Raw genomic sequence first — 55254 nt, 5'->3', positions numbered from 1 at the left:
AGCAGCTGCGTGACGCCGGCGGCCGGCTCGGGGACGCGCCGCTGGTCGGCGACGAGCTCGCGGTGCCCTTCGACAGGGCCGCCGACGCCTCGGACGGCCTGGCCGCGGCAGGTCGCGACACCGTCGAGGCCGTCGAGCGGCTGGCTCTGCTGCTCGGGCTGTCGGTGGCGCTGATCCCGATCCTCGTCGTCGCGGCCCTCCACCTGCCGCGCCGGTGGCGCTTCGTCCGGGAGGCGACCGCGGGCGCGAGGTTCGTCGACTCTCAGCAGGACCTCGACCTGTTCGCGCTGCGGGCGCTCGCCCACCAGCCGATGCGGGTGCTGGCCGCGGTCAGCGACGACCCCGCCGGCGCGTGGCGCGCCCGGGACCCCGACGTCGTACGACGCCTCGCCGCGCTGGAGCTCGCCGACCTGGGGCTGCGTCCCGCGAAGCGGACGGGGAAGCGGCCGGGCAGCGCCACGTAGACTGCGGCCAGTGCAGTTCCTCCACTCCCTGTCCGGTGAGGCCCCGGCCCACGACCTGACCTACGACGACGTCTTCATGGTCCCGCGCCACTCCTCGGTCGCCAGCCGCTACGACGTCGACCTCACCACCTCCGACGGCACCGGCGCGACGCTGCCGCTGGTCGTCGCCAACATGACGGCGATCGCCGGCAAGCGGATGGCCGAGACCGTCGCCCGCCGCGGCGGCCTCACCGTGATCCCGCAGGACATCCCGATCCCCGTCGTCGCCGACGTCGTGGCGTGGGTCAAGCAGCGGCACAGCGTGTTCGACACCCCGATCGAGCTGCGCCCCGACCAGACGGTCGCCGAGGCGCTGTCGCTGATCCCCAAGCGCGCCCACCGCGCCGCCGTCGTCGTCGAGCACGGCCGCCCGGTCGGAGTCGTGTCCGAGGCCGACTGCGCCGAGGTGGACCGCTTCGCGCAGGTGTCGGCGGTGATGAGCCGCGACGTGGTGACGGTCTCGGAGAAGACCGATCCGCGCGAGGTCTACGACGCGATCGAGCGCGCGAAGGCACCACTGGCCGTCGCCGTCACGGACGACGGCGAACTCGTGGGGGTGCTGACCCGGCTGGGGGCGCTGCGCGCGACCCTCTACACCCCCGCGCTCGACGCCCGTGGCGGGCTCCGCATCGCTGCCGCGGTGGGCGTCAACGGCGACGTCGCAGACCGAGCGGCGCAGCTGCTCGCGGCCGGGGTCGACTGCCTCGTGGTCGACACCGCGCACGGCCACCAGGACCGGATGCTGCAGGCGCTGCAGGCCGTGCGGGCGCTCTCGCCGACGGTCCCGGTCGCAGCAGGCAACGTCGTGTCCGCCGAGGGCACCCGCGCGCTGATCGAGGCCGGCGCCGACATCGTCAAGGTGGGCGTGGGACCGGGCGCCATGTGCACGACGCGCATGATGACCGGCGTCGGCAGGCCCCAGTTCTCCGCCGTGCTCGAGTGCGCGAGCGCCGCCCGCGAGCTCGGCAAGCACGTGTGGGCCGACGGGGGAGTGCGCCACCCGCGCGACGTCGCCCTCGCGCTCGCCGCCGGCGCCTCCGCGGTGATGATCGGGTCGTGGTTCGCGGGCACCCACGAGTCCCCCGGCGACCTCATGCACGACGCCGACGGCCGGCCCTTCAAGGTGTCCTTCGGCATGGCCTCGGCCCGCGCGGTGGCCAACCGCACCGCCGCCGAGTCGTCGTACGACCGGGCCCGCAAGAGCCTCTACGAGGAGGGCATCTCCTCCTCGCGGATGTACCTCGACCCGGAGCGTCCCGGGGTCGAGGACCTCATCGACCAGATCTGCTCCGGCGTGCGCTCCTCGTGCACCTACGCGGGCGCGAGCAACCTCGTCGAGCTCCACGAGCGCGCCCTGGTCGGGGTGCAGTCCGCCGCGGGCTTCCACGAGGGCCGGCCGCTGGAGAAGTCCTGGTGACATGAGGGACCTCCAGCACGTCTTCGTGATGACCTACGGCAGGTCGGGCTCCACCCTGCTGATGGGCATCCTCAACTCGATCCCGGGCTGGCTGCTGCGGGGAGAGAACCGCCACGCGATGCGCCACCTCTACGAGTTCCACCGCAGCGGGCTGGTGGAGAAGGCGCGCGTCGACGCCCGCCGCGCGAGCCAGCCCACGCACCCGTGGTTCGGCATCGAGGGCTTCCCCGAGGTCGCGTCGCTGCAGCACATCCGGGCGCTGGCCGAGGCGACGCTGCTGCGCCCCGAGCACGACACGCGCGTCACGGGCTATAAGGAGATCCGCTGGTACGACGACGACCTCCCGGACTACCTCGACTTCCTGCGCCAGGTGTTCCCCGGCGCGCGCTTCGTGCTCAACACGCGCAACCTCGAGGACGTCGCGGCGAGCAACTTCTGGACCCACAAGGACGACCCGCTGGGGCGCGTGCAGCGCATCGAGGAGCGGATGCTGAGCGCGGCCGAGGGACTGGGCGACGCCGTCCACCGGGTGCACTACGACGACTACGTCGCCCGGCCGGAGGTGCTGCGGAGGCTGTTCGAGTGGCTCGGGGAGGACTACGACGCCGACCGCGTCCGCCAGGTGATGGCCACCCCGCACTCGCGCCGGGGCCGGCACCGCTCCGAGGCGAGCGCGGAGTGACGAGCGGCCTGCTCGTCGTCTCGGCGACCGTCGCCGAGGCGGCGCACGTGCCGGCGCACCTACCGCTGGTGATCACCGGTCTGGGCAAGACCGCCGCCGCCGCAGCGACCGCCCGCGCGCTGGCGGCGTACGACGACGCGGCCGGGCTGACGGTCGTCAACATCGGGACGGCCGGCGCCCTTCGTCCGGGCCTGACCGGCCTGTTCGAGCCGGGCGTGGTGCTCAACCACGACCTCAGCGCCGACGTGATCCGGTCCCTGGGCTATGACCCGCAGGAGCGGCTGGTCGTGGGCGAGTCCGACGTGGTGCTCGCCACCGGCGACGTCTTCGTCAGCGACCCGGTCGTCCGCGACGCGCTGGCGGCGAGGGCGCACCTCGTCGACATGGAGGGGTACGCCGTCGCGTGGGCCGCCCGACAGGCCGGCGTCCCGGTGCGTCTCGTCAAGCACGTCTCGGACGCGGCAGACGAGTCGGCGCTGGAGTGGCCGGCGCTGGTGGCCCGGTCGGCCTCGGTGCTGGGGGAGTGGCTGCGCGGGCACGCGTGAGCCAGTCTGTCCTGCTTGGGACGACGCCTCGGGCAACCGCGGCCGCAGACGCGCCGACGACCTGCAGCGTCGTGGTCGCGATGCTGTACGTCTCGCAGACCGGCCGTCATGGGCGCTACCCACTGGAGTCGTTCGGACAGTGGACGCGGGGCTGGTCGCAGTTTCGTCGCTGGTCACGCCCGTCGGAGTCGCTCACAGCCGCCTCGGCCGCGCGCTCTCATCGAGAGTGCTCATTGCGGCATAGCGGAAGCGTCGGGGGTCCGGCCCGACCGGCGTGTCCTTGACCGACCGCGGCGCCGAGGTCAGCGGGTTCGACCGCAGCGCCGCGATGATCGAGATCGCCCGGCGCCACCTTCGCGACGCGGACCTGCGCGTGCATGACCTGGCCGAGCCGCTCCCATGGAAGGACCAAACCTTCGACATCGTGGTGGCCTCACTCGTGCTGCACTACCTGCCGAACTGGTCCGACCCGTTGACCGAGTTCCACCGGGTGCTCGCGCCGAGGGGGCGCCTGCTGGTCTCGGTGAACCACCCGGGCGCATTCCCGATTGTCCATCCGGATCTGGCGTACTTCGGGGTCACTGAGTACACCGAGGACTACGAGTTCGATGGCAAGAGCGTCGACCTCACCTTCTTCCACCGGCCGCTGAGTGCCATGGCGAGATCATTCGCTGAGGCGGGCTTCGGGATCGTCGGAATCCACGAACCCCCCGCCGACCCTGACACCCCGGCCGAGGTGTTGCCTCCGGGCCTCAAGCCCGGAGGAGAGTTCATTGGTTTCCTCTTCTTCGATCTTCAGGCGCGCTGATCCACACGGCGCAACGGCCGTGCCACCGAGCCAAGGCGCGCGCCGCTCGCAAACCGGCAGGTCCGCTGACCGGCGTCCAATCGGGACACACCCAGTCAGGACCCCGGCCCGCCAGGTCCAGAGGGAATCTCCGACGTACGTGCGGCGTACAGCGGTCGCGGATGTCGGTGTGCTGCCGTAAAATCGAACACATGATCGAAGCGGTGCACGACGCGGGCAGTGCGGTCGTCGACGACCTCACCGCCTCCGCGCTGCTCGCTCTGGCCCGCGAGCGCAGAGCTGCCGAGAACCGGGCGGCGGCCGACCTGCTCGACGTGGCTGCTCGGTGGGCTGACCTGCATCCGCCGGAGTCGATCAACTCCGCCGCGTCGTTCACCGTGCCCGGCTGTGAGCACGAGGAGCCGATCGCCGGCGAGGGTGCGCCGCTGGTGGCGGAGTTCTGCGTCGGGGAGCTCGGCGCCGTGCTGGGCATCTCGACGACGGCGGCGAAGCGGCTGATCGGGCATGCGCTCGAGCTGCGGCACCGGCTGCCGCGGCTGTGGGCGCAGGTCCAAGCCGGTGCCGTGCCGGCGTGGCGCGCCCGGTCGGTCGCCGAGGCGACGATCCACGCCACACCTGCGCTGACCCGCGAGGCAGCGGGCTGGGTCGACTCCCAGGTCGCCGCGGTCGCCGGACGCATCGGTCCCGCGCAACTGGACCGGCTCGTCGTCGAGACCATCAAGCGGTACGACCTCGCAGCGCCCGATCCGGCCGCCGACCCGGAGGATGGCTGGCAGCACGTGGACCCGCGCCACGTCACGATCGACACGCAGGACGTGCACTACGCGGGCACCATGCGCCTCGAAGCTGAGATCGACCTCGCCGATGCCCTCGACCTCGACCGGGCACTGGCGCACGGCGCCGCGACCCTCGCCGCGCTCGGCTCGGCCGAGCCGTTGGACGCTCGCCGGGCCAAGGCGCTCGGTGACCTGGCCCGCACGCAGACCGCCCTCGACCTCCACGCCCAAGGCGCCACGGACACGCGGGCACAGGACGGGCTCCCGGTCGCGCGGGAGGTCGTGCTGCACGCCCACTTCGACGCCACCCCTCGCGGCGACGCCGACGGCACCATCCACGCCGCGTTCGGGCCCAGCGGCCGGCTCGAGGAAGGCCAGCGGCTCGTCCTGCTGGACCAGGTCAAGGCGTGGTGCGCCGACAGCCGGACGAAGGTCACCGTCAGGCCGGTCATCGACCTCGCCGCCGACCTCGCCTCACCCGGCTACGACATCCCCGACCGGATCCGCGAACAGGTCATCGTGCGCGACGGCACCTGCGTCTTCCCGTGGTGCAGCAGACCCGCCCGTGGCTGCGACATCGACCACGTCATCCCCTACGACCCCGACGCCGCCGCGGAGGGTCGGCCACAACCCGGACCGACCACCACGTCGAACCTCGCCGCGCTCTGCCGCCGGCATCACCGGCTGAAGACCCACTCCGCCTGGCGCTACACCGTCACCGGACCCGGCGAGTACGAGTGGACCAGCCCTCATGGCCACCGGTTCAGACGAGATGCGTCCGGCACCATCGCGTTCGATCCGCACGGGCCGCGTGGGCCGTCTTTCGTCCCTGCTCCGCGTCGGGCAAGCACGAGCCGGGCTCGACCACCCGATACCGGAGCGCCGTAGCGCCCAGCCGCCTGCCGACACAGAGGGCAGGCGGCCACTCGGACGTGCGACGACTCAGCGACCGCGTGAGAGGGTTCGCGGGTGTCGAACCCACGAGACGTTCTGGCAGCCTGCTGGGGGCTCGAGTCCGCATCGGTGACACCACTGGGCGGTGGGATGAACTCCGAGACGTGGCTGGTCGAGCACCGGGGGCTGACCTACGTCGCGAAGTCGGTGGCGAGCGACGGCGTCGCTGACCTGATCGCCGGCGCCGAGGCGGCGACCGCCCTCGCCGCGGCCGGCTTCGTCACCGGCCGCCCGGTCCCGACCCGCGACGGCAGCCTCGTGGAGCCCACGACGAACCTGGCGCTGCTCGAGCACGTGCCAGGACGGGAGCTGGACGGCGACTCGGAGGACGAGCAGCGGTGGATCGCGGAGATCCTGGCGGGAGTTCACGCCGCCGGTGCCCCGGTCGTCGGTCCGAGCGCGCGGACGTTCGGAGTCGACTGGCTGTCCCTCGCGGCCCCGGGTGTGTCCGACCACTCCTGGCTCGTCTCGGCGATCGAGGCGGTTCGCAGCGAGACCGACGAGCTCGCGGCCACGTGGTCGCTGCTGCACACCGACCCGTGGCCCGGTGCGTTCATCCACGATGACCGGACCGGGACCACGGGCCTCATCGACTGGGCGGGCGCGAGACGCGGACCGGTCCTCTACGACGTCGCATCAGCGGTGATGTACCTCGGCGGCCGGCAGCACGCCCCGCACTTCCTGTCCACCTACGCGGCCGTTGGTCCACTGTCTGCCGACGAGCTTGACCACCTGGACGCGTTCAGCCGGTTCCGGGAGGCGGTGCAAGGCGCCTACTTCGCCCAGCGCCTGCCTGCCGACGACCGCACGGGCGGTGTCGACGCCGCTGAGAACGAGAAGGGGCTCGACGACGCGCGACGGCGCCTGCGCGCACTCGGGCCGGCCGCATAGCGGCGGCACGCGGCACGCCGGGGACAGCGCGGATGTCGGCCGCTCGAAACGGTGGTGCGTTCCACGACGCGGACGCGCCTACGTCGACGCGACGAACGTCATCAGCTGAGTAGTCGCCGCACCGACGCCTTCGACCTCGCCCGTCTCGCGAAACCCTGCCTTCCGCCAAGCCTGATGGCCCTGGTGTTGGTCACCGCAGGATCAACGGTCAGGGGCGTCCATCCCGCGGTGATCAGTTCGTAGGCCAGCGCGCGGGCCGCGCGCGAACCGATTCCCCGTCCCTGCGCATCGGCCGCGATGAACATGTCGATCCCGTAGCGCCCGGCACGGTGCCAGGCCTGTGTGTAACCGACCCGGCGTCCTTCCGCGAGGATCACATAGGAGACGACGTCCGGTGCGCGACGGCCGGTGTACTTCGCCAGCACCTCATCGAGCTCGACCGGGCGGCCGCCCCAGAACTCGAGGACCTCGGGGGCACGCGTCCACCCCGCGATCGCGTCCGCGTCACTGTCCCGTGCTAGCCGCAGCTCCACGCCCGCGCCCGCCTCCACATCTCTCGGCGGAGCGCGGTGTGTCATGGCGCGCACGCTACCGGGCCGGCCCCCTACGGTTGCGTCATGGAGTTCGTGACGGTCCCGAAGGCGAGACCGGGGGACAGGATCGCGGTCCTGTCACCGTCGTTCGCCGCGCCTGCGGTGGCGCCGGCGGTCCACGAGCAGGCGATGCGGCGGCTGGCGGCCACGACGGGGCTCGAGCCCGTGGAGTATCCGACGACGCGCAAGCTCGGGGCGTCCCCCTCGGAACGAGCGGCGGACGTGAACGCGGCGTTCGCCGACCCGACCGTGCGCGCTGTCATCGCAACCATCGGGGGAGCAGACCAGATCACCGTCGTGCCGCACCTGGACGCCGCATCCGTGCTGGCCGACCCCAAGCCGTTCCTGGGCTACAGCGACAACACCAACATCCTCAACTGGCTCTGGACCCTCGGTGTGCCGGGGTTCCACGGCGGCGCGACCCAGGTGCACCTGGGCCCGGGACCGGGACTCGACGCCGTGCACGAGCAGTCGCTGCGGGCCGCGTTGCTGACCGGGGAGCGGCTCGAGATCACCGAGCCCGGCGAGTCGGAGGACATCGGCCACGACTGGGACGACCCCCGTGCCCTCCAGGAGTACGGCCACCGCGAGCCGACCGAGCCGTGGACCTGGGCCGGTCCACAGCGCGAGGTGACAGGGCGCACCTGGGGCGGCTGCGTCGAGGTGCTGCAGTAGCTCCTGACGGCCGGGCGGTTCCCGGCGGACCCGGCGGTCGTCGACGGTGGCGTGCTGCTCCTCGAGACGTCCGAGGAGCTCATCCCGGCACGGGAGTTCGGGTGGATCCTGCGCTCGCTCGGAGAGCGCGGGCTGCTGGAGGCGGTGTCCGCCGTCGTGGTCGCGCGACCGCCGACGACGAGCTTCGACCACGCCCCGTCGGCCGCAGAGCGGACGGCGAGGCGGGCGGAGCAGCGGGACGCGGCCATCGCCGTCGTGGACCGCTACAACCCTCGTGCGGTCGTCGTGGTCGGTCCGCCGTTCGGCCACACGCGCCCGCAGTGGGTGCTGCCGTACGGCGGTCGGATGACGGTCGACGGCATCCACCGGACGCTCGTCGCCGACTACGGTTGATGATTCCCGGATCTGCCGCGCCTCACGGCTTGCGGCGGCTGCTCACCGGCCCTCGACGGAAGGCACGGGCGAGCGCGCCCGCGACCGAGCGAGGCCGGAGCACCGGCGAGCGCCCCGCTGCGGCGTCCTGCATGCCGGCCACGGTCTCGGCCAGCGTGGTGGTGGCGTCCTTGGCGGGGGTCCAGCCCAGCTCGGTCCGCGCCCTCGTCGTGTCCAGCAGGGGGAGCGCGTAGGCCATGTCGATCCAGCCGGGGTCGAGCGGCTGCAGACGGGCGTGCCAGCTCGTCGTGACCGCCGCACGTACGGCGGCGGACGGCACGTGCAGGAGCCGCGCGCCGAGGGTGGCCGCGATGTCGTCGGCGGTCACGGTCGGTGCGGCGGCGAGGTTGAACGCACCCGGGACCCGTGCGGTCAGGACGCGGTCGAAGGCGTCGGCCACGTCGTCGGCGTGCACCATCGGGATGGCCAGCCTCCGGTCGAGGGGCACCACCGGCACGTGCCTCAGCAGCCCCGACGGGACGAGGGCGGGCAGCCCGTAGCGGAGCAGCGCGCTGGCGGCGCGCCGCTGGCCCACGATGCCGGGGCGCATGCGGGAGACGACGACGGCGGGGTAGTCGCGCTCGAGCTCGTCGAGGAGACGCTCGGCCGCTGACTTGTGCCGGCTGTACATCGACGTCGGGACGCCGTCCGTCGGCCAGGTCTCGTCGACCGGGGTGTCGTCGCGCTTGGGGGAGTAGGCGCCCACCGAGGACATGTGCACCAGGTGCGGCACGCCCGCGGTGCGTACGGCCTCGATGACGCGTCGCGTTCCCCCGACGCCGAGCTCGCGCAGGTACTCCTCGCGGTGCGACGGCTGGAAGCCCCACGCCAGGTGCACGACGGCGTCGGCTCCTCGGAAGGCCGCCGCGAGCGCCGTCGGGTCGTCGCGTGACAGGTCCACCGTCGCCCAGGCCACGCCGGCGTACGGCCCGACCGGCTCGGGCGGGCGACGTACGACGCCCACGAGGTCGTGCTCGCCCCCGGCCACCAGGTGCTCGAGCAGGGCCGAGCCGACGTTGCCGGTCGCGCCGGTGATCACGATGCGCATGGTGCCTCCTCGTCCGCGGAACGACGGATGTCCCGCTGCGTGGCAGGTACCCACCACGCGCGGTCCCACGCCGTCGGCTGCGCCACGACGCCTACCGCGAGGTGTTGGCGGTACGTCCCTTGGTGACGCCCACGAACGCCTGCGTGACCTCATCGTCGCGCTCGACGGGCCAGACCAGCGCGATCGTCGTCGGCTCGAGGTCGGTGACCACGCGCGTCACGACGTCCTTGCGCTGGTGCAGTCGAGCGACCGACATCGCGACGATCACGATGCCGGTGCCGGCGGCGACCGTCTCGATGGCCTCCCGCTCGCTCATCGGCGGCCAGTCGAGCTGCTCGACCGCCGGCGTCCAGCCGCTGGGGTGGGGCCGGACGAGCTGCTCGTCGACGAGGTCGGCGGTGCTCACCTCGTCGTCGGCGGCCGCCAGCAGGTGGTCGCGCGAGGCGACCACGACCTGCAGCTCGTCGTAGAGCCGTACGCAGTGGAGGCCCCCGCGGTCGACCGGGAGCCGCACCAGCGCCATGTCGAGGCTGCCCTCGCGCACGCCATCGAGCTGCTCGGCCTCGGTGACCGGCACCAGCTCGAGGGGCTCACGACGCCGCTCGCGCCAGTGGCGGGCCCACTTGTCGGGGGTCGCCCCGGTGACGAAGCCGATGCGCAGCGGGTCGCTCATGGATCCGAGACTAGGGCGCTCAGCGCCGCTGGTCGTCGTCGGTCTGGGCGTCGCCCTCGGTCGACTCGACCTGCCCCCGCTCGACCGACAGCACGAAGTCGTCGCCGTGCTCGGTGACCCCGGTGATCACCGCGGCCTCGACGGCCTCGATGGCGTACCGGCGACGCACGACGAGCGGGTCCGCAGCCAGGTCCTTCACCAGCGCCGCGGCGAGCCCGATCATGATGAGCACGAAGGGCAACCCCGCGATCACCGTGATGGTCTGCAGGCCGCTGAGCGCGTCCTTGCCCCCGACGAGCAGCATCACCGAGGCGACGGCACCGGTGGCCACCCCCCAGAAGATCACGATGGGGCGGCTCGGGTTGATCGTTCCGCGCTCGGAGAGCGAGCCCATCACGATCGAGGCCGCGTCGGCGCCGGAGATGAAGAAGATCGCGACGAGGACCATCACCACCACGCTGGAGACCGTCGCCAGCGGGTATGCGGCGAGGGTGTCGAACAGCTGGGCCTCGAGCCCGCCGGCACCGGCGATGTCGGTGCCGGCCTTCTGCAGGTCGATCGCTGCTCCGCCGAACACGCAGAACCACACGACGCTGACCAGGCTCGGTACGAGCAGGACCCCGCTCACGAACTGCCGGATCGTGCGGCCGCGCGAGATGCGGGCGATGAACATGCCGACGAACGGCGCCCACGAGAGCCACCAGGCCCAGTAGAAGATGGTCCAGGTCGAGAGCCAGTCGCTCGTCTCGGCGCCCTCGGCGGCGGTCCGGGCGGCCATCATCGGCAGCTCCGCGACGTAGCTGCCGATCGAGGTGGGCACGAGGTTGAGGATGAACACCGTCGGGCCGACGACGAACACGAAGAGGGCCAGCGCGACGGCGAGGACCATGTTGACGTTGGAGAGCCACTGAATGCCACGGGCCACTCCCGAGACGGCGGACAGCACGAACGCGGCGGTGAGCACCGCGATGATGCCGACGAGCAGGCCGTTGCCCGTGCCGCCCAGTCCGGCGACGATCTCCAGCCCGGAGGCGATCTGCAGTGCGCCGAGACCGAGCGAGGTGGCGGAGCCGAAGAGCGTGGCGAAGATCGCGAACATGTCGATCGCCCGCCCGCCCAGGCCGCGGGCGTGGCGCCCGAGGAGGGGCTCGAACGCGGAGCTGATCAGCTGCAGGCGACCCTTGCGGTAGACGCCGTACGCCACCGCGAGGCCGACGACGGCGTAGATGGCCCACGGGTGCAGGGTCCAGTGGAACAGCGTCGTGGCCATGGCGTCCTGGGCGGCCTCGGGGTTGCCCGGCTCGCCGGTGCCCGGCGGAGGCGTGGCGAGGTGGGCGATCGGCTCGCTCACGCCGTAGAACATCAGGCCGATGCCCATCCCGGCGCTGAACATCATCGCCACCCACGAGATGGTCCGGAACTCCGGCTCCTCGTCGTCGCGACCCAGCGGGATGTTGCCGAACTTGCCGAGGGCGAGCCAGATGACGAACACGACGAACCCGCTCGAGGCGAGCACGAACAGCCAGCCGGCGCTGCTCATGGTCCACCCGAGGCCGTCGGCCGAGGCGTCCGCGAGACTCTCGGTGCTGACGAAGCCCCAGGCGAGGAACGCCAGGCTGATCAGGGCCGTGACACCGAAGACGATCCGGTCCAGACCCCTCTCCCGCTCCGCTGCGGGCCGTACGGCGGGGTCGAGCGCCGGGTGGGGGTCACCGCCCGGGTCTGGAGTGGGCAGGTCGCGGGGACGCTCGATACCGGAAGGCATCCGCCCACCACACCAGTCCCATCGCCGTGCTGGCAAACCGAGCGCACGCGCCGCCTCCGGGGACGTGAGATGACCCACTGGGGTGGGTGCTCTGCGGCAGTCCGCGTGGCACCGTGGGAGGCCTCAAGGAGGTACGTCGCATGCATCCGTCACAGACCTTTGACCCCACGCTGCACGATCCCGGCTCCGCCGCGGCGGAGGGGGGTTGCTCGCACCACGCGGACGCTCCCGCAGCCGAGTGCGCCGGGGAGGCGGTCGTCTCCTTCCAGGACGACGACGGCCGGTGGCAGTCCGGCTGTCGACTGGCGCTGGAGGAGCTCGTCGAGCGCGGCGACATCGAGCCGCTCGGACAGGGCGCCTGAGTCGTCAGGCCCCGTTGGACGCCTCGTGCCAGTCCCAGTGGGCCCGGGGGTAGTCACCCGACCCGGAGACGAGCGAGCCGCAGACCCGGCACACCAGCCCGGGACCGGCATCGGGGTCGAAGCTCTCCATCACGTCGGGTTCGGCGGCGTCGCGTCCGGGCTGGGTCATCTGCTCACGATAGGTCGGACCGGTCCGACGAGCCACCCGCACCGCGCGCCGCTCGGTCCGGCAACCGCTCGCAGGGTCAGCGCAAGGCGCCGACGAAGTCCTCGATTCCGGCCTCGGGACCGCTGCGGCCGCCTACGCTCGCCCCATGCCTCGCCATCTCGCCGCACTGGTCGTCGCCGTCGGGCTCGTCTCAGCCGGCTGTGCGTCCGCCGGGTCCGACGCCCCGGACAAGGAGCCGCGAATCCTGAAGGGGAGCGCGAAGGGCCAGACGGTCAAGGGGACCGGTTACGCGCTCAAGGCTCCTCGGGGGTGGGCGCCCAGGAGGATCCGGGTTCCAGGCTATGGACACGCCGACACGCACGTGTTCGACCTCGCGGACGACGACGGGTTCGCCGACAACTTCAGTGTCGTCCTCGCGGAGCCCGGTGCCTACGACGTCGACGAGATGGAGGCGGCGGCCCTCAACGAGATGGGCATCATCGGGGCCCGCAAGCGTCGGGTGCGCACCCCGGTGCTCGTCGCCGGAGAGCCCGCGACCCATGTGTCCGGGCGGATGACGAAGAACCGGGTCACCTACGCCGTGGAGCAGTACCACCCCGTCCAGGACGACCGGGTGTACGTCGTCACGTTCTCCTTCAGCCCGGGCCTGGGCCGCGCCGAGCGCGAGCGCACGGCCGAGCTCGTCCTCAACTCCTGGCGCTGGAGGGAGTGAGCCACCCGGCGTCGCCTTGGTCCACCCGGAGAATGGCCGGGTGCTGCACCGCCATCCGCTCCTGAGCCTGCTGACCCTGCTCTACCTCGGCTTCGTGGGGCTGGTGACGCTGACGCCCGGCTCGGACCAGCCCGACTACAGCAGCCTCGCCGGCCGCATCCTCGCGCGGCTCGAGCGCTATCCCGACCTCGACCCGGTGACGAGCCGGCTCAGCATCGAGCGGGTGGAGTTCCTCGCCAACATCGGGCTGTTCGTCCCGCTCGGGGTGTTCCTCCTGCTGCTCGTCGGGTCGCGGCTGTGGTGGATGGCGATGGCCGCGGGGATCGTGCTGACCTCCATGATCGAGAACGTCCAGCGCTCGATCCCGGGCCGGGTCTCCGACCCGCGCGACGTCGCGGCGAACTCGATCGGCATGTTCGTCGGCGTCGTGCTGGCGCTCGTGCTGACGCTGCCAGCCACCCTGCGGCGCCGGCGCGCACGCGGCTGAGGCCACCGCGGCTAGGTCACCGAACGATGGCCGTGCTCGCGCGCCGCAGCCACCAGGCCGGCCATCAGCCCGACCTCGACCCGGGTCTCCGGATGCCACTGGACCGCCAGGCAGTAGCGCTCACCGGGCGCCTCCATCGCCTCCAGCGTGCCGTCCGCGGCGTGCGCGACCGCCTCGAAGCCGGGGTGACTGGCCACCGACTGGTGGTGGTGGCAGCTGACCTCGAGCTCGGCCCCGACGAGACCGGCCAGCCTGGACCCGGGTGCGGTCGTCACGGCCACCGTCCCGTAGGCGTCGGCGCCAGGGGAGTGCTCCTCGTGCCCCACGAGGTCGGGGGTGTGCTGGTCGAGCGTCCCGCCTGCGTGCACCGCCATCAGCTGCATGCCGCGGCAGATCCCGAGCACGGGCAGCCCGATCTCCTCCGCCGCGTCGAGCAGCGCGAGCTCCCAGGCGTCGCGCTCGGGCTGCCAGCCCGCGGTGCGCGGGTGCGGCGCCGCGCCGTACCTCGCCGGGTCGACGTCGGCGCCGCCGCAGACGACGAGCGCGTCGAGGCGCGCGACGGCCCGCGCCGCAGCGGCGGGTCGCTGGACCGGTGGCAACAGGACGGGCACGCCGCCCGCCGCCTCCACCGCCAGCGCGTACTCGGTGGGCAGCAGGTCCGCCCGGGTGTGCCACACCCCCCAGGCCGCGTCCTGGCGGTACGTCGTCAGCCCGACGACGGGAGACTCCACCGGTGCCCGCTCAGACCGGTGTGACGTACGCGCCGGAGATGCCGCCGTCGACGAGGAAGGCGTTCGCGGTGATGAAGCTGGACTCGTCCGAGGCCAGGAAGAGCACGGCGTTCGCCATCTCCTCGGGCTCGCCGAACCGGCCCATCGGGATGTGGACCAGCCGGCGGGCCGCGCGCTCGGCGTCGCTCGCGAACAGCTCCGTCAGCAGCGGCGTGTTGACCGGGCCCGGGCAGAGCGCGTTGACGCGTACGCCCTCGCGCGCGAACTGCACGCCCAGCTCGCGCGACATCGACAGCACGCCGCCCTTGGAGGCCGAGTAGGAGATCTGCGAGGTGGCGGCGCCCATCACGGCCACGAAGGACGCGGTGTTGACGATCGAGCCGCGCTTCTGCTCGAGCATGTAGGGCAGGGCGGCCTTGCAGCAGAGGTAGACGCTGGTCAGGTTGACCTCCTGGACGCGACGCCAGGCCTCGAGGTCCGTGTCGAGGATCGAGTCGTCCTCCGGCGGCGAGATCCCCGCGTTGTTGAAGGCGATGTCCACCGAGCCGTAGGTGTCCTTGGCCGTGCGGAACAGCGCGTCCACCTGATCCTTGGACGTCACGTCGACGTGCACGTAGGTGACCACCTCCGGCCCACCCAGCTCGGCGGCGAGCGCCTCGCCGGCGGCGTCGTCGATGTCGCCGATCACGACGCGCGCGCCCTCCTCGACGAAGCGGCGTACCGTCGCCAGCCCGATGCCGCTGCAACCGCCGGTGACGACTGCCGTGCGGCCCTCGATGCGTCCTGCCATGTTCCGTGTGCCTTTCCAGTGGACGAGAGGTGCTCGTCAGTGGGCGATGAAGACGTTCTTCTCCTCGGTGAACGCATGCGGCGCGTCGGGACCGAGCTCGCGGCCCAGGCCCGACTGCTTGTAGCCGCCGAACGGCGTCCAGTAGCGCACCGAGGAGTGGCTGTTGACCGACAGGTTGCCGGCCTCCACGCCGCGGGCCACCCGCAGCGCGCGTCCGAGGTCGGCGGTGAAGACCGAGCCGGACAAGCCGTACTCCGTGTCGTTGGCCAGCGCGACCGCCTCGTCCTCGTCGTCGAAGGCCATCACCGCCACGACCGGGCCGAAGACCTCCTCGCGCCAGACCGGCTCGCCGGTGTCGCGGGACTCCACCACGGTCGGCGGCAGCCACCATCCCGGCCCGTCCGGTGCACTGCCGGTGAAGGCGATGCTCGCACCGTCGAGATAGGCCCGTACCGCATCGCGCTGCCGCTCGGAGACCAGCGGGCCCATCTCGCTCTGCTCGTCGGCCGGATCCAGCACCCGCAACGCGCGGACGGCGGTCTCCAGGCGCCCGACGAACTCGTCGTACGCCGAGCGCTCGACGAGGATCCGCGAGCGCGCGCAGCAGTCCTGGCCGGCGTTGTCGAACACCGCGTACGGCGCGCTCGCGGCGGCCGCCGCGATGTCGGCGTCGGCGAACACGATGTTGGCGCTCTTGCCGCCGAGCTCGAGCGTCACCCGCTTGACCTGGTCCGCGCACCCGGCCATAACCTGCTTGCCGACCGCGGTCGACCCGGTGAAGCAGACCTTGCGCACGAGCGGATGGGTCACGAAGCGCTGGCCCACCACCGAGCCCTGCCCCGGCACCACCGTGAGCACGCCTTCGGGCAGTCCCGCCTGGAGCGCGAGCTCCCCGATCCGGATGGCGGTCAGCGGGGTCAGCTCCGCGGGCTTGATCACGACGGTGTTGCCGGCGGCGAGCGCGGGAGCGAACCCCCACGCGGCGATCGGCATCGGGAAGTTCCAGGGCACGATGACGCCCACCACGCCGAGCGGCTCGTGGAACGTCACGTCGGTGCCGCCGGCCACGGGGATCTGGCGGCCGAAGAGCCGCTCGGGCGTCGCCGAGTAGTAGTTGAGGCAGTCGCGGACGTTGCCGGCCTCCCAGCGCGCGTTGCCGATGGTGTGACCGGCGTTGAGGACCTCCAGCTGCGCGAGCTCCTCAATGTGCTCGTCCACGACCGCCGCGAAGGCGCGCAGCAGCCGAGCCCGCTCGCCCGGGGCGACCGCACGCCAGGCACGGAACGCGTCGTGCGCGCGCTCGATGGCGGCATCGGCGTCCGCGAGCGACGCCGCGGCGGGGGAGGCGTCCAGCTCGGCGCCGGTGGCGGGGTTGATCAGCGTCGTCATGGTCCTACAGCCTCTCGAAGCCGCGGAAGAGCTCCCAGTCGGTGACGGCGGCGTTGTAGGCCGCCAGCTCAACGTCGGCCATGTTGGCGTAGTGGTCCACGACCTCGTCGCCCAGTGCCTCGCGGACGATGGCGGAGGCGTGGAAGCGGTCGCGCGCGGCCTGCATCGTCGCGGGGACGCGCGGCTTGTCGGAGGTGTAGGCGTTGCCGCTCAGCTCCGGCTCCAGCTCCAGCTCGGCGTCGATGCCGTGCAGGCCGCCGGCGATCATGGCCGCCAGGGCCAGGTAGGGGTTGGCGTCGGCCCCGGGGATCCGGTTCTCCATCCGTGCGCCGGCGCCGTGACCCACCAGGCGGACCGCGCACGTGCGGTTGTCGGACCCCCAGGCGATCGTCGTGGGAGCGAACGAGCCGTCGGCGAAGCGCTTGTAGGAGTTGATGTTGGGCGCGAAGAACAGCGTGAAGTCCGCCGCCGTGGCCAGCACGCCGGCGATGAAGCTGTCGTAGAGCGGCGTGCGCGCCCCGGACTCCTCGTCCCAGAAGACCAGCTCGCCGTCGGCGCCGCGCAACGAGAGATGGATGTGGCACGAGCTGCCCTCGCGCTGGTTGGGCTTGGCCATGAACGTGATGCTCTTGCCGTGCTGAGCGGCGATCTCCTTGGCCGCGTTCTTGTACACGGCGTGGTTGTCGGCCGTCGTGAGCGCGTCGGCGTACAGGAAGCCGATCTCGTGCTGCCCGAGGTTGCACTCGCCCTTGGCGCCCTCCACGTCGAGCCCCGCGGCGTACATGTGGTTGCGGATGTCGCGCAGCAGCGGCTCGACGCGCGTGGTGCCGAGGATGGAGTAGTCGATGTTGTACTGGTTGGCCGGCACGAGGTCGCGGTAGCCCTTGCGCCACGCCTCCTCGTAGGAGTCCTCGTAGACCACCAGCTCGAGCTCGGTGCCCGCCATGGCGACCAGACCCCGCTCGGCCAGCCGGTCGAGCTGCCGCTTGAGGATCGTCCGGGGGCTCGGGGCCACCGGGCGGTGATCGGCCCACTCGAGGTCGCACTGCACCATGGCCGTCGCCGGCAGCCAGGGCAGCAGCCGGATCGTCTGCTCGTCCAGCACGAACTCCATGTCCCCGTAGCCCTGTTCCCACGACGTCATCGCGTAGCCGGCCACGGTGTTCATGTCGACGTCGACGGCCAGCAGGTAGTCGCACCCCTCGGCGCCGCCGCCGACCACGTGGTCGACGAAGTAGCGTCCGTGCAGCCGCTTGCCCTGGAGCCTGCCCTGCATGTCGGTGAAGGCGAGGACGACGGTGTCGACCTCGCCGGCGTCGATGCGTTGCCGCAGCGCCTCCATGGTCAGGTGGCGGTCGTTGCGAGTGGTCACGAGTTCTCCTTGTGCCGGTCGGGGGCCGTGCCGGTCAGACGAGCAGGCCGCGCAGGAGCGCCGCGGTGTCGTCGCAGTGCTCCTCCATCACCGCGCGAGCGCGCTCGGGGCGCCCGGCGAGGATGGCGGTGCAGATGAGCCTGTGCTGGTGGTGCGAGTGGCCGATGTTCGTCTCCAGGGAGGGGATGGCGGCGAGCATCGAGTCCAGCGTCGACTGCACCGACGTGACCGCTTCCTGCAGCCGCGCCGAGCCGCTGAGCGAGGCGATCGTCAGGTGCAGCCGGGAGTCCGCCTGCCGGTGGGCCCGCTTGCCGGAGGCGCCGGGCACGGCGGCCTCGACCGCCGTGAGCCGCTCCCGGTCAGCGGCCGTCAGCTGGCGGCTGGCCGCCAGCTGCGCGGCGCCCGGCTCGACGACGCGGCGGAACTCCAACGCGTCGAGCCACTCCGACTTCGTCGCTGCCGAGACGCGGGACAGGCCGCCGCCCAGACTTCTGTGCAGACGGCCGCGGGCCGGGGCGGTCACCGTCGAGCCGCCACCGCGCCCGCGCCTGGTCTCGATCAGGCCGGCCTGGCGCAGGGCGGCGATCGCCTCGCGCAACGTCGCACGGCTCACCGCGAACCGCTCGGCCAGCTCGCGCTCGGGCGGCAGCACGCTGCCGACCGGGTAGACGCCGAGCCGGATCGCGGTCGCAAGCTGCTCCACGCACCCCTCGAACGCGTGGTGTCCACGGACCGGTCGGAGCACCGCAGCAGTGAGGTGCTCGTGCGGCTGCGCGGTCATGCGGGCCAGTCTGTGCAGGATCGTGCAAGACGTCAATGGTCAGAGTTCATACCAATTTTCGGCAGTTCTGGTCCCGACCCCTTTACGCCCGGTGCGGCCGGGTCTACGGTGCCGAGCACCCATCGAAACGCCGCGAGAGGTGTGCCCATGTCCGCTGCAGAGACCACCGGAGAGGGCGCCGCCGAGCGCCAGCTGACCGACGACGAGAAGCACCTCGCCAAGCTGGGCTACTCCCAGGAGCTGAGCCGCAGCTGGTCGAGCTTCTCGAACTTCGCCATCTCGTTCTCGATCATCTCGATCCTGGCCGGGTGCTTCACCACCTTCGGCCAGGCGTGGAACAACGGCGGGCCGATCGCCATCTCCTGGGGGTGGCCGATCATCTCGGCGTTCATCCTGGTCATCGGCTTCACCCTCAGCGAGCTCGTCTCGGCGTACCCCACCTCGGGCGGGATCTACTGGTGGGCGGCCAAGCTCGGCGGTCCGGCGGCCGGCTTCTTCTCGGGCTGGCTGAACCTCATCGGCCTGCTCGCGGTCACCGCCAGCGTGGCGTACGGCGCCGCCACCTTCCTCGACCTGACCATCAGCACGATCAGCACCGGCTGGGCCGACAGCTACTCGCTCACCCGGGTGTTCCTGCTCTTCGTGGCGATCCTGGTGCTCGCCTCGGTGCTCAACATCTTCAGCGGGCACCTGCTCGCGGTCATCAACAACATCTCCGTGTGGTGGCACGTCGCGGGCGCGGCGATCGTCATCGCCGTGCTCGTCATCGTGCCGCCGACCCACCAGAGCCTGGACTTCGTCTTCACCGAGCGGATCAACAACTCGGGCTTCAGCAGCGGGGCGTACTGGTTCCTCGTACTGCCGCTGGGCTTCCTGCTCACCCAGTACACGATCACCGGCTTCGACGCCTCGGCCCACCTCTCCGAGGAGACGCAGGGCGCCGCGGAGGGCGCGGCCAAGGGCATCTGGCGCTCGATCTTCTACTCCGCCATCGGCGGGTACGTGCTGCTGATGTCGTTCCTCTTCGCCGTCCAGGACCCGCAGGGGGTCAGCGAGGGGTTCGGGGCGGTCGACGTGATCTTCGGGCAGGCACTGCCCGACGGATGGCACTTCCTGGTGCTCCTGATCTCGACCGCCGGGCAGCTGTTCTGCGCGACCGCCTGCCTGACCAGCGCGTCGCGGATGACGTTCGCGTTCAGCCGCGACGGGGCGATCCCCGGCTCGCGCTGGCTGTCCAGGGTCAACCCGACGACCCGCATCCCCGCCAACGCGGTGATGTTCGTGTCCGTCATCGGCATCCTGATCACCCTGCCCGCGCTCAAGAGCATCGGCGGCGTGCCGGTGGCGTTCTACGCGGTCGTCTCGGTCGCGGTGATCGGGCTCTACCTGTCCTTCGTGATCCCGATCTTCCTGCGCTGGCGCATCGGCGACGCGTTCGAGGCGGGCAGCTGGAACAACGGCGCGAAGTACAAGTGGATGAACCTCGTCGCGGTGACGGAGATCCTCGTCATCTCGGTCTACTTCGTGCTGCCGTTCACCCCGGCCGGCGTGCCGTTCAGCGACGAGTTCGCGTGGAGCAGCGTCAACTACGCGCCGGTGCTGACCATCGGCACGCTGATCGTGCTGGCGATCTGGTGGAACGTCTCGGCCAAGCGCTGGTTCACCGGGCCGAAGAGCACCATCGACCACGACGTGGTGAACGCGTTCGACGACTGAGTGACGGTCCTCAGCGCTCCCAGACGAAGACCCGCTCGAGGCGGGTGGACGGCTGGTCCTGGACGAGGTTCAGTGCGGTCGAGGTGAACGCCAGCGTGCTGCCGTCGCCGTCGAGATACGGCATGGACGACACCGCGCCGGTGCTCGCCGGGTACTGGCCCCGACGGTTGCGCACGACCGCCTCCACGGTCCTGGTCGTCCGGTCCCAGACGTAGACCTGGTGCGCCCCGGAGGTCCCGGGCACCAGGTCGGTGGCGGAGCTGGAGAAGGCGACGTGGCGACCGTTGCCGCTGACCTGCGCCTGGCCGCCGCCCGCGGCGCTGGGCCCGCCGGACGCCGTACGGTCCACCAGCCGACTGGTCTGCTTGTCGGCGTCGTGCAAGTACACGTGCGCGACGCCTGCGGCGTCGAGGTCCGTGTAGGCCAGGTAGCGCCCGGTGTTGCTGAGCGACGGGTGACCGAAGGCCTGGGCGGCCGTGCGGGGGCCGGTAGCGGTGTCCACCACGGTCCGCGCCCCCGTTGCGGTGTCGAGGCGGACGAGCTCGTACGACGGCACGCCGCCCGCCGCCGATCCCTGGACGAAGGCGACGTAGCGACCGTCGGCGCTCAGCGACGGGATGGTGGCCTCGTCGGGTCGGTCCGACGGGGTTGCGACGAGGCCGTCGACGAGCGGGGTGGTGGTGCGCGCGGCGACGTCGTAGGAGAACATCCGGGCCAGCCACGTCGCCCCGTCGGAGCTGGTGGTCTGCGTGTAGACCACCTTCGACGCGTCGTCGCTGATCCCGACGGTGTACCAGTCGATGATCTGGGTGCCCGGGGTCGCGGTGCGCGCGATGATGCGGGACGTGCCGGTGCGTGTGTTGACCAGGCGGACGGCGGCCTGGTCGAAGGGGCCCTCCTTGCTCGCGAACACGACGTAGCGACCGTTCCCGCTGATCGCCGCGTTGCCGATGAGATAGCCGTCGGCGCCGTGGCTCAGGCGTGTGGTCACCCCCGTCGCGGTGTCCCGGAGGTAGACGTAGCGCCCGAGATCGCCCGGCTCGTTCGGCACGAGGAAGGGCTGGTGGGAGGCGAAGACGACGTAGCGGCCGTCGTCGCTGATGCCCCGGGCGAAGCTGCCGTTGGGACCGGACTCCGGCGACGCGACGCTCGCCAGGCTGAGGTGGTTGTCGACGGCCGCGACGGCGGCCTGGGACAACGAGACCGGGACGACGGAGGCGCAGAGCGCCAGGACGAGACGGGTACGTGGCATGGACGCAACGATGGGACGCGGGCGGACTGCGCGGGCGTCCGGCGACCGCCTTTACCTCACGTGAGGCACGAGGCGGCGCCTCGACGACCCACACCGGTGCTCGAGCTCGGGGGAGACCCCGTACGACAGGGAGTCACGAACGAAGAGGCCCCGGGTCGCCCCGAGGCCTCTTGCTGTGTGTCCGAGGGGGGACTTGAACCCCCACGCCCTAATACGGGCACTAGCACCTCAAGCTAGCGCGTCTGCCAATTCCGCCACCCGGACGAGTGCTGGAGAACAGTAGCAAAGCGCTCGGCCCGACATTGAATCGGGGAGGGTGCGCACTCGTGGGGCAGGATGGACGGCATGGAACACGCGCCGACCGACCCCGCGACGGACTCCAGTTACGACCCCGGCTACGACCCGGCGGCCGAGGTCGTCGAGCTGTGTCGCGAGCTGATCGCGATCGACACGTCCAACTACGGCACCGACGACGGACCGGGGGAGCGCAAGGCCGCCGAGTACGTCGCCACGCTGCTCGACGAGGTCGGGATCGAGGCGCAGGTCATCGAGGGCAGGCCCGGGCGGTCCAACGTGGTGGCGCGCTGGGGCGGCGGCGACGGCCGCGCCCCGCTGCTGCTGCACGGCCACCTCGACGTCGTCCCGGCCGAGGCGTCGGACTGGCAGGTCGACCCCTTCAGCGGCGAGGTCCGGGACGGGCACGTGTGGGGTCGCGGTGCGGTCGACATGAAGGACTTCGACGCGATGCTGCTGAGCGTCGTACGTGCTCGCGCGGGCGCCGGCGCGGCGCCCGAGCGCGAGGTGGTGCTCTGCTTCACCGCCGACGAGGAGGCGGGCGGCCATCACGGCGCCGGGATCCTCGTCGAGGACCACCCCGACCTGTTCGCCGACTGCTCCGAGGCGGTCGGGGAGGTGGGCGGCTTCTCGGCCACCGTGCGCGGGCGCCGGGTGTACCTCATCGAGGCCGCCGAGAAGGGCATGGCGTGGATGCGGCTGACGGCGCGCGGGCGGGCCGGGCACGGGTCGATGATCAACGACGACAACGCCGTGACGCGGCTGGCGGGAGCGGTCGCCCGCATCGGCGCACACCAGTGGCCGGTGCGGCTGACCCCGACCATGGAGGTCCTGCTCGCGACCATCGGCGACCTCGCCGGCACGGAGGCCACTCCCGACAACGCGGAGGCGCTCGTCGAGGAGTTCGGTGACGCGGCCCGCATGCTCGGAGCGGTCATCCGCAACACGGCCAACCCGACCATGCTGAAGGCCGGCTACAAGACCAACGTCATCCCCACCGACGCCCATGCCACGGTCGACGGTCGCTTCCTGCCGGGCTACGAGGACGAGTTCTTCGCCACCCTCCACGAGCTGGCCGGCGATGGCATCGAGTTCGACTTCGAGTCCAAGCAGGACCCGTGGGAGACGCCGTACGACGGCGACCTGGTCACCGCGATGACCCGCAGCCTGCTCGCCGAGGACCCGGACGCCCTCGTGGCGCCGTACCTGATGAGCGGCGGCACCGACGCCAAGCACTTCCGCCGGCTCGGCATGCGCTCCTACGGCTTCGCGCCGCTGCGGCTGCCCGCCGATCTCGACTTCACCGCGCTCTTCCACGGCGTCGACGAGAGGGTGCCGGTCGACGCGCTGGAGTTCGGCGCGCGCGTCTTCGACCGGTTCCTCGAGCACGCCTGATCCGCCCGGGCGCGACTGCTGCGGGGATCGCGCGCGCCAGGACCGGGTGGACGTTCCGGGGCCGCACCGGCGGGAATGCGCCGGGCTGTGGCACAGTTGCCACCGTTAGAGCTTGCGTGCTCTGGGGGCGGTGAAACTCCGCACCGGCGGTCACAGTCCGCGACCCGACCACCGCCAGTGGCCGGTTGACCAGGTGGAACTCCTGGACCGACGGTCAAAGTCCGGATGAGAAGTGCACGCTGACGGCTCACGCCCCGCCCGTAGACGGGCGGCGCGCACCGTCGCCCGCCCCCCGTGAGTCCGCACCACCGGACCGGAGGCGGAGATGACGAGGATGGAGGCGGAGCGCCGCGCCATGCAGCGCGCCCTCGAGCTCGCGGTGACCCCCGGCGTGCCGCTCGGACCCAACCCCCGTGTCGGCTGCGTGCTGCTGGCGCCCGACGGCGGCACGATCGCCGAAGGATTCCATCGCGGTGCCGGCACGCCGCACGCCGAGGTCGACGCCCTGGCCCGGGCCGGCGGGGCCGCCCGCGGAGCGACCGCCGTGGTCACGCTGGAGCCCTGCAACCACACCGGACGCACCGGCCCGTGCAGCGAGGCGCTCCTCGCCGCCGGCGTACGCCGCGTCGTGTTCGCGCAGTCCGACCCCAACCCGGTCGCTCGCGGCGGCGCCGACCGCCTGTCGGGGGCCGGCGTCGAGGTCGAGGGGGGCCTGCTGTCGGCCGAGGCACAGGCCGTCAACCGCGCCTGGACGTTCGCGGTCAGCCACGGTCGCCCGTTCGTCACCTGGAAGTTCGCCACCACGCTCGACGGTCGCAGCGCCGCCGTCGACGGCACCAGCCGCTGGGTGTCCAGCCGCGCGGCCCGGGTCGACACCCACCGTCTCCGCGCGCAGTGCGACACGATGCTCGTCGGCACCAACACCGTCGTGGTCGACGACCCGCGGCTCACCGTCCGCGACGAGCTGGACCGGCCGCTCCCGGTCCAGCCGCTGCGCGCCGTCATGGGACTGCGCGACCTGCCGGCGGACCGCCGGGTGCTGGACGCGCAGGCCGAGACCGTGCACCTGCGCACCCGTGACCCCGCGGCGGCACTGGCCCGCCTGCACGAGCGCGAGCGCCGCCACGTGTTCCTCGAGGGCGGACCGACTCTCGCCCGCGCGTTCCTGCAGGCCGGACTGGTGGACGAGGTCGTGGCCTACGTCGCTCCGATGCTGCTCGGCGCGGGCGCCAGCGCCGTCGCCGACCTGGGCATCGCCACGATCGCCGACGCCCTGCACCTGCGGGTCACCGACGTGCACGTGCTGCCCGGCCGCGACGGCGAGGACACCAACGTGCGCCTCACCATGACCCCCACCCGCATGACCCCCACCCACACCAACCCCACTCACCACGCCAGCAGGAGGACCTGATGTTCACCGGGATCGTCGAGGAGCTCGGCACCGTCGCCGAGGTCACGGACCAGGGTGACGCCGTCCGGCTCACCGTCGAGGCCGGCACGGTGCTCGAGGGCACCGGGCTGGGCGACTCGATCTCCGTCAACGGGTGCTGCCTCACCGTCGCCGAGCTCGGAGACGGGCGCTGGACCGCTGACGTGATGCAGGAGACGCTCGACAAGACCTCGCTCGCCGGCGTCCAGCCCGGCGACCGGGTCAACCTCGAGCGCGCGGTCACCGTCGACAAGCGGCTCGGCGGGCACATCGTGCAGGGCCACGTCGACGGCGTCGGCGAGGTGCTCACCCGCACGCCCAGCGAGCACTGGGACGTCGTGGAGATCTCGCTGCCCGAACACCTGTCCCGCTACCTCGTCGACAAGGGCTCGATCACCGTCGACGGCGTCAGCCTGACGGTCGTCGAGGCCCGCGAGTCCAGCTTCACCGTCAGCCTGATCCCCGAGACCCTGGCCCGGACCACCCTCGGCACCCGCCGCCCGGGTGACCTGGTCAACCTCGAGGCCGACGTTCTCGCCAAGCACGTCGAGAAGCTGCTCGGCGCCTACACACCCGGAGCCCGCTGATGTCCCTGCTCGAATGGCTGATCCACGGCACCATCCCCGTCCCCGGCGGCGAGCTGGGCGCCCGCGAGGTGATCGGCAACCTCTTCGGCCTCGCCAGCGCGATCCTCGGCATGAAGCGCTTCATGTGGGCCTGGCCGGTCGGCCTGGTCGGCAACGTGCTGCTCTTCACCGTCTTCGCGACCGGTGAGCTCTCCGGACAGATTGAGGACCCGCTCTGGGGACAGGCCGGGCGCCAGGTGTTCTTCGCGCTGGTGTCGGTCTACGGCTGGTGGCGCTGGTCGCAGGTCAGCAGCGCGGGAGGCGCCTCCGACGGGGGCGCCATCGCCCCCCGCTGGGCCACCAACGCCGAGCGGCTGCAGCTCCTCGTGCTGGGCGTCGTGGGCTACGCGACGGCGTACCTGCTGCTCACCCGCGTGCTGGGGTCGTGGGGACCGACCACCGAGGCGTGGATCCTCGCCGGCTCGATGCTCGCGACCTACGGCATGGCCCGCGGCTGGGTCGAGTTCTGGCTGGTGTGGATCCTGGTCGACGTCGTGGGCGTGACGACGCTCGTCCAGGCCGGCTTCTACCCGACGGCCGGGATGTACCTCTTCTACGCGGTGTTCGTGGTGGTCGGCTTCCTCGTGTGGCTGCGTGACGCCCGGACCGTCGTCGACACCTCCGCGGTGGACGAGGACGCGGTGATCCCGGCATGAGCGGCACCACGAGCGGCACCCCGGGCGGCGTCAGGCTGGACTCCGTCGAGCGGGCCGTGGCCGACATCGCCGCGGGCCGGGCCGTGGTCGTCGTCGACGACGAGGACCGCGAGAACGAGGGCGACATCATCTTCGCCGCCGCCAAGGCGACGCCGGAGCTGATGGCGTTCACCATCCGCCACTCCAGCGGCGTCATCTGCGTCCCGATGCCGGGGGACATGCTGGAGCGGCTGGAGATCCCGCTGATGACACCGCACAACAAGGACAAGCTGCGTACGGCGTACACGATCTCGGTGGACGCCCGCGACGGCGTCACCACCGGCATCAGCGCGGCCGACCGGGCCCGCACCGCGCGCGCCCTCGCGGACTCGGCGACCGAGCCGTGGGAGCTGACCCGGCCCGGCCACGTCTTCCCGCTGCGCTACCGCGAGGGCGGCGTGCTGGTACGCCGCGGGCACACCGAGGCGGCGGTCGACCTCGCCCGGCTCGCGGGGCTCACCCCGGCGGGCGTCCTGGTCGAGGTCGTCAACGACGACGGCACCATGAAGCGCGCCCCCGAGCTGCGCGACTTCGCGGACGAGCACGGGCTGGCGATGATCTCCATCGAGGACCTCGTGCGATACCGGCGGCGTCACGAGCGACACGTCGAGCGGGTCGCCGAGACCCGGCTGCCGACCCGGCACGGCGACTTCACCGCCTACGGCTACCGCATCACCATCGACGGCAGTGAGCACGTCGCCCTGGCCCACGGCGACATCTCGGGCGAGGAGCCCGTGCTCACCCGCGTCCACAGCGAGTGCCTGACCGGTGACGTCTTCGCCAGCCAGCGGTGCGACTGCGGTCCCCAGCTGGACGAGGCGCTGCGTGCGGTCGTGGCCGCCGGCAGGGGAGTGGTCATCTACCTGCGCGGCCACGAGGGTCGCGGCATCGGCCTCGTCGCCAAGCTGCAGGCCTACCAGCTGCAGGACGGGGGCCGCGACACCGTCGACGCCAACCTCGACCTCGGCCTGCCCGCGGACGCCCGCCACTACGGCACCGCCACCCAGGTGCTGCGCGACCTGGGGATCGACGCGGTCCGGCTGATGACCAACAACCCGGACAAGGTCGCCAGCCTGGAGGACTTCGGGATCACGGTGACCGAGCGGGTGCCCCTGACGCCGCACCCGACCGACCACAACCTCGGCTACCTGCAGACCAAGCGCGACCGGATGGGGCACGACCTGCCCGACCTGGTCGTCGAGCTCGCGACCGACCACCAGTCCGAGCACGAGACCCAGCACGAGACCCAGCACGAGGCCCAGCACGAGGCCCAGCACGAAGGAGAGCACGCATGAGCGGCGCCGGAGCACCCACGTCCCAGCCCTTCGACGCCGGCGACCTGCGGGTCGCCGTCGTGGCGGCGAGCTGGCACACCGAGGTCATGGACGGACTCGTCGGGGGCGCCCGCCGGGCCCTGGCGGCGTACGGCATCGCCGAGCCGGAGGTCCTGCGCGTGCCCGGCACCTTCGAGCTGCCGGTCGTGGCGGCCGCCCTGGCGCGGAGCGGGTACGACGCGGTGGTCGCTCTCGGCGTCGTGATCCGCGGCGGCACGCCGCACTTCGACTACGTCTGCTCGGCGGCGACCGACGGCCTCACCCAGGTGAGCGTCGAGCACGCGATGCCGGTGGGCTTCGGGGTGCTGACGTGCGACACCGAGGAGCAGGCGCTCGACCGTGCCGGCCTGCCCGGGTCGGCGGAGGACAAGGGCTGGGAGGCAACCGCCGCCGCGCTCGACACGGCCCGGGTCGTCCGCGCCGTGCTGCGGGTCGGCCGGTACTGACCACCGCCCCGGGGCGGAGTCACGACGTGCGGTCGCTCTTGTCCTGCAGTCGGTCGATGTGCTCGGACGCCTGGGCCTTGGTGAGGTCACCGGGCAGCTCCTCGCCGGCCTCGCGGGCGAGGGTGTCGAGGTAACTGCGCTGGGCGCCGGTCATCGGCTCGTCGCCGGTCACCCATTGCTCCGGGTCCTTGCGCGTCGTGTCGCCCTGGGTGCCGCCGAGCGTGCCGCCCAGGGTGTCGTTGGTCGGGTCGTCCGAATGCGTGTTCGAATCGCTCATGGCTCGACATTACCTCGCCGTGCCGACAGCGCAACCCCGCGTGCCGCGGTCCGCGCACGGGACCGGGGACCGGTGCGGGCGCCCCGCGCCGTAGGCTGGCACTCGTGAAGACGTTCGAGGACCTGTGGGCGGAGCTGTCCACCAAGGCCGCGGAGCGCCCCGAGGGGTCCGGCACCGTGCAGCAGCTCGACGCCGGCGTCCATGCCATCGGCAAGAAGCTGCTGGAGGAGGCCGCCGAGTCGTGGATGGCCGCCGAGCACGAGGGCAAGGAGGCGACGGCACTGGAGATCAGCCAGCTGCTCTACCACGCGCAGGTGCTGATGCTCGCCTCCGGCCTGACCCTCGACGACGTCTACGCCCACCTGTGACCCCCTCAGTGAGCCAGCCATGACCCTTCGCATCGCCGTCCCCAACAAGGGGTCGCTGTCCCAGGCCGCCACCGAGATCCTGCGCGAGTCCGGCTACCGCCAGCGCAGCGACACCAAGGAGCTGGCCCTCGTCGACGCCGAGAACGACGTCGAGTTCTTCTACCTGCGCCCGCGCGACATCGCGCTCTACGTCGGCGAGGGCACCCTCGACGTCGGCATCACCGGCCGGGACCTGCTGCTCGACTCCGGCGCCAAGGCCGACGAGGTGCTGAGCCTGGGGTTCGGCCGCTCGCGGTTCCACTTCGCCGGGCCGGCCGGGCGCTACTCCTCGCTGGAGGACCTGCGGGGGCTGCGCATCGCGACGTCGTACGTCGGCGTGGTCGAGGACTACCTGTTCCGACACGGCGTCGACGCCACCGTGACCCGACTCGACGGTGCCGTCGAGACGAGCATCCAGCTCGGGGTGGCAGACGTGATCGCCGACGTCGTGGAGACCGGCTCGACGCTGCGCGCGGCCGGCCTGGCGACCTTCGGGGAGGTCATCCTCGAGTCCGAGGCCGTGCTGATCGCCCGCGGCGGCGCGGTGCCCGAGGAGTTCGAGGTGTTCCGCCGCCGGCTCGAGGGCGTCCTGGTGGCACGCAGCTACGTGATGATGGACTACGACATCGAGGAGGCCCACCTCGACGAGGCGACGCGGCTGGCGCCGGGCCGCGAGGGGCCGACCATCTCGCCGCTGGGCAAGCCCGGCTGGGTGGCGGTACGCGTGATGGTCCCGCGGAGCGGCTCCCAGCGCCTGATGGACGAGCTGTGGTCCGTCGGCGCCCGCGCCATCCTCCTCACGGACATCCATGCCTGCCGGCTCTGAGCCCACCCCGGGCTCCGGCCTGCCGTCGCTGCCGCACACCTGGCGGCCGGTGGGCGTGCGGATCGCCGTGCTCGGAGTCGGGCTGATGCTCTTCGTGGTGTGCGCCGCGGCGTGGTTCGGCTTCGACGAGTCCGTCCGCGACCGGTTCAACCTGCTCCAGCGCCTCACGCTCCTCCTGCTGGGGGCCGGCTTCGTCGCGTGCGGCTGGGCGCTCGCCCGAGCCCGCGTGACCGCCGAGATGGAGGCGTTGGTCGTGGTCAACGGGTTCCGGACCCGGCACCTCGACTGGGAGCAGGTGCTGGCGGTCCACCTGCCGGAGGGCGCGCCGTGGGCGACGCTCGACCTCGCCGACGGCACGACCATCTCGGCCATGGCCTTCCAGGGCTCGGACGGCCGTCACGCCCGCGACGGCGTACGCCAGCTGCGCGCCCTCATCGACCGCGCCGGCTCCCCGGACTCCTAGCCGCGCTGCAGGGCGGAGATGCCCCACGACACCGACAGCTCGTCGCCCTCGGACCCCGCCGGGGCGAGGGTGACCACGTCGGTGCCGGAGTTGAAGGCGTCGGCCGGGGCGGTCATCGGCTCCACGGCCAGCGCCGGACGCGGGGGATCGACCGGCGGGGTGTAGAGCTGGAGCCAGCGGTGGGTCTCGTCGACCCAGAGCGCGACGCCGGCCCCGGCCACCGGGTCAACCAGGCTCACCGTGGCGCGCCCGTCCTCGTGCGCGAGGTCGCCGTAGCCGTCGTCGAGCACCATGTCGCCGATGCGCCGGGGCGAGGTGAAGTCGTGCGCGCCCGACACCGGCTCCGTGCCGGTCGGCAGCTGCCGGTCGTCGACGAGGACGCGGGTGTGCGCCGGGACCGTCAGCTCGAGGTCCTCGATCGCGTCACCGACGCACAGGTAGGGGTGGGCGCCACTGGCGTACGGCGCGGGCTCGGCCGAGAGGTTGGTGGCCGTCTGCGTCACCACGAGCCCGTCGGCGGAGAGGTCGTAGAGAACGTGCAGGTCGAGCGTCCACGGGTAGCCGGTCTGGGCCATCAGCCGGTAGACCAGCGAGACCGACGTGTCGGTGTGCTCCTCGAGGGTCCAGGCCGCCCAGCGCGCCAGGCCGTGCGAGGCGTTGCCGCGACCCGGGTCGGTCAGGCCGAGCTGGAGGTCGCGACCGCCGAAGGAGTAGCGGCCGTCGCGGATGCGGTTGGGCCACGGCATGAGCAGCTGGCCGCGACCGCCCCCGGACATCTCGGTCTCAGGGAAGCCGTGCACGAGGTCGCGCCCCCGGAACCGCAGGCTGCGCAGCGCGGCACCGCTCTCGGTGACGACAGCGGTGTAGCCAGCCGCTGCGATCTCGAACTGCTCACCGCTGGGAAACACCATGCCGGCCACCCTAGACATCCCCGGTCGGGCGTGGTGCGAGGGTCCTCAGTCGGTGCGGACCACCATGTCGGCGCGCTCGCGCGTCCCCGACCGGGCGAACAGCTCGTCCTCGTCGCGGCGCCACTGCTCCCACTCCGCACGCAGGTGCTCGCCGTCGCGGGCGATCCCACGCGCCAGCCGCAGGTCCGAGGCTGCCTCGACCCACACGAGCAGGCCGACCAGGTGGGCGATGCGCGGCGACCAGCAGCCGACGCCGTCGAGCACCAGGAGTCCGCCCGGCCGCACGCTGCGGGTCTCGGCCCAGCCATCGGCGTACCAGTCCCAGCGCCGCCACCGCCCGGCCCTCCCAGCGGCCAGGGGCGCCAGCAGCGCGGCGACGGTCGCCGCCAGCCCGGGCAGTCCACGCCACCCCTCCAGCAGCTCGTCGCAGTGCACCACCTGCGTTGCCGGTACGACCTCGGCGAGCGCTGCGGACAGCGTGGTCTTGCCGGAGCCGGCGGGCCCGTCCACGCAGACCAGGTGTCCGGGGCCGAGCGTCGGTGGTGCGGCCAGCACGCGATCGGCCACCTGCCGGGCGACCTCCGCGGGGTCAGAAGGCACGGTCGCAGCCGCGGTAGCTGGGCACCACCCCGGTCACCGACTCCCCGCGGACGAGGTGCACGTCGCGCACGTGCTCGAACAGCTCCCCGGACTTGGCGTGGCGGAACCAGACCAGGTCGCCGATGCCGAGGGAGGCGGCGGGGTGCCCGGTCAGCGGCGTCTGGACCTCGCCCGCGCCCTCCAGTCCGGTGAGCCGTAGTCCCGGTGGCGCCCAGGGCAGGGGGGACCGGTCCGCCCCGGTGGGGCCGCTCGCGACGAGCCCGCCGCCGTGGACGGTCGCGATGGCGGCCGTGGGCCTGCGGGTGACGCGGAGGCCGAAGAAGGCAGCGGGCCGCGGCTCGAAGCTGGCGTAGTGGTCGAAGACGCCCGGGACGAGCAGGCCCGATCCGGCGGCGATCTCGGTGACCGCGTCGTCGGCGGCCGTCGCCTCGACCGACCCGGACCCGCCGCCGTTCCAGAACTCCAGGTCGGCGACCTGCGCCAGGGCCGCGGCGATCTCGCGACGCCGCGCCGTCAGCTGCGCCATCGACGCCTGCTTGAGCCGACGTACCACCGCCGATCGGGCGCGCTGGCCGGGAACCCGGTCCTGGACACCGGCGACCTGCCCCTCGTAGGTCATCACGCCCACCAGGCGGAACCCCTCGCGCTCGACCACGCACCGCGCCATCGCGACCACGTCGGCGGTGTCGAACAGGGGCGAGCGCTTCGGCCCGACGTGCTGCGCACCGAGCCGCAGCCCGGCGTCCACGTCGAGCGCGACCCGGACCGGCACGGCGCGCGAGGAGCGGGTGGCGTCGATCGCGTCGAGGTGTGCCGGGTCGTCGACCATGAGGGTGATCGCGGCCGCCGCGGAGGGCGAGGCCGTGAGCCGGCGCAGGGCAGCAGCGTCGACGGACGGGTAGGCCACGACGATGTCGTCGCTCACGCCGGTCTCGTGGAGCCACAGCGCCTCGGCGACCGTGTACGCCAGCACGCCGGAGAACCCGGGGTGGGCGAGGGCGCGCTCGATGAGGGCCGGGACGCGCAGGGACTTCGACGCCACGCGGACCGGCTTGCCGCCGGCACGGCGCGCGAGGTCGTCGGCGTTGGCGTCGAAGGCGTCGAGGTCGACGACGGCGATCGGGGTGGCGGGAGGCTCCGGGAGCGAGGCGACAGCGGCGGCGAGCCGCGCCCACAGGCGGTTGCGGTCGATGAGACCGTCGCTCACTCGATGCCCCGCTTGCGCAGCAGCGCCTCGATGTCGCCGAGGTCGTCGTCGACCACGGGGGACCCGCCACTGCTGGCGGAGGACTGAGGCAGGGAGCGGTCCCGCGGGGCCGGCCGCGTGCCGGACTGCGCCCGGCCCAGCTGCCGGTCGCGCAGGATGCCGCTGACGACGAGCAGCAGGACTGCCAGCCCGGCCAGCGCGACCCCGGCCCAGGTGCGTACGTCGAAGACGAGCGAGGTCGCCCAGTCGGTCACCGAGCCGGCGATCTCCACCACGACCTCGAGCGTGCCCGTCAGCCACGCCGCCGCCGGCAGCAGGGTGAAGCCGAGCGCCCGCAAGCCGTTGGCGGCACCTCGCCGACGGAAGGCGATCCACGTCCAGATGGCTCCCGCCACGGTGAGAGCTGCGGTCAGTGCGGCCCAGGTAGTCCCTTCCACGGCCCCAGAGTCCCACAACGGTCCAGCGGTCGGGGACAATGGCGGCGTGCCGCACGACGACCCCCCGCCCGCGCCCGAGCCGCACTCCGGCACGCTCGAGCGCACGATCCCCGACCCCGGGTTCGCCGACGACACCGGCGCGGCCGACCCGGTCCTGCGACGGCTGCTCGACGGGCACCGGGCCGGCACGGTGTCGTCCGGCGACGTCCTCGCCGTCCTGCAGGATGCGCGGCTGCTGGTGCCGGTCGTCGCCGTGCTCGGTGATGTCGAGCACGACGAACGTGGTCTGGCGCACGACAAGTCCTCCGACATGGCGGCCGTGCTCGTCCGCGCCGCGGATGGCAGCACCGGCCTGTTGGCGTTCACCTCCACGGAGACGATGGCGCGCTGGGACCCCTCGGCCCGCCCGGTGCCGGTCACGGCTGCGACCGCTGCCACGGCGGCGATCCAGGACGGTGCCGAGGCGCTGCTGGTCGACCTCGCCGGCCCGGCGACGTACGTCGTCGACGGCGAGGACCTGGCCCGGCTGGGCGCGGGCTGGCGTCTGGTGGCGCTCGGTGACGCTCGCGGCGGCCACGGCTGGATTGGCCCCTCGACGGAATGATCGGCTAGTCTTCTGTGTTGACCGATCAGTGACGCCACCTGCACCACGGCGCCACCGATCCCGCCAAGCGGAGTCGAGCACCACCCGTCTCCCACCCGCACCGATCGCCCTGCACCACAGATCGTCGGGTCCCGGTCCTGTGCCGCAGCCGCCGACGTGACGGATGCGGACACCTCCAGTCTCCCCGCGAGGGGGGACGGGCGATGACTGGCTCCCGCTTGGCAGCAGCGGGAGCCATTGTGCATTTTCCGGCCCACACGGAATGCGGCACGGGTTCCCACCCACCCGAACCACTGGAGGACCCATCAGCACCGAGCTGCGCATCAACGAGCGGATCCGCGTACCCGAGGTCCGGCTCGTCGGACCCAACGGCGAGACCGTTGGCATCGTGCCGACCGACCAGGCACTCAAGCTGGCCCAGGAGGCCGACCTCGACCTCGTCGAGATCGCTCCGCAGGGACGCCCCCCGGTCTGCAAGCTCATGGACTACGGCAAGTTCAAGTACGAGAACGCCCAGAAGGCTCGTGAGGCGCGCCGCAACCAGACGAACGTGATCATCAAGGAGATGAAGCTTCGTCCCAAGATCGACTCGCACGACTACGAGACCAAGAAGGGTCACGTCGTGCGGTTCCTGGGGGCCGGCGACAAGGTCAAGATCACGATCATGTTCCGCGGTCGTGAGCAGCACCGCCCCGAGCTGGGCTTCCGCCTGCTCCAGAAGCTGGCCGAGGACGTCCAGGAGCTCGGCTTCGTCGAGTCCGCGCCGAAGCAGGACGGCCGCAACATGACGATGGTCATCGGCCCGCACAAGAAGAAGGCCGACGCCAAGATCGACGCCGAGGCCGCTCGCGCCACCAAGGCGCAGGCGCGTGCCGAGCAGAAGGCCGAGGAGGACGCCGAGCGCGAAGCAGCCCACGCTGCCGGGCCGGTCGCACAGAAGAAGGAGCGTCGCCGCTCCGAGAACCTCGACGCCGACATCGACGTCTGAGCCGCGGCGCACGCCGTCCGACGGCCGGGTCCGCCCGGCCGCCCACGAGTTCCGCCGCCCCGGCCGGTCAGCCGCCGGGGCAGCACCACAGAGGAGAGAACAACATGCCGAAGAACAAGACCCACTCGGGCACCAGCAAGCGCTTCAAGGTGACCGGCTCGGGCAAGGTCCGTCGTCTGCAGGCCGGGCGCAAGTCCGGCGCTGCGTTCGCGTCCGCGCCGACCACGGGCAGCCGCAAGAAGCACCGCCGCAACGCCGGCATGGTCGAGCTCGAGAAGTCCGACGTCAAGCGCGTCAAGAAGATGCTCGGCATCTGAGCCTCGTCCACCTGGTGGCTCGGCCGCCGTCCCGTCTTCATCCCCTTTGCACCAAGGAGTAGCACCATGGCACGCGTCAAGCGCGCAGTGAACGCCCAGAAGAAGCGTCGTACCACCCTCGAGCGCGCCAGCGGCTACCGCGGCCAGCGCTCGCGGCTCTACCGCAAGGCCAAGGAGCAGGTCACCCACTCCCTGGTCTACAGTTACAACGACCGGCGCAAGAACAAGGGCAACTTCCGCAAGCTGTGGATCCAGCGCATCAACGCTGCCGCCCGCGCCAACGGCATGACCTACAACCGCTTCATCCAGGGCCTCGGCCTGGCGGGCATCGAGGTCGACCGCAAGATCCTCGCCGAGCTCGCCGTCAACGACGCCCCGGCGTTCGCGGCGCTCGTCGAGGCCGCGAAGGCCGCGCTGCCCGAGGACGTCAACGCGCCCAAGGTCTCCGCCTGAGCCAGATGAGCGCTCCGCTGACCGCTGGCAACAGCCGCGTCAAGGAGGCTCGCAAGTTGAGCCGCCGCTCGGTCCGCACCGAGCGGCGGCTCTTCCTCGCCGACGGCCCGAAGGCCGTCGAGGGGGCCCTGTCCGTCGACTGCGTCGTCGAGGTCTTCGCCACCGAGCGGGCGGTCGAGCAGTACGCCGACCAGCTCCGCGGCGCCGCGGTCACGCTGGTCGACGACCGTGCCCTCGCCGGGCTGTCCGACTCGAGCACCCCGGCCGGGGTCGTGGCGCTGTGCCGCTTCGTCGACGTACCCGTGGGCGAGCTGCTCGAGGCGAGCCGGGCGCCTCTGGTGCTGTGCGCCGACGTGCGCGACCCCGGCAACGCGGGCACCATCATCCGCACCGCCGACGCGGTCGGCGCCGGCGGGGTCGTGCTCACCGGCCACAGCGTGGACCTCTACAACCCCAAGACGGTGCGCGCGTCGGTCGGCTCGCTGTTCCACCTCCCGGTGGCGCTCGTGCCGGACACCGCAGCGGCGGTCGCCGCCGTCCGTGCCGCCGGGATGGCCGTCCTGGCCGCCGACGGAGCCGGTGAGCTCGACCTGTTCGAGATCGACGAGATCCTCGCCGACGAGGTCGCGTGGCTCTTCGGCAACGAGGCGTGGGGCCTGCCCGACGACGTCGCCGCCCTCGCCGACCACCGCGTCCGGATCCCGATCGCCGGACGAGCCGAGAGCCTCAACCTGTCCACCGCGGCGGCGGTGTGCCTCTATGCCACCGCTCGCGCCACACGGGCCTCGCGCCGCTGACCGGCTAGCCTCGCTCGACGATGATCCTCATCGACCCGCCCGCCGTGCCGAGGTGGGACCGCCTGTGGTCCCACCTGGCCAGCGACACCTCGTACGCCGAGGTGCACGCCTTCGCCGCCGCCAACGGTGTTCCTGCACGCGGCTGGGACCGCGACCACTACGACGTGCCGGCGGACGCGTACGCCGGCCTGGTGGCCGCCGGTGCGGTGCCCGTGTCGTCGCGCGAGCTGGTCGCCGCGCTGCGCGCCGCGGGACTGCGACGGCCCAAGGCCAGCACGCGCGACTAGGGTGGCGGCGTGTCCGAGGCCAACGCACCACGCCACCGGGTGGACGGCCGACCCAGCCGGCTGCGCGCCCTCGCCGACATCTACCCCGACGGCGTCCTCGGAGCGAGCAGCGACGGTGTGGTCACGATCCTCAACGCGCAGGCCGCGGCGCTGCTGGGGGTGGACGCCGAGCAGGCGCTCGGGCTGCCCCTGTCCGACGTGCTGCGGCTGCTGGACCAGGACGGCCGGACGTGGTTGCACGTCAACCGTCCTTTCGAGGCGATCTCGATCGTGCGCGGGGTTCCCGAGCAGTCGTGGCTCAACGCGTCCGGCGACGAGGTGCTCACCACCGCGCGCCTGGTGCGCGACGAGCCCCTGGGGCGCGTCGTCGGCATCGCTGTGGGGCTGCGCAGCGGACGGGGACGTGCCCGGCTTGACCGGGACCGCTCCGACCTCGTCGCCACGGTCGCGCACGAGCTCCGCTCGCCGCTGACGGGCGTCAAGGGCTTCGTGCAGGCGCTGCTCAACCGTTGGGACAAGCTCAGCGACGACCAGCGCAAGCTGATGCTGCACACGGTCAACGCCGACGCCGACCGGCTCGCCCGGCTGATCGCGGAGTTGCTCGACGTGGCGCGCATCGACACCGGGCGGCTCCAGCTGTACCCGCGCGAGTCGTCCGCCGAGGTGCTCGTGCGCCGCGTCGTGGACTCGATCGAGGCGGGCACCGCCCGCGAGGTCCGCCTGGAGGTCGAGGACGAACTGCCCGCCGTCTTCGCCGACCCGGACAAGTTCACGCAGGTCGTCACCAACCTCGTCGAGAACGCCATCCGCCACGGCCAGGGCCAGGTGTCGGTCCGGATCGCCGCCTCCGACACCCTCGAGGGCGTGCGGATCACCGTCGACGACGAGGGCGACGGCATCCCGATCGAGCTGCGGCGCCGGGTCTTCACGAAGTTCTGGACCACCGGCGAGTCCGGCGGCAGCGGGCTGGGCATGTACATCGCCGGTGGCCTCTCGCGGGCTCACGGCGGGGCGGTCACGATCGAGGACGCGCCTGGCGGAGGAGCGCGAGTGGTCGTCGACTGGCCGAGCGGCGACCTGCGGCCGGACTGAGCCGAGCGCGCCGGCACCTCCACAGAACCTTCACGAGTCGTCCGCGTCGTCCGCGCGCGCGGCCTCCTAGGGTCGGGGCATGACATCGAGGACGACCCCGGGGACGGCTCCGGCGGCCCCCAGGACGGCGCTGGTGGTCGAGGACGAGCGCACCATCAGCGACGCCCTCGCCCAGCGGCTGCGGGCCGAGGGCTTCACCGTGGAGCAGGCCTTCGACGGCCCGTCGGCGGTCGAGCTGGCAAGGACCGCACGTCCCGACGTCGTCCTGCTCGACGTGATGCTCCCGGGCTTCGACGGGTTGGAGGTGTGCCGCCGGATCCAGGCCGAGCGGCCGGTGCCCGTGCTCATGCTGACCGCCCGCGACGACGAGGCCGACGTGCTCGTGGGGCTCGGCATCGGTGCGGACGACTACCTCACCAAGCCCTTCTCGATGCGCGAGGTCGTGGCTCGCGTGTCGGCGCTGCTGCGCCGGGTGGAGCGTGCGGCGGCGCTCGCCGACCAGCGGCCGGCGGTCATCCGCGTCGGCGCGGTCGCCATCGACCCCGGCACCCGGCGTACGACGGTCGCCGACGAGCCGGTGCACCTCACCCCGACCGAGTTCGACCTGCTGCTGTGCCTGGCGCGCGAAGCCGGTCAGGTGCTCAGCCGGGAGCGGCTGCTGCGCGAGGTGTGGGACTGGGGCGACGCCTGGGGCACCGCCAGCGCCACCCGGACCGTCGACAGCCACGTCAAGGCGCTGCGCAGCAAGGTCGGCGCCGCCCGCATCCGCACCGTGCACGGCGTCGGGTACGCCCTCGAGGACCTCCCGTGAGCGCCCTGCTGGACGCGGTCTCCAGCCTCAAGGTCAAGCTCGGCCTGCTGGTCGTGGTGTCGGTCGTCGCCGCGGTGCTGCTGACCCTGCTGGGCTCCGCGGCGGACGTCTCGCCGCTGCTGGTCCTGCCGGTGAGCGTGGCACTCGCGCTCGGTGTCACCCAGCTCCTCGCCGCCGGGATGGTCGCGCCGCTGCGTCAGATGACGGAGGTGTCGCGCGCCATGGCCCGCGGCGACTACTCCGGCCGGGTGCGGACGAGTGCCACCGACGAGGTGGGCCAGCTCGCGGCCGCCTTCAACCGGATGGCGGAGGACCTCGCCACGGTGGACCGCGAGCGGCGCGACCTCATCGCGACCGTCTCCCACGAGCTGCGCACGCCGCTCACCGCCATGACAGCGCTGCTGGAGAACCTCGCCGACGGTGTGGTGCCAGCGGACCCCGAGCACCTCGAGGCCGCTCTCGGTGAGGCCGAGCGTCTCGCCGGGCTCGTGGACGACCTGCTGCAGCTGTCCCGCCTCGAGGCCGGCGTGGTGGAGCTCGACCGGCAGGACGTGGACCTACGGGCGCTGGTCCGGCAGTCCGTGGCCCAGCTGGCGTCGGCGGGACGCCCGGGCACGTTCGACGTCGCCGTGCCCGGCGACCTGGTCGTACCAGGAGACCCGGCTCGCCTTCAGCAGCTGCTCGTCAACGTGCTCGACAACGCCGGGCGCCACGCACCGGCCGGGGATCCGGTGCGGGTCAGTGCGGGGGAGGGCGACGCGGGGTGGTGGCTCGAGGTCGTCGACCGCGGCACCGGAGTGGCGCGGGAGGACCGCGAGCGCGTCTTCGAGCGGTTCGGCACCGACGGGGCCGGGGGGACCGGCCTGGGTCTGGCCGTCGCGCGCTGGGCTGCGCAGCTGCACGGCGGCTCGCTCCGCTTCCTCGACCCCGGTCCCGGCGACGGCGCCCGACTGCGCCTGGAGGTTCCGCAGCGCGACACCGGCACCGCCGCGACGGCGTCCGACCTCGTCGAGGGGGAGTCCGCGAGGAGCTCGACCGCAGCGGCTCAGGCCGTACGTCCCGCGCAGCCTGCGGCGCCGTCCGCGTCCCGTCCGCAGCCCGGCCTGGACGCCCTGTTCGGTCGCTTCTGGCCCGAGCGCGCTCTGCCGGGCGGCCTGCGTACGGTCGTCGCCTCCGCGCTGGCGGGGATCGTGGCCGGCGTCGCACTGTCGTTCACCGCGATCGGCCTCACGTGGTCGCTGGTCGCCGTCTGCTGTGGTGCGGCCGCGCTCCTCACGGCGCGTCGGCGCCGTGAGCCGTGGACGCTGCTCTGCGCGGGCCTGGCGCTGCTCCTGGTCCTCCCGATGACCCTGCTCGACGCCTGGTGGATCCAGATGCTCGGCCTCGTCGCCGCGGCGGCGGTGTTCCTGTGCGGCGTCACCGGCGCGCGCACGATGCCGGGGATCGTGCTGTCCGGCGTCGCGTGGCCGCTGGCCTCGCTGCGCGGACTGCCGTGGTTCGGACGCTCGCTGCGCATCGCCGGCACCGGCTCGCGCACGCCGGCGCTGGTCCGCACCCTCGTCTGGTCGGCCCTCGGACTCGCGGTCTTCGGCACGATCTTCGCCAGCGCCAACCCGGTGTTCGGCTCGTGGGTCGACCGGCTCGTGCCCAACCTGACCTTCAACGACCTGGTCGGGCGCGGCTTCCTGGCATGCTTCGTCTTCGCGGCCACCCTGGGGGCGGCCTACCTCGCGCTCAACCCCGCGGACGTCGAGGTCCTCGGGAGGCGTCGTCCCGCGCCGCTGGCCAACCGCTTCGAGTGGCTGGTCCCGGTGCTCGTCGTGGACGCCGTCTTCCTCGCCTTCGTGGCCGCGCAGGCCCGCGCGCTCATCGGCGGGCGCGACTACATCGAGGCGACCACCGGGCTGACCTATGCGGACTTCGTCCATCAAGGTTTCGGGCAGCTCACCCTCGCCACGGCGCTGACCGTCCTGGTCGTCTGGGTCGCGTCGCGCCGAGCGGGCGCGACCCGCGAGGACCGGCGGTGGCTGTTCGCCTCGCTGGGCCTGCTGTGCGGGCTGACGCTGCTCGTGGTCGCGTCGGCGCTGCGCGGCATGAGCGTCTACCAGGACGCCTACGGCTTCACCACGCTGCGACTGTTCGTCGACGTCTTCGAGGGCTGGCTGGGCTTCGTCGTGCTGGCCATCATGGTCGCCGGGGTCGCCGGCCGGGGCCGGTGGCTGCCGCGGATCGCGCTCGTCTCGGGAGCGATCGCGCTCTTGGGCCTGGCCGCGATCAATCCCGACGCCTGGGTGGCCCGGCAGAACCTCGATCGCTACGACGCCACCGGTCGGGTCGACCTGCGCTACCTGCAGACCCTGTCGGCCGACGCGGCCCCGGTGATCGCCGAGCGCCTGCCCCGGCCGGTGGCGCGCTGCGTGCTGCAGGACCTGCCGTACGCCTCTTTGGACCCGGAGGCCCTCGACGACGCACGGGCCTGGAACCTGGCGCGCTCCCGGGCCGAGGAAGCGGTCGCGCAGCTCGACCTCGCCTGGCCACCGGTCTCCGGCGGCGAATGTGCTGGTGTGTGGAACGCCTACGGCGAGTAGCATGACGGTCGTGGACACGAGCCTGCGATTTCTGCGCCCCGGACCTGGTCCGTCGGGCAGCTGACGTCACCGGGTCCGGGGAGTCCCCGTCCGACCCGACGCTCATCCACTTCTAGACTCTGCGGCGACCTGCCGTCGCTGCGCGAAGGCCACGTCCCAGACCCAGCAGCGATCTGCGTAGCGCTGCGCGAGAGAGAGCCATGTCCGGCCCCAACACCGACTACGACCCCGTCGAAGTGACCCCGCTCAAGGCCGAGCACGTCGAGGAGATGCGGGAGGCGGCCCTGGCGGCCATCGCCGCCGCCGCCGACCTCGACGCCCTCAAGCAGGTGCGCCTCGACCACGCCGGGGACCGTTCCCCGCTGGCCCTGGCCAACCGGGAGATCGGCGCGCTCCCGCCCCAGGCGCGCAAGGAGGCCGGTCAGCGCGTCGGCCAGGCCCGGGGTGCGGTCAACCAGGCGCTGGCGGCACGCCAGCGCGTCCTCGAGGCCGAGCACGAGCAGCGGATGCTGGCTGAGGAGGCCGTCGACGTCACCCTGCCCACCACGCGGCACCGACGCGGGGGACGCCACCCGATCACCCTGCAGTCCGAGCTCATCGCCGACCTTTTCGTCGCCATGGGCTGGGAGGTCGCCGAGGGGCCGGTCGTAGAGGCCGAGTGGCTCAACTTCGACGCCCTCAACCTCGGTCCCGACCACCCGGCGCGCACCATGCAGGACACGTTCTGGACCGAGCCGGCGGACCACCACGTCGTGCTGCGCACGCAGACCTCGCCCGTGCAGGCGCGGACGATGCTGACCCGCAAGCCGCCCATCTACGTGGTGTGCCCGGGCCGGGTCTTCCGCACCGACGAGTACGACGCCACCCACTCTCCGATGTTCCACCAGGTCGAGGGCCTCGTGGTCGACGAGGGCATCACGATGGCCCACCTCAAGGGCACGCTCGACCACTTCGCCTCCCAGCTGTTCGGCGACGGCATCACGACGCGGTTCCGGCCGTCGTACTTCCCGTTCACCGAGCCGTCGGCCGAGGTCGACGTGCGCTGCTTCGTCTGCCGCGGCGGGGAGGGACAGGCCGCGTGCCGCACCTGCCGCGGCGAGGGCTGGATCGAGTGGGGCGGCTGCGGGGTGGTCAACCCGCGCGTGCTCGTGGCGTGCGGCGTGGACCCCGCCGTCTACTCCGGCTTCGCGTTCGGCATGGGCATCGACCGCTCGTTCATGTTCCGCCACGACCTCGAGGACCTGCGTGCACTCTTCGAGGGCGACGTCCGCTTCTCGTCCGCCTTCGGCACCGAGATCTGAGAGAGGACCACGCAGATGAAGGCACCCCTGTCCTGGATCCTGGAGCACGTCGACGTGCCGGCCGGCACGACGACCGAGGAGATCACCGACCGGCTGACGCTGACCGGGCTCAAGCTCGAGGCGGTCGAGAGCCCCGGTCGCGAGATCACCGGCCCGCTCGTGATCGGCCGCGTGCTGACGATGAAGCCCGAGCCGCAGAAGAACGGCAAGACCATCAACTGGTGCACCGTCGACGTCGGGGACGCCAACGGCACCGGCGAGCCGCAGGGCATCGTCTGCGGGGCGCACAACTTCGCACCGGGCGACCTCGTGGTCACGGTGCTGCCCGGTGGCGTGCTGCCGGGCGGGTTCGAGATCAGCGCCCGCAAGACCTACGGGCACGTGTCCGCGGGCATGATCTGCTCCGCCCGCGAGCTCGGCCTCGGCGACGACCACGACGGGATCATCGTCCTGCCCGAGGACGCCGGGAAGCCGGGCGAGGACGTACGCCCGGTGCTGGGGCTCGACGAGGAGACGATCGAGCTCGAGATCAACCCCGACCGCGCCTACGCGCTGTCCATCCGCGGCATCGCCCGCGAGGTGCTGGTCTCGGTCGAGGGTGCGAGCGGCTTCCGTGACCCCGCGCTGCGCGACACGCCGCCGGCGAACCCCGACGGCCACCCGGTCCTCGTCGAGGACCCCGAGGGCTGCCCGGTGTTCGTCGCTCGCCGCGTCACCGGCTTCGACCCGAGCGCCCCGACGCCCGACCACATCGTCCGGCGCATCACGGCCGCCGGGATGCGGCCGATCTCCCTGGCCGTCGACGTCACCAACTACGTCATGCTCGAGACCGGCCGACCCATCCACGGCTACGACGCCGACAAGGTCCAGGGCGCCCTCGTCGTACGACGCGCGCGCCCCGGCGAGCGGTTGACCACCCTCGACGGTGCCGACCGCGCACTCGACCCGGGCGACCTGGTCGTCGCGGACGACTCGGGGATCATCGGTCTCGGCGGCGTGATGGGCGGGGAGACGACCGAGATGTCGGGCTCCACCACCTCGATCCTCGTCGAGGCGGCCCACTGGGACGCGGTGTCGATGTTCCGCACCGGGCGTCGGCACAAGATCACCTCCGAGGCCGGCAAGCGCAACGAGCGCGGGGTCGACCCGACGATCTGCGAGGCCGCGGCCGACAGGGTGGTCGAGCTCCTCGTCGAGCACGGCGGCGCGGTGGCCGACCCGGGTGTGACAGTCGTCGGCACCCCGCCCGCGATGCCGACGATCCAGGTGGCCGGTGACCTCGCCGCCCGCGTCTCCGGCATGGAGATCTCGGCGGAGCGCAGCGCGGAGTGCCTGCGCGCCGTCGGCTGCGAGGTGTCCGGGTCCGGGACGCTGTCCGTCACGCCCCCGCCGTGGCGCCCCGACCTCACGGACGCCCAGGACTTCTCCGAGGAGGTCATCCGCCTCGTGGGCTACGACCAGGTGCCGTCGGTCCTCCCGACGCCACCGTCGGGCCGCGGCCTGACCCGCGCGCAGCAGCTGCGCAGGCGTATCGGGCGCACGCTGGCCGGCGAGGGCTACGTGGAGGTCGTGAACTTCCCGTTCGTCGGCGAGGCCGACCTGGACGACCTCGGGCTGCCCGCCGACGACCCGCGCCGCGACCTGCTGCGCCTGTCCAACCCGCTGAGCGCCGAGGCCGCGTTCATGACCTCGACGCTGCTCCCGGGCCTGCTCCGCACCGCCGGCAAGAACGTCGGGCACGGCACCACCGACGTGGCGGTCTTCGAGACCGCCACCGTCACGCTGCCGCGCCACGCCGGGCCGGCCCCGATCCTGCCGGTCGACCGCCGTCCGTCCGACGAGGAGCTCGCGGCGCTGGACGCCGCCCTGCCGGCGCAGCCGTTGCACCTCGCCGTCGTCGCCACCGGTGACGCCGACGCGCCGGGCTGGTGGGGAGGGGCGCGGCAGGTCGGCTGGGCCGACGCGGTCGAGGCCGTGCGGTCGGCGGCCGCCGCCCTGGGACTCGAGGTCGAGGCATCCGCGGCCGCCTTGGCGCCGTGGCACCCCGGACGCTGCGCCGAGCTGTCCGTCGACGGCGAGGTCATCGGCCACGCCGGAGAGGTCCACCCCGTCGTGTGCCGGGCCTTCGGGCTTCCGGCGCGCAGCGTGGCTGCCGAGGTCGACCTCGACGTCCTGATCGACAAGGCCGTCCACCTGCGTCCCGCACCGTCGTACTCGTCCTACCCCGTCGCCAAGGAGGACGTCGCCCTGGTGGTCGACACCTCGGTGCCGGCCGCCGACGTGGAGGCCGCCCTGCGTGATGGGGCCGGCGACCTGCTGGAGTCGATCCGGCTCTTCGACGTCTACACCGGTGACCAGGTGGGCGAGGGTCGCAAGTCGCTGGCCTACGCGCTGCGCTTCCGCGCGTCCGACCGGACGCTCAAGGAGGGCGAGGCCGCTGCCGCCCGCGACGCCGCGGTGGCGCTCGCCGCTGAGCGCACCGGCGCCGTCCAGCGCGCCTGACGAGCCGACGACGGTGGAGCCCGGACCGCACCGAGCGGTCCGGGTCTCCACTGCGGGGCGAGCGTCTGCGGCGGCGCCGCGCGTCAGTTGATCGGCGAGGCCACCACCGCGCGGAACCGGGCCAGGACCTCGGGGTCGCCGGCGACCGAGATCGCGGCGTCGTCCGCGCGGTTCCACAGCCACAGGTCGAGCGCCTGCGCGGTGCCGTCGACCACGGCGTCCGGCTCGACCTCCTCGTCCTCGGGCGCCGGCACGACGTGGAAGTCCTCCTCGTCGGCGTACGACGTCCCGCTGTCCGGGTCGGTGCCGGAGAACGTCCCGAAGCGGACCCAGAATCCCTCACCGGTGTCGGTGACGTCGACGCGCACCAGTCCCTCGCCGGGCTCCCACGCGCCCCACGGCGGCAGACCGCCGTACATCACGTCGAGGCACTCGTGCACCCCGTCCGCGGCGAGCGTCGGGTCCAGCAGGCTCTGGAGCCCGGCGGCCTGCTCGGCGTCGACCCGGTGCACCAGCGCCTCGTGCGCCTGACGGCGCAGGATGAACCCGACGGTGTGGTCGTCCGACCAGTTCCAGGCCTCCTCGCGCGGGTCGGCGGCCGCCAGCACCTCGACGAGGTCGTGCGACCACTCGTCGAAGGTCGCGAGCAGGTCGGCGTACGTCCCGGGGCGGGGTGGCTCGACGTCGTCGGGCCGGGCGGGCCGTGTCGTGACGACCTCCGCCCACCAGCGCTGCACCGTGGCGAGGTGCCAGAGCAGGTCGGCGGCGCTCCAGTCGGGACACGCCGGCACGCGGGCGTCGGGGTCGCAGCCGGCCAGCACCTCGCGGAATCGCGCGGACTCGGACCGGAGATGGGCGAGGTAGGTGTCTGCTGGCAGTCGGCTCACCCGATCACCGTAGTGATGCGAGCGACGCCGCGCCGCAGTGTTTCCGCCCTCGGTGCAGCGGGCATGCAAGCCGATGTATAGTCATGCACATGACCGCATCAGTCGCCGTGGCCGGAGCCAGCGGGTACGCCGGGGGCGAGGTGCTGCGCCTCCTGCTGGGCCACCCCGAGGTCGAGATCGGCACCCTGACCGCGGGATCCAACGCCGGAGAGCGGCTCGGGGCCCTGCAGCCGCACCTGCTGCCGCTCGCCGACCGGGTCCTGACCGACACCTCGGTGGAGACGCTGGCCGGCCACGACGTCGTGTTCCTCGCCCTCCCGCACGGCCAGTCCGCCGCCATCGCGCAGGACCTGGGCGAGGACACCGTCGTCATCGACTGCGGCGCCGACTTCCGGCTGACCGACCCGGGGGAGTGGACGGCGTACTACGGCGGCGACCACGCCGGGTCCTGGCCCTACGGCCTGCCCGAGCTGCCCGGCCAGCGCGACGCACTGCGGGGCGCGCGCCGGATCGCCGTGCCCGGGTGCTACCCGACCGTGTCGACCCTCGCGATCGTGCCGGCCCTGGCGGCCGGACTCGTCGAGCCGGAGGTGACCGTCGTCGCCGCGTCCGGCACCAGCGGGGCCGGCAAGGCGGCCAAGCCGCACCTGCTCGGCAGCGAGGTGATCGGCAACGCCAGCGCCTACGGCGTCGGCGGCGCGCACCGCCACACGCCCGAGATCGTCCAGAACCTCAGCGGCGTGCACGGCGGCCCCGTCGCCGTCGGCTTCACACCGCTGCTCGTGCCGATGTCGCGCGGCATCCTCGCCACCGTGCAGGCACCGGTGCTGGACGGCGTCGACGCCGGCGCGGTGCGCGACGCCTACGCGGGCGCGTACGCCGACGAGCCGTTCGTGCACCTCCTGCCCGCGGGCCAGTGGCCCCAGACCCAGTCGGTGCTCGGCTCCAACGCCGTGCAGGTGCAGGTCGCCGTCGACGAGCGCGTACGACGACTCGTGGCGGTGGCCGTGGTCGACAACCTCGCCAAGGGCACCGCCGGCGCCGCCGTCCAGTGCATGAACCTCGCCCTGGGCCTCGACGAGGCCACCGGGCTCTCCACGATCGGACTCGCTCCCTGATGACCGTCACCCATCCAGCCGGCTTCACCGCCGCCGGCGTCGCCGCCGGACTCAAGTCCACCGGCGCCCCCGACCTCGCCCTGGTCGTCAACCAGGGCCCCGCCTACGACTCCGCCACCGTCTTCACCGCCAACCGCTGCAAGGCCAACCCCGTCCTGTGGAGCCAGGAGGTCGTCAAGGACGGCGTCGTGCGCGCCGTCGTGCTGAACTCCGGCGGCGCCAACTGCTACACCGGGCCCGAGGGGTTCCAGACCACGCACGCCGTGGCGGAGAAGGTCGCCGAGGGCCTCGGCATCGGAGCGATCGACGTCGTGGTCTGCTCCACCGGCCTGATCGGGCTCGCCAACGACCGCGACCGCCTGCTGGCGGGCGTCGAGGCCGCCACGGCCGCCCTCGGACCCGACGGGGGAGCGGCCGCCGCGCAGGCGATCATGACGACCGACTCCGTCAGCAAGAACGTCGTGGTCGAGGGTGCCGGTTGGTCCATCGGCGGCATGGCGAAGGGTGCGGGCATGCTCGCGCCCCAGCTCGCCACGATGCTCGTGGTGCTGACCACCGACGCCGTCGTGCCCGCCGCCGAGCTCGACGCCGCCCTGCGCGCCGCCACCCGGGTCAGCTTCGACCGGCTCGACTCCGACGGCTGCATGTCCACCAACGACACCGTCACCGTCATGGCCAGCGGCGCCAGCGGGATCACCCCGACGCCGGAGGACTTCACCGCCGCCCTCACCCAGGCCTGCACCGACCTCGCCATGCAGCTGCTCGCCGACGCCGAGGGCGCCGATCACGAGATCGCGATCACCACGCTGCACGCCGCCACCGAGGAAGAGGCGGTCGAGGTCAGCCGCAGCGTCGCGCGCAGCAACCTCTTCAAGGCCGCCATCTACGGCAACGACCCCAACTGGGGCCGCGTGCTGGCCAGCATCGGCACCACCTCGGCCCGGTTCGACCCGGCCGACCTCGACGTCGCGATGAACGGCGTGTGGGTGTGCCGGCAGTCCACACCGGCGGAGGACCCGGCGGGCGTCGACCTCACCGGCCGTGAGGTCAGCGTGACGATCGACCTCAAGTCCGGCGACGCCCGCGCCACCGTCTGGACCAACGACCTCACCCACGCCTACGTCCACGAGAACAGCGCCTACAGCTCATGAACCAGACCAGCACCGAGGCCCAGCCCGACACCCAGCCGCTGCCGAGCCCGCGCCGGCCCGACCCGGCGAAGGCGCGGACGCTGGCTGCCGCGCTGCCGTGGCTCAAGCGCTACCACGGCCGCACGATCGTGGTGAAGTACGGCGGCAACGCGATGACCGACGACTCGCTCAAGGCCGCCTTCGCCGAGGACATCGCCTTCCTTCGCTTCGCCGGCTTCAAGCCGGTCGTCGTCCACGGCGGCGGCCCGCAGATCTCCCGCATGCTCGACAAGCTCGGCATCGAGTCGGAGTTCCGCGGCGGCCTGCGGGTCACCACGCCGGAGGCGATGGACGTCGTCCGCATGGTCCTGGTCGGCCAGGTGCAGCGCGAGCTGGTCGGTCTGGTCAACCAGCACGGGCCGCTCGCCGTCGGGCTGTCCGGCGAGGACGCCGGCCTGTTCACCGCCGAGCCGACCGCGACCGTGGTCGACGGCGAGGAGGTCGACCTGGGCCTCGTCGGCGAGGTGTCGAAGGTGCGCCCCGAGGCCGTGCTCGACCTGATCGAGGCCGGTCGGGTCCCCGTGGTCAGCTCGGTCGCGCCCGACGTCCACGGCCGCGTCCACAACGTCAACGCCGACACCGCCGCCGCCGCGCTGGCGATCGCCCTGGGCGCGGAGAAGCTCCTCGTGCTCACCGACGTCGAGGGGCTCTACCGCGACTACGGCAATTCCGACGACCTCATCCAGGAGATCAGCCCGGAGGCGCTCGGGGAGATGCTGCCGTCGCTCGACGCCGGCATGGTGCCCAAGATGCGCGCCTGCTACGAGGCGGTGACCGGCGGGGTGCCCCGCGCGACCGTCGTCGACGGCCGGGAGCCGCACGCGGTCCTGCTGGAGATCTTCACCGACGAGGGAGTCGGGACCCAGGTCCTGCCCGGCGTCGCCACCCGCATGCGCAAGCCCTACGCCACGGAGGTCGGGTCGTGACCGGTCAGTCCGAGCTGCAGCACCGCTACGCCGATGCCGTGATGAACACCTTCGGCCCGCCCGCCCTGGCCCTCGTGCGCGGCAAGGGCGCCCGCGTCTGGGACGCCGACGGCAAGGAGTACGTCGACCTGCTCGGCGGCATCGCGGTCAACGCCCTCGGCCACGCCCACCCGGCGCTGGTCGACGCGGTGACCACCCAGCTCGCCACGCTGGGCCACGTGTCGAACTTCTTCGCCACCGAGCCGCAGGTGGCGCTGGCCGAGCGGCTGCTCGGGCTCCTGGGATGGAGCGACGGCCGGGTGTTCTTGAGCAACTCCGGCGCTGAGGCCAACGAGGCGGCGCTCAAGCTCACCCGCCGCACCGGTCGCACGCGGGTCGTCGCGGCCCAGGGCTCGTTCCACGGGCGCACCATGGGCGCGCTGTCGCTGACGTCCAAGGCCGCCTACCGCGAGCCCTTCGAGCCGCTGCCCGGGGAGGTGACCTTCGTGCCCTACGACGACGTGGCCGCGCTCGCCGCCGCCGTCGACGACACCGTCGCCGCGGTCGTCCTGGAGCCGATCCAGGGCGAGGCTGGGGTCGTCGTACCGTCTTCGGGCTACCTGCCGGCCGCGCAGGACATCGCCCGCGACAACGGCGCGCTGCTGTGGCTGGACGAGGTGCAGACCGGCATCGGCCGCACCGGGACGTGGTTCGCCCACCAGCTCCTCGACGGCGTCGACCCCGACGTCGTCACGCTCGCGAAGGGTCTCGGTGGCGGCATCCCGGTGGGCGCCACCGTGGCCCGCGGGACCGCGGCGACTCTGCTGCAGCCGGGCAACCACGGCACCACCTTCGGCGGCAACCCGGTCGCCTCCGCGGCGGCCCTCGCAGTCCTCAGCACCCTCGACGCCGACGGTCTGCTCGAGGCGGCGACCGAGCGCGGTGAGCAGCTCGCCGACCTGCTGGCGCAGCAGGCAGGTGTCGTCGAGGTCACCGGCGCGGGGCTGATGCGGGGCGCCGAGCTCGACGGCCCGTACGCCGCGGAGGCGGTCGTCGCCGCCCGCGAGGCCGGCTTCATCCTCAACGCCACCGGACCGACGCGGCTGCGGTTCGTCCCGCCGCTGGTCCTCACCCGCGACGACCTCGACGCCTTCGCCGCGGCCCTGCCCGCGATCCTCGACACCGCCCGCGCTGCCGCCGGCTCGACCCGGGAGACCCCATGACCCGCCACTTCCTGCGCGACGACGACCTGTCGCCGGCCGAGCTGATCGAGGTCCTCGACCTCGCCGACGCCATGAAGGCCGAGCCCTTCGAGCACAAGCCGCTCACCGGCCCCCGCACCGTCGCCCTGGTCTTCGACCGGCCCACCCTGCGCACCCAGGTCTCGTTCTCGGCCGGGATCGCCGAGCTCGGCGGCCATCCGATGACCGTCGACGGCGGCCTGGCCGCGATGGGGTCGCGCGAGGGCGTCGAGGACGTGGCTCGCATCCTCGGCCGGCAGGCGGCGGCCGTCGTGTGGCGCACCGCCCACCAGCACGACCTGACCACCATGGCCGAGTACGCCGGCGTACCCGTCCTCAACGCGCTCACCGACGAGTTCCACCCCTGCCAGCTGCTGGCCGACCTGCAGACGGTCCGCGAGCACAAGGGCCGCCTGGCCGGCGTCCGCGTCGCATTCGTCGGTGACGGCGCCTGCAACATGGGCAACTCGTGGGTGCTGGCCGGCGCCTCCGCAGGCATGCACGTCGTGGTGGGCGCCCCCGACGGGTTCAGCCCCGACGTCGACGTCCTGGCGCGTGCCCGCGACATCGCCCAGGACACCGGCGGCTCCGTCGAGCTGACCGCCGAGGCGGTCGAGGCCGTCAAGGGCGCTGACGTCCTGGTGACCGACTCGTGGGTGAGCATGGGCCGCGAGGAGGAGTCCGGCGAGCGGCTGCGGATCTTCCCGCCGTACGCCGTCACCGGCGACCTCCTGGCGCACGCCGAGCCCGACGCGATCGTCATGCACTGCTTGCCGGCCTACCGGGGCAAGGAGATCGCCGAGGACGTCATCGAGGGGCCCCGGTCGGTGGTGTGGGACGAGGCGGAGAACCGCCGCCACGCCCAGAAGGCCGTGCTCACCTGGCTCCTGGAGCGATCGTGACCGCCGTGACGCCTCTCACCAAGAGTGCCCGGCACCAGCGGATCATCGACATCGTCACCGCACACCCGGTGCGCTCGCAGACCGAGCTCGCGGACCTGCTGGCCGACCACGGCGTCCGGGTCACCCAGGCCACGCTCAGCCGCGACCTCGTCGAGCTCGACGCAGTCAAGGTGCGCGGCGCCGACGGCGTGCTCGTGTACGCCGTGCCGGGGGAGGGCGGCGACCGCACCGTCTCCGCGCCCCGCGAGAGCGCCGCCGGTCGCGACCGCCTGGCCCGGCTGTGCGCGGAGCTGCTCGTCAGCGCCGAGGCCAGCGCCAACCTGGTCGTGCTGCGCACCCCGCCCGGCGCGGCGCAGTTCCTGGCCAGCGCGTTCGACAAGGCCGACCTGGGTGACATCCTCGGCACGATCGCCGGCGACGACACCGTCCTGGTCATCGGCCGTGACCCGACGGGGGGCGACGCGCTCGTCCGGCGCTTCCTCGACCTGGCCAACGACCCGCACCACGCCACCCCCGCACCCCGGGCCGACGCCGACCCTTCCACCGACACCGACACTTCTGACAAGGACTACCAGTGAGCAAGGTCCTCACCTCCCTCCCGATCGGCGAGCGCGTCGGCATCGCGTTCTCCGGCGGCCTCGACACCTCGGTGGCGGTCGCCTGGATGCGCGACCGGGGCGCCGTGCCCTGCACCTACACCGCCGACATCGGCCAGTACGACGAGCCGGACATCTCCGGCGTGCCGTCCCGCGCGCTGCAGTACGGCGCGGAGCTGGCGCGCGCCGTCGACTGTCGCTCGCAGCTGGTCGAGGAGGGCCTCGCGGCGCTGGCGTGCGGCGCGTTCCACATCCGCTCCGGCGGCCGGGTGTACTTCAACACCACGCCCCTGGGGCGTGCCGTGACCGGCACCATGCTGGTGCGCGCCATGCACGAGGACGGCGTCAACATCTGGGGCGACGGGTCCACCTTCAAGGGCAACGACATCGAGCGGTTCTACCGCTACGGCCTGCTCGCCAATCCCGACCTGCGCATCTACAAGCCGTGGCTCGACGCCGACTTCGTCACCGAGCTCGGCGGTCGCCACGAGATGAGCGCGTGGCTGACCGAGCACGGCCTGCCCTACCGCGACAGCCAGGAGAAGGCGTACTCGACCGACGCCAACATCTGGGGCGCCACCCACGAGGCCAAGACGCTCGAGCACCTCGACGTGTCCCTGGAGACGGTCGAGCCGATCATGGGCGTGAAGTTCTGGGACCCCTCGGTGGCGATCGAGCCCGAGGACGTCACGATCGGCTTCGAGCAGGGACGTCCGGTGTCGATCAACGGTGTGCGCCTCGACCCGGTCGCACTGGTCCACGAGGCCAACGCCATCGGGGGGCGCCACGGCCTCGGCATGTCCGACCAGATCGAGAATCGGATCATCGAGGCCAAGTCCCGCGGCATCTACGAGGCGCCCGCCATGGCGCTGCTGTTCATCGCCTACGAGCGCCTGGTCAACGCGATCCACAACGAGGACACCGTCGCCCAGTACCACAACGAGGGCCGCAAGCTCGGCCGGCTGCTCTACGAGGGCCGCTGGCTGGACCCGCAGGCGCTGATGATCCGCGAGTCGGTGCAGCGGTGGATCGCCTCGCTCGTGGACGGCGAGGTCACCCTCCGTCTGCGTCGTGGCGATGACTACTCGATCCTCGCCACTCGCGGTCCAGCCTTCTCCTACCACCCCGACAAGCTGTCGATGGAGCGCACCGAGAACGCCGCCTTCGGGCCGACCGACCGAATCGGCCAGCTCACGATGCGCAACCTCGACATCGCCGACTCGCGCGCCAAGCTCGAGCTGTACGCCGCCCAGCCGCTCGACCAGGGCCAGGTGCTCGTCGAGAACGGCACCCTGTTCGGCGCCATCGAGTCCGGCGGCTACGACAAGATCACCGACAACCCGGCCGTCGACGGATCGGCCGACGAGACCGCCCTGGAGCACGCCGCGATGGAGTTCGGGACCGACTGATGCCTGACGCACACCCCGACAGCCGGGGCACCACCAACGAGGGGTCGCTGTGGGGTGGCCGCTTCGCCAGCGGGCCGTCCCCGGAGCTCCAGGCGCTGTCGCGCTCGACGCACTTCGACTGGCAGCTCACGCCCTACGACCTCGCCGGCTCGCGCGCTCACGCCAACGCCCTGCACCGGGCCGGCCTGCTGAGCGACGGCGACCACGCCGAGCTGCTGCGCGGGCTGTCGGTGCTGGGGGAGCGGTACGCCGCGGGCGCGCTGCAGCCGGCCGAGTCGGACGAGGACGTGCACGGCGCGCTCGAGCGGCTGCTCCTCGACGAGGTCGGACCCGAGGTCGGCGGCCGACTGCGTGCCGGGCGCTCACGCAACGACCAGGTCGCGACGCTGTTCCGCGCCTACCTGCGCGACCACGCCCGAGCCGTCTCCCTGCTCGTGCTCGACCTCGTCGACGCGCTGGCGAGCCAGGCGGCGGCTCACGTCGACGTGGTGATGCCCGGGCGCACGCACCTGCAGCACGCGCAGCCGGTGCTCCTCGCGCACCACCTGCTGGCGCACGCGTGGCCGCTGGTGCGCGACGTCGAGCGGCTGCGCGACTGGGACGCCCGCGTCGCGGGCGACTCGCCGTACGGGTCCGGGGCGCTCGCCGGACAGACGCTCGGTCTCGACCCCGAGGCGGTGGCGTCCGAGCTCGGCTTCACCGGCTCGTCGGCGAACTCCCTCGACGGCACTGCCGCGCGCGACTTCGCCGCGGAGTTCGCGTACGTCACCGCGCAGGTCGGGGTCGACCTGTCTCGCCTCGCCGAGGACGTGATCCTCTGGACGACGCGCGAGTTCGGCTTCGCCACGCTCCACGACTCGTGGTCCACCGGCTCGAGCATCATGCCGCAGAAGAAGAACCCCGACGTCGCCGAGCTCGCCCGCGGGAAGGCCGGTCGCCTCGTGGGCAACCTCGCCGGACTGATGGCCACGCTCAAGGGGCTCCCGCTGGCCTACAACCGCGACCTGCAGGAGGACAAGGAGCCGGTCTTCGACTCCGTCTCGACGCTCGAGGTGCTCCTGCCGGCGGTGACCGGCATGGTCGCGACCCTGACGTTCGACGGGGCGCGGATGGCCGAGCTCGCTCCCCAGGGATTCTCGTTGGCGACCGACGTGGCCGAGTGGCTGGTGCGCCAGGGCGTGCCGTTCCGCGACGCGCACGAGCTCGCCGGCGCGTGCGTGCGCCGCTGCGAGGACCTCGGCTGCGACCTGCCCGACCTGAGCGACGAGGACCTGGCGGCGATCTCACCGGCGTTGACCCCCGACGTGCGCTCCGTGCTCACCGTGGCGGGCTCGGTCGCCTCCCGCTCGGGGCGTGGGGGGACCGCACCGGCGCGGGTGCGCGGGCAGCTCGACGAGCTGCGCACCGCCAGCTCGGAGCACCGTGCCCGCCTGGGCTGAGGGCGACCCGGTCGAGGTCGCGCCACGCCTGCTGGGTGCGGTGCTCACCCACGGGGACGTCTCGGTGCGCCTCACCGAGGTGGAGGCGTACGCCGGTCCGGCCGACCCCGGATCGCACGCCTTCCGCGGCCAGACCGCGCGCAACGCGGTGATGTTCGGACCGCCCGGGCACCTCTACGTCTACTTCGTCTACGGCATGCACCACTGCGCCAACCTGGTGACCGGACCGGCCGGCGATCCCGGAGCAGTGCTGCTGCGCGCCGGCGAGGTGGTGGACGGCCTCGAGGTCGCGCGCGGGCGTCGGTCCGGCAGCACCGACCGCGAGCTCGCGCGCGGGCCGGCTCGGTTGTGCCGGGCGATGGGCATCGACCTCACGCACAACGGCGTGCGTCCGGCACTGGCGCCGGGGGAGCGACCGGCCTCGATCAGCACCGGACCCCGAGTCGGTCTTCGCCACGCGGCGGACCGGCCCTGGCGATTCTGGATCACCGACGACCCGACCGTCAGCACGTACCGACCGGCGGCGCCGCGCCGTACAGGCCGCTGACCTGCGACTTTGTCTTCCGGCCACCCCCGGTTTGGCATGTGTCCGGGGAAGGGTCTACAGTTCTTCTCGTCGCTGCAAGTGGCGCCGCCTCCTGGCCAGAAGGTCAGCTGAGGCGGAAACCGGCACCGACCACCGAAGCACGAAGCCCGCGAGTTTGACTGCGAGCCAAGCGCCCGGTAAGTTTCTGCAGGTTGCCCCGCGACCGAGCCGGCCAAGCCGGCGAGGAACGGGTGCGTCTGATTCTTGAGAACTCAACAGTGTGTTTGATTAGTCGACGAATTAGTTTGTTATGCCCCGTTGGCTGTTTCTGGTGTCTGCTCCTTGTGGGTGGGTGCTGGTGATGGTCGCGGTTTCTTTGACAATGATTCTGACAGATGTCAGTTTTGTTCAGTCAGGGGATGTGGCTCTTA

At 72.5% G+C, this 55254-nt stretch carries 58 protein-coding genes, 1 tRNA gene, 1 pseudogene and 1 riboswitch (1 of these 61 only partly in view); of the genes and pseudogenes, 42 read left to right on the top strand and 18 right to left on the bottom strand.

Going from position 1 to position 55254, the window contains the following annotated elements:
• The 7 genes and pseudogenes from J3P41_RS00295 to J3P41_RS00265 all read left to right on the top strand — a co-directional run.
• Positions 1-464: the 3' portion of a hypothetical protein gene (locus tag J3P41_RS00295; protein WP_210443209.1), read on the top strand. It extends 172 nt beyond the left edge of the window; only the last 464 of its 636 coding nucleotides appear in the window; its start codon lies beyond the left edge, outside the window; its stop codon occupies positions 462-464.
• A gap of 10 nt (positions 465-474) precedes the next feature.
• Positions 475-1920, top strand: coding sequence for a GuaB1 family IMP dehydrogenase-related protein (locus tag J3P41_RS00290; protein WP_210443207.1), 1446 nt, complete (start codon positions 475-477; stop codon positions 1918-1920).
• Between the two features lies 1 nt (position 1921).
• On the top strand, positions 1922-2602 hold the full coding sequence (locus J3P41_RS00285) for a sulfotransferase (protein WP_210443205.1): 681 nt from the start codon (positions 1922-1924) through the stop codon (positions 2600-2602).
• Positions 2599-3147: a nucleosidase gene (locus J3P41_RS00280; RefSeq protein ID WP_307861759.1), complete on the top strand. Its 549-nt coding sequence runs from the start codon at positions 2599-2601 to the stop codon at positions 3145-3147. The genes J3P41_RS00285 and J3P41_RS00280 overlap by 4 nt, the downstream gene beginning before the upstream one ends.
• A 268-nt stretch (positions 3148-3415) precedes the next feature.
• Positions 3416-3955 (top strand): annotated as a pseudogene (locus J3P41_RS00275) (class I SAM-dependent methyltransferase); the annotation flags it as partial.
• 191 nt (positions 3956-4146) lie between these two features.
• The gene (locus J3P41_RS00270) at positions 4147-5619 is read left to right on the top strand and encodes an HNH endonuclease signature motif containing protein (protein WP_210443200.1); all 1473 of its coding nucleotides are present in this window, start codon (positions 4147-4149) and stop codon (positions 5617-5619) included.
• Between the two features lie 81 nt (positions 5620-5700).
• Positions 5701-6576, top strand: coding sequence for a phosphotransferase (locus J3P41_RS00265; protein ID WP_307861758.1), 876 nt, complete (start codon positions 5701-5703; stop codon positions 6574-6576).
• 101 nt (positions 6577-6677) lie between these two features.
• Here the strand turns inward: J3P41_RS00265 and J3P41_RS00260 are convergent, their stop codons facing one another.
• Entirely contained in the window at positions 6678-7154 is a 477-nt protein-coding gene (locus J3P41_RS00260; protein ID WP_210443195.1) for a GNAT family N-acetyltransferase, read from the bottom strand.
• A gap of 39 nt (positions 7155-7193) precedes the next feature.
• Here J3P41_RS00260 and J3P41_RS18380 point away from each other — a divergent pair, with 39 nt between their 5' ends.
• Entirely contained in the window at positions 7194-7844 is a 651-nt protein-coding gene (locus J3P41_RS18380) for an LD-carboxypeptidase (RefSeq protein ID WP_246861409.1), read from the top strand.
• A gap of 3 nt (positions 7845-7847) precedes the next feature.
• On the top strand, positions 7848-8237 hold the full coding sequence (locus J3P41_RS18375) for a hypothetical protein (protein WP_282594805.1): 390 nt from the start codon (positions 7848-7850) through the stop codon (positions 8235-8237).
• A gap of 22 nt (positions 8238-8259) precedes the next feature.
• On the opposite strand, the gene J3P41_RS00250 is transcribed toward J3P41_RS18375, so the two are convergent.
• The 3 genes from J3P41_RS00250 to J3P41_RS00240 form a co-directional block, all read right to left on the bottom strand.
• Positions 8260-9324: an NAD-dependent epimerase/dehydratase family protein gene (locus J3P41_RS00250; protein ID WP_210443192.1), complete on the bottom strand. Its 1065-nt coding sequence runs from the start codon at positions 9322-9324 to the stop codon at positions 8260-8262.
• Positions 9325-9415: 91 nt separating this feature from the next.
• Positions 9416-9997 carry a LysR family substrate-binding domain-containing protein gene (locus J3P41_RS00245; protein WP_210443190.1) on the bottom strand — a complete coding sequence of 194 codons (582 nt, stop codon included), beginning with the start codon at positions 9995-9997 and terminating at the stop codon, positions 9416-9418.
• 19 nt (positions 9998-10016) lie between these two features.
• On the bottom strand, positions 10017-11762 hold the full coding sequence (locus tag J3P41_RS00240) for a BCCT family transporter (protein WP_210443187.1): 1746 nt from the start codon (positions 11760-11762) through the stop codon (positions 10017-10019).
• A 140-nt stretch (positions 11763-11902) separates the two neighbouring features.
• Between J3P41_RS00240 and J3P41_RS00235 the strand changes: the two genes are divergently transcribed.
• Positions 11903-12124, top strand: coding sequence for a hypothetical protein (locus J3P41_RS00235; protein ID WP_210443185.1), 222 nt, complete (start codon positions 11903-11905; stop codon positions 12122-12124).
• A gap of 4 nt (positions 12125-12128) precedes the next feature.
• On the opposite strand, the gene J3P41_RS00230 is transcribed toward J3P41_RS00235, so the two are convergent.
• Positions 12129-12293 (bottom strand): hypothetical protein, encoded by a 165-nt coding sequence (locus J3P41_RS00230; protein ID WP_210443183.1) that lies wholly within the window; start codon positions 12291-12293, stop codon positions 12129-12131.
• A 145-nt stretch (positions 12294-12438) separates the two neighbouring features.
• On the opposite strand from J3P41_RS00230, the gene J3P41_RS00225 reads away from it, so the two are divergent.
• Together J3P41_RS00225 and J3P41_RS00220 are read left to right on the top strand one after the other, a co-directional pair.
• Complete coding sequence (locus tag J3P41_RS00225) at positions 12439-13005, top strand: hypothetical protein (RefSeq protein ID WP_210443181.1); 567 nt, start codon at positions 12439-12441, stop codon at positions 13003-13005.
• A gap of 40 nt (positions 13006-13045) precedes the next feature.
• Positions 13046-13492 carry a VanZ family protein gene (locus J3P41_RS00220; protein ID WP_210443179.1) on the top strand — a complete coding sequence of 149 codons (447 nt, stop codon included), beginning with the start codon at positions 13046-13048 and terminating at the stop codon, positions 13490-13492.
• Between the two features lie 11 nt (positions 13493-13503).
• On the opposite strand, the gene J3P41_RS00215 is transcribed toward J3P41_RS00220, so the two are convergent.
• Genes J3P41_RS00215 through J3P41_RS00195 form a run of 5 tightly spaced genes read right to left on the bottom strand, consistent with a single transcriptional unit; the run spans position 13504 to position 18555 of the window.
• The gene (locus J3P41_RS00215) at positions 13504-14223 is read right to left on the bottom strand and encodes a gamma-glutamyl-gamma-aminobutyrate hydrolase family protein (RefSeq protein ID WP_210443177.1); all 720 of its coding nucleotides are present in this window, start codon (positions 14221-14223) and stop codon (positions 13504-13506) included.
• 10 nt (positions 14224-14233) lie between these two features.
• Positions 14234-15013 (bottom strand): 3-oxoacyl-ACP reductase, encoded by a 780-nt coding sequence (locus tag J3P41_RS00210; RefSeq protein ID WP_210443174.1) that lies wholly within the window; start codon positions 15011-15013, stop codon positions 14234-14236.
• A 36-nt stretch (positions 15014-15049) separates the two neighbouring features.
• Positions 15050-16402 (bottom strand): aldehyde dehydrogenase, encoded by a 1353-nt coding sequence (locus tag J3P41_RS00205; RefSeq protein WP_210443172.1) that lies wholly within the window; start codon positions 16400-16402, stop codon positions 15050-15052.
• A 4-nt stretch (positions 16403-16406) separates the two neighbouring features.
• On the bottom strand, positions 16407-17774 hold the full coding sequence (locus J3P41_RS00200; protein ID WP_307861757.1) for a glutamine synthetase family protein: 1368 nt from the start codon (positions 17772-17774) through the stop codon (positions 16407-16409).
• A 34-nt stretch (positions 17775-17808) separates the two neighbouring features.
• Entirely contained in the window at positions 17809-18555 is a 747-nt protein-coding gene (locus J3P41_RS00195) for a FadR/GntR family transcriptional regulator (protein ID WP_210443170.1), read from the bottom strand.
• A gap of 147 nt (positions 18556-18702) precedes the next feature.
• Here J3P41_RS00195 and J3P41_RS00190 point away from each other — a divergent pair, with 147 nt between their 5' ends.
• On the top strand, positions 18703-20271 hold the full coding sequence (locus J3P41_RS00190; RefSeq protein ID WP_210443168.1) for an amino acid permease: 1569 nt from the start codon (positions 18703-18705) through the stop codon (positions 20269-20271).
• Between the two features lie 10 nt (positions 20272-20281).
• Here J3P41_RS00190 and J3P41_RS00185 read toward each other — a convergent pair whose 3' ends face one another.
• Both J3P41_RS00185 and J3P41_RS00180 read right to left on the bottom strand, forming a co-directional pair.
• Positions 20282-21523: a hypothetical protein gene (locus J3P41_RS00185; protein WP_210443166.1), complete on the bottom strand. Its 1242-nt coding sequence runs from the start codon at positions 21521-21523 to the stop codon at positions 20282-20284.
• A gap of 178 nt (positions 21524-21701) precedes the next feature.
• Positions 21702-21787 (bottom strand) — tRNA-Leu (locus J3P41_RS00180).
• Between the two features lie 81 nt (positions 21788-21868).
• Between J3P41_RS00180 and J3P41_RS00175 the strand changes: the two genes are divergently transcribed.
• From J3P41_RS00175 to ribH, 6 genes are all read left to right on the top strand, one after another.
• Positions 21869-23212 (top strand): M20/M25/M40 family metallo-hydrolase, encoded by a 1344-nt coding sequence (locus J3P41_RS00175; RefSeq protein WP_210443163.1) that lies wholly within the window; start codon positions 21869-21871, stop codon positions 23210-23212.
• 112 nt (positions 23213-23324) lie between these two features.
• Positions 23325-23454, top strand: a riboswitch (FMN riboswitch).
• Positions 23455-23546: 92 nt separating this feature from the next.
• Positions 23547-24623: a bifunctional diaminohydroxyphosphoribosylaminopyrimidine deaminase/5-amino-6-(5-phosphoribosylamino)uracil reductase RibD gene (gene ribD / locus J3P41_RS00170; protein WP_246861408.1), complete on the top strand. Its 1077-nt coding sequence runs from the start codon at positions 23547-23549 to the stop codon at positions 24621-24623.
• Complete coding sequence (locus J3P41_RS00165) at positions 24623-25228, top strand: riboflavin synthase (protein ID WP_210443159.1); 606 nt, start codon at positions 24623-24625, stop codon at positions 25226-25228. The genes ribD and J3P41_RS00165 overlap by 1 nt, the downstream gene beginning before the upstream one ends.
• Positions 25225-25923, top strand: a complete 699-nt coding sequence (pnuC, locus tag J3P41_RS00160; protein ID WP_374192867.1) for a nicotinamide riboside transporter PnuC — start codon at positions 25225-25227, stop codon at positions 25921-25923. Before J3P41_RS00165 ends, pnuC begins: the two co-directional genes overlap by 4 nt.
• The gene (locus J3P41_RS00155) at positions 25920-27257 is read left to right on the top strand and encodes a bifunctional 3,4-dihydroxy-2-butanone-4-phosphate synthase/GTP cyclohydrolase II (RefSeq protein WP_210443154.1); all 1338 of its coding nucleotides are present in this window, start codon (positions 25920-25922) and stop codon (positions 27255-27257) included. The genes pnuC and J3P41_RS00155 overlap by 4 nt, the downstream gene beginning before the upstream one ends.
• Positions 27254-27742, top strand: coding sequence for a 6,7-dimethyl-8-ribityllumazine synthase (gene ribH / locus J3P41_RS00150; RefSeq protein WP_210443151.1), 489 nt, complete (start codon positions 27254-27256; stop codon positions 27740-27742). The genes J3P41_RS00155 and ribH overlap by 4 nt, the downstream gene beginning before the upstream one ends.
• A gap of 19 nt (positions 27743-27761) precedes the next feature.
• On the opposite strand, the gene J3P41_RS00145 is transcribed toward ribH, so the two are convergent.
• On the bottom strand, positions 27762-28019 hold the full coding sequence (locus J3P41_RS00145) for a DUF3072 domain-containing protein (RefSeq protein ID WP_210443149.1): 258 nt from the start codon (positions 28017-28019) through the stop codon (positions 27762-27764).
• Positions 28020-28123: 104 nt separating this feature from the next.
• Between J3P41_RS00145 and J3P41_RS00140 the strand changes: the two genes are divergently transcribed.
• The 3 genes from J3P41_RS00140 to J3P41_RS00130 are packed head-to-tail and all read left to right on the top strand — an operon-like array spanning position 28124 to position 29715.
• Complete coding sequence (locus J3P41_RS00140; RefSeq protein ID WP_172274997.1) at positions 28124-28387, top strand: phosphoribosyl-ATP diphosphatase; 264 nt, start codon at positions 28124-28126, stop codon at positions 28385-28387.
• A 19-nt stretch (positions 28388-28406) separates the two neighbouring features.
• Positions 28407-29252 (top strand): ATP phosphoribosyltransferase, encoded by an 846-nt coding sequence (gene hisG, locus J3P41_RS00135; protein ID WP_210443146.1) that lies wholly within the window; start codon positions 28407-28409, stop codon positions 29250-29252.
• Complete coding sequence (locus tag J3P41_RS00130; RefSeq protein ID WP_210443144.1) at positions 29236-29715, top strand: PH domain-containing protein; 480 nt, start codon at positions 29236-29238, stop codon at positions 29713-29715. The genes hisG and J3P41_RS00130 overlap by 17 nt, the downstream gene beginning before the upstream one ends.
• Here J3P41_RS00130 and J3P41_RS00125 read toward each other — a convergent pair.
• Genes J3P41_RS00125 through J3P41_RS00110 form a run of 4 tightly spaced genes read right to left on the bottom strand, consistent with a single transcriptional unit; the run spans position 29712 to position 32870 of the window.
• Positions 29712-30626, bottom strand: a complete 915-nt coding sequence (locus tag J3P41_RS00125) for an aldose 1-epimerase family protein (RefSeq protein WP_210443142.1) — start codon at positions 30624-30626, stop codon at positions 29712-29714. The genes J3P41_RS00130 and J3P41_RS00125 overlap by 4 nt on opposite strands.
• 45 nt (positions 30627-30671) lie before the next feature.
• Positions 30672-31226, bottom strand: coding sequence for a 4-amino-4-deoxy-L-arabinose transferase (locus J3P41_RS00120; RefSeq protein WP_307861756.1), 555 nt, complete (start codon positions 31224-31226; stop codon positions 30672-30674).
• Positions 31216-32433 (bottom strand): amino acid deaminase/aldolase, encoded by a 1218-nt coding sequence (locus tag J3P41_RS00115; protein ID WP_210443140.1) that lies wholly within the window; start codon positions 32431-32433, stop codon positions 31216-31218. The genes J3P41_RS00120 and J3P41_RS00115 overlap by 11 nt, the downstream gene beginning before the upstream one ends.
• Positions 32430-32870, bottom strand: coding sequence for a hypothetical protein (locus J3P41_RS00110; protein ID WP_210649821.1), 441 nt, complete (start codon positions 32868-32870; stop codon positions 32430-32432). Before J3P41_RS00110 ends, J3P41_RS00115 begins: the two co-directional genes overlap by 4 nt.
• A 46-nt stretch (positions 32871-32916) precedes the next feature.
• Between J3P41_RS00110 and J3P41_RS00105 the strand changes: the two genes are divergently transcribed.
• The 11 genes from J3P41_RS00105 (at position 32917) to pheT (ending at position 44610) form a co-directional block, all read left to right on the top strand.
• Complete coding sequence (locus J3P41_RS00105) at positions 32917-33474, top strand: SseB family protein (RefSeq protein WP_307861755.1); 558 nt, start codon at positions 32917-32919, stop codon at positions 33472-33474.
• Positions 33475-33736: 262 nt separating this feature from the next.
• On the top strand, positions 33737-34462 hold the full coding sequence (infC, locus tag J3P41_RS00100; RefSeq protein ID WP_210443136.1) for a translation initiation factor IF-3: 726 nt from the start codon (positions 33737-33739) through the stop codon (positions 34460-34462).
• A gap of 104 nt (positions 34463-34566) precedes the next feature.
• A complete protein-coding gene (locus tag J3P41_RS00095) occupies positions 34567-34779 on the top strand; it encodes a 50S ribosomal protein L35 (RefSeq protein ID WP_172275023.1) in 213 nt (70 codons plus the stop codon).
• 66 nt (positions 34780-34845) lie between these two features.
• Positions 34846-35232 (top strand): 50S ribosomal protein L20, encoded by a 387-nt coding sequence (rplT, locus tag J3P41_RS00090; protein ID WP_090971165.1) that lies wholly within the window; start codon positions 34846-34848, stop codon positions 35230-35232.
• 5 nt (positions 35233-35237) lie between these two features.
• Entirely contained in the window at positions 35238-36029 is a 792-nt protein-coding gene (locus J3P41_RS00085; protein WP_210443133.1) for an RNA methyltransferase, read from the top strand.
• 20 nt (positions 36030-36049) lie between these two features.
• Positions 36050-36316, top strand: coding sequence for a DUF4031 domain-containing protein (locus J3P41_RS00080; RefSeq protein ID WP_210443131.1), 267 nt, complete (start codon positions 36050-36052; stop codon positions 36314-36316).
• A gap of 9 nt (positions 36317-36325) precedes the next feature.
• Positions 36326-37408, top strand: a complete 1083-nt coding sequence (locus tag J3P41_RS00075; protein ID WP_307861754.1) for an ATP-binding protein — start codon at positions 36326-36328, stop codon at positions 37406-37408.
• A 79-nt stretch (positions 37409-37487) separates the two neighbouring features.
• Complete coding sequence (locus tag J3P41_RS00070) at positions 37488-38219, top strand: response regulator transcription factor (protein ID WP_210443129.1); 732 nt, start codon at positions 37488-37490, stop codon at positions 38217-38219.
• Positions 38216-40807, top strand: coding sequence for a DUF4153 domain-containing protein (locus J3P41_RS00065; RefSeq protein WP_210443127.1), 2592 nt, complete (start codon positions 38216-38218; stop codon positions 40805-40807). The genes J3P41_RS00070 and J3P41_RS00065 overlap by 4 nt, the downstream gene beginning before the upstream one ends.
• A gap of 200 nt (positions 40808-41007) precedes the next feature.
• Positions 41008-42108, top strand: coding sequence for a phenylalanine--tRNA ligase subunit alpha (gene pheS, locus J3P41_RS00060; protein ID WP_210443125.1), 1101 nt, complete (start codon positions 41008-41010; stop codon positions 42106-42108).
• Positions 42109-42123: 15 nt separating this feature from the next.
• Positions 42124-44610: a phenylalanine--tRNA ligase subunit beta gene (pheT, locus tag J3P41_RS00055; protein WP_210443122.1), complete on the top strand. Its 2487-nt coding sequence runs from the start codon at positions 42124-42126 to the stop codon at positions 44608-44610.
• Positions 44611-44693: 83 nt separating this feature from the next.
• Here the strand turns inward: pheT and J3P41_RS00050 are convergent, their stop codons facing one another.
• Entirely contained in the window at positions 44694-45497 is an 804-nt protein-coding gene (locus J3P41_RS00050) for a maleylpyruvate isomerase family mycothiol-dependent enzyme (protein WP_210443120.1), read from the bottom strand.
• Between the two features lie 89 nt (positions 45498-45586).
• Between J3P41_RS00050 and argC the strand changes: the two genes are divergently transcribed.
• From argC to J3P41_RS00005, 9 genes are read left to right on the top strand one after another with little or no spacing between them, the layout of a single operon-like run.
• Positions 45587-46615 carry an N-acetyl-gamma-glutamyl-phosphate reductase gene (gene argC / locus J3P41_RS00045; protein ID WP_210443117.1) on the top strand — a complete coding sequence of 343 codons (1029 nt, stop codon included), beginning with the start codon at positions 45587-45589 and terminating at the stop codon, positions 46613-46615.
• Entirely contained in the window at positions 46615-47766 is a 1152-nt protein-coding gene (gene argJ, locus J3P41_RS00040; protein ID WP_210443115.1) for a bifunctional glutamate N-acetyltransferase/amino-acid acetyltransferase ArgJ, read from the top strand. Before argC ends, argJ begins: the two co-directional genes overlap by 1 nt.
• Positions 47763-48731 (top strand): acetylglutamate kinase, encoded by a 969-nt coding sequence (gene argB, locus J3P41_RS00035; RefSeq protein ID WP_210443113.1) that lies wholly within the window; start codon positions 47763-47765, stop codon positions 48729-48731. The genes argJ and argB overlap by 4 nt, the downstream gene beginning before the upstream one ends.
• Positions 48728-49933 (top strand): acetylornithine transaminase, encoded by a 1206-nt coding sequence (locus J3P41_RS00030; protein ID WP_210443110.1) that lies wholly within the window; start codon positions 48728-48730, stop codon positions 49931-49933. The genes argB and J3P41_RS00030 overlap by 4 nt, the downstream gene beginning before the upstream one ends.
• Positions 49930-50853: an ornithine carbamoyltransferase gene (gene argF / locus J3P41_RS00025; RefSeq protein ID WP_210443108.1), complete on the top strand. Its 924-nt coding sequence runs from the start codon at positions 49930-49932 to the stop codon at positions 50851-50853. Before J3P41_RS00030 ends, argF begins: the two co-directional genes overlap by 4 nt.
• Positions 50854-50858: 5 nt before the next feature.
• Positions 50859-51431: an arginine repressor gene (locus tag J3P41_RS00020; RefSeq protein WP_374192853.1), complete on the top strand. Its 573-nt coding sequence runs from the start codon at positions 50859-50861 to the stop codon at positions 51429-51431.
• The gene (gene argG / locus J3P41_RS00015; RefSeq protein WP_210443102.1) at positions 51428-52858 is read left to right on the top strand and encodes an argininosuccinate synthase; all 1431 of its coding nucleotides are present in this window, start codon (positions 51428-51430) and stop codon (positions 52856-52858) included. Before J3P41_RS00020 ends, argG begins: the two co-directional genes overlap by 4 nt.
• The gene (gene argH, locus J3P41_RS00010) at positions 52858-54297 is read left to right on the top strand and encodes an argininosuccinate lyase (protein WP_210443100.1); all 1440 of its coding nucleotides are present in this window, start codon (positions 52858-52860) and stop codon (positions 54295-54297) included. The genes argG and argH overlap by 1 nt, the downstream gene beginning before the upstream one ends.
• Positions 54281-54844 carry a DNA-3-methyladenine glycosylase gene (locus J3P41_RS00005; RefSeq protein ID WP_210443098.1) on the top strand — a complete coding sequence of 188 codons (564 nt, stop codon included), beginning with the start codon at positions 54281-54283 and terminating at the stop codon, positions 54842-54844. Before argH ends, J3P41_RS00005 begins: the two co-directional genes overlap by 17 nt.
• Positions 54845-55254 lie beyond the last annotated feature (410 nt).

It is taken from the genome of Nocardioides sp. SYSU D00065 (genome assembly GCF_017916425.1).
Taxonomy (GTDB): domain Bacteria; phylum Actinomycetota; class Actinomycetes; order Propionibacteriales; family Nocardioidaceae; genus Nocardioides.
This window is presented reverse-complemented; position numbering and strand designations above follow the sequence as displayed.

Excerpts from the sequence above, each read along its gene's own strand:
- J3P41_RS00260 (WP_210443195.1), bottom strand. The coding sequence starts at position 7,154 with ATGACACACCGCGCTCCGCCGAGAGATGTGGAGGCGGGCGCGGGCGTG.
- ribD (WP_246861408.1), top strand. The coding sequence starts at position 23,547 with ATGGAGGCGGAGCGCCGCGCCATGCAGCGCGCCCTCGAGCTCGCGGTG.
- J3P41_RS18380 (WP_246861409.1), top strand. The coding sequence starts at position 7,194 with ATGGAGTTCGTGACGGTCCCGAAGGCGAGACCGGGGGACAGGATCGCG.
- ribH (WP_210443151.1), top strand. The coding sequence starts at position 27,254 with ATGAGCGGCGCCGGAGCACCCACGTCCCAGCCCTTCGACGCCGGCGAC.
- J3P41_RS00190 (WP_210443168.1), top strand. The coding sequence starts at position 18,703 with ATGTCCGCTGCAGAGACCACCGGAGAGGGCGCCGCCGAGCGCCAGCTG.
- J3P41_RS00225 (WP_210443181.1), top strand. The coding sequence starts at position 12,439 with ATGCCTCGCCATCTCGCCGCACTGGTCGTCGCCGTCGGGCTCGTCTCA.
- J3P41_RS00250 (WP_210443192.1), bottom strand. The coding sequence starts at position 9,324 with ATGCGCATCGTGATCACCGGCGCGACCGGCAACGTCGGCTCGGCCCTG.
- pheT (WP_210443122.1), top strand. The coding sequence starts at position 42,124 with ATGAAGGCACCCCTGTCCTGGATCCTGGAGCACGTCGACGTGCCGGCC.
- J3P41_RS00285 (WP_210443205.1), top strand. The coding sequence starts at position 1,922 with ATGAGGGACCTCCAGCACGTCTTCGTGATGACCTACGGCAGGTCGGGC.
- argF (WP_210443108.1), top strand. The coding sequence starts at position 49,930 with ATGACCCGCCACTTCCTGCGCGACGACGACCTGTCGCCGGCCGAGCTG.
- hisG (WP_210443146.1), top strand. The coding sequence starts at position 28,407 with ATGACCCTTCGCATCGCCGTCCCCAACAAGGGGTCGCTGTCCCAGGCC.
- J3P41_RS00230 (WP_210443183.1), bottom strand. The coding sequence starts at position 12,293 with ATGACCCAGCCCGGACGCGACGCCGCCGAACCCGACGTGATGGAGAGC.
- J3P41_RS00195 (WP_210443170.1), bottom strand. The coding sequence starts at position 18,555 with ATGACCGCGCAGCCGCACGAGCACCTCACTGCTGCGGTGCTCCGACCG.
- J3P41_RS00130 (WP_210443144.1), top strand. The coding sequence starts at position 29,236 with ATGCCTGCCGGCTCTGAGCCCACCCCGGGCTCCGGCCTGCCGTCGCTG.
- J3P41_RS00205 (WP_210443172.1), bottom strand. The coding sequence starts at position 16,402 with ATGACGACGCTGATCAACCCCGCCACCGGCGCCGAGCTGGACGCCTCC.
- J3P41_RS00085 (WP_210443133.1), top strand. The coding sequence starts at position 35,238 with ATGAGCGCTCCGCTGACCGCTGGCAACAGCCGCGTCAAGGAGGCTCGC.
- argJ (WP_210443115.1), top strand. The coding sequence starts at position 46,615 with ATGACCGTCACCCATCCAGCCGGCTTCACCGCCGCCGGCGTCGCCGCC.
- argH (WP_210443100.1), top strand. The coding sequence starts at position 52,858 with ATGCCTGACGCACACCCCGACAGCCGGGGCACCACCAACGAGGGGTCG.
- J3P41_RS00080 (WP_210443131.1), top strand. The coding sequence starts at position 36,050 with ATGATCCTCATCGACCCGCCCGCCGTGCCGAGGTGGGACCGCCTGTGG.
- pheS (WP_210443125.1), top strand. The coding sequence starts at position 41,008 with ATGTCCGGCCCCAACACCGACTACGACCCCGTCGAAGTGACCCCGCTC.
- argB (WP_210443113.1), top strand. The coding sequence starts at position 47,763 with ATGAACCAGACCAGCACCGAGGCCCAGCCCGACACCCAGCCGCTGCCG.
- J3P41_RS00240 (WP_210443187.1), bottom strand. The coding sequence starts at position 11,762 with ATGCCTTCCGGTATCGAGCGTCCCCGCGACCTGCCCACTCCAGACCCG.
- J3P41_RS00270 (WP_210443200.1), top strand. The coding sequence starts at position 4,147 with ATGATCGAAGCGGTGCACGACGCGGGCAGTGCGGTCGTCGACGACCTC.
- J3P41_RS00185 (WP_210443166.1), bottom strand. The coding sequence starts at position 21,523 with ATGCCACGTACCCGTCTCGTCCTGGCGCTCTGCGCCTCCGTCGTCCCG.
- J3P41_RS00245 (WP_210443190.1), bottom strand. The coding sequence starts at position 9,997 with ATGAGCGACCCGCTGCGCATCGGCTTCGTCACCGGGGCGACCCCCGAC.
- J3P41_RS00165 (WP_210443159.1), top strand. The coding sequence starts at position 24,623 with ATGTTCACCGGGATCGTCGAGGAGCTCGGCACCGTCGCCGAGGTCACG.
- J3P41_RS00145 (WP_210443149.1), bottom strand. The coding sequence starts at position 28,019 with ATGAGCGATTCGAACACGCATTCGGACGACCCGACCAACGACACCCTG.
- J3P41_RS00070 (WP_210443129.1), top strand. The coding sequence starts at position 37,488 with ATGACATCGAGGACGACCCCGGGGACGGCTCCGGCGGCCCCCAGGACG.
- J3P41_RS00155 (WP_210443154.1), top strand. The coding sequence starts at position 25,920 with ATGAGCGGCACCACGAGCGGCACCCCGGGCGGCGTCAGGCTGGACTCC.
- J3P41_RS00210 (WP_210443174.1), bottom strand. The coding sequence starts at position 15,013 with ATGGCAGGACGCATCGAGGGCCGCACGGCAGTCGTCACCGGCGGTTGC.
- J3P41_RS00235 (WP_210443185.1), top strand. The coding sequence starts at position 11,903 with ATGCATCCGTCACAGACCTTTGACCCCACGCTGCACGATCCCGGCTCC.
- rplT (WP_090971165.1), top strand. The coding sequence starts at position 34,846 with ATGGCACGCGTCAAGCGCGCAGTGAACGCCCAGAAGAAGCGTCGTACC.
- infC (WP_210443136.1), top strand. The coding sequence starts at position 33,737 with ATGCGGCACGGGTTCCCACCCACCCGAACCACTGGAGGACCCATCAGC.
- J3P41_RS00175 (WP_210443163.1), top strand. The coding sequence starts at position 21,869 with ATGGAACACGCGCCGACCGACCCCGCGACGGACTCCAGTTACGACCCC.
- J3P41_RS00095 (WP_172275023.1), top strand. The coding sequence starts at position 34,567 with ATGCCGAAGAACAAGACCCACTCGGGCACCAGCAAGCGCTTCAAGGTG.
- argC (WP_210443117.1), top strand. The coding sequence starts at position 45,587 with ATGACCGCATCAGTCGCCGTGGCCGGAGCCAGCGGGTACGCCGGGGGC.
- J3P41_RS00125 (WP_210443142.1), bottom strand. The coding sequence starts at position 30,626 with ATGGTGTTTCCCAGCGGTGAGCAGTTCGAGATCGCAGCGGCTGGCTAC.